Here is a 57,358-nt window from a genome sequence, read left to right as displayed (position 1 = left end):
CATGTGCCCACCTTCGATACGATCGTAGCGATCGACAGCGCGCGGAACACCGGGTTGGCAAGCGGCCTATCCGATTCGTGGGAGGTTCGCTGCATGGGCAACGAGATCCAATTCAAGCGATCAGATGCAGCTTGTCCCGTCCATCATGCTTCTCCCGGTGTTTCGGTCTTGCGTCGCAGCGCTGCGTTTTCGCGCTCGAGCTCGGCGATGCGATCGTGAAGCAGTTGCACGGCAACGCCGACTTCGCGCTCGGTAAAGCGCGGAGTGATATGCTGCGGACAGTTCCAGTCGAAAGCGTCCAGGCGCAACCGGAAGATTCGCTCGGGCTTCGCGCCGTAACTTTCGTCGGTCAGGCGTTCGGTCAATGCGGGATCGGCATCGAGCGCAAGCTTCTCGACATGCGCAAAGATTTTCAGCCGCGCGCGTCGCGGGTAATCGACCAAGATCACGCAGGCCCGGTCGTTCGCCGTCAGATTACCCGTGCTGATATACTGCCGGTTTCCGCGATAATCGAGAAAGGCCAAGGTCTGGTCGTCAATCATCTTCAAGAAGCCATGAGGGCCGCCGCGATGCTGGACATAGGGCCAGCCGGTTTCGGAGACCGTTGCCATATAGAAACTGTCGCGCTGCGCGATGAAGGCTTCCTCCTGCGGCGTGAAACGATTGAATTCGCGATGTCCTTTGAACCCGGTCCAAAGGTGGTCGGCGTCCATTTCGGCCTGTGCGGCAAGCACACTCGGCGTCAGTGCGATGTCCATGAAGCCGTACGCCATCCAGCACCTCCGATATTTGCCTCGCCCGCGGATCAGGCGTTGTGCGTGTCAGACCGCCCAGCACGCACACCCTAGCGCGCCCCAGAAGCTGGGCAAATCTCGCGTGGGAAGCGCGCTTTGAACGGCTGCCGCATGGTCGTGCCCATGCACCGCGCAGCCGGTGGCGCAACCGCAAGCGCTGGCGGTCGCAGCCGCCTCGGGCCGCGCATAGCCCCCAAAGGTCGCGACGGGGGACCAATCGGGCAGCACCGGCGGCAGGGTCGGTGCCAGGGACTGGAAATCGCCCGATGCGTGAACCACCGTGCCGCCGAGCAGCGTCAAATCCGACCGAATGTGCGCGATGTCGCGGTCGGGCACCGTGAAGAAGTCGTCGCTCAACACGACCGCATCGGCAAGTTGCCCGACGACGATCTGTCCCTTCTTGCCGGTTTCATTCGAAAACCACGTATTCGCCTCAGTCCAGAGACGCAGCGCCGCTTCGCGGTCGAGGAGGTTCGCTTGCGGGTACAGAATGGCGCCGCCAACGGTCCTCCCGGTAACGAGCCACGCAAGCGAGACCCAAGGATTGTAGCTCGCGACCCGGGTCGCGTCGGTGCCCGCGCCCAACGGTACCCCCGCCGCGCGCATCCGATTGATCGGCGGCGTCGCTGCGGCCGCACCCGCGCCGTAGCGCTCGACAAAATCTTCGCCCTGATAGGCCATGCGATGCTGGATCGCGATGCCGCCACCCAGTGCCGCAACGCGATCTATGTTGCGCGCACTGATCGTTTCGCAATGATCGAAAAACCAGTTCAATCCTTCGAGCGGAATATCGCGGTTCACCTTCTCGAATACGTCGAGCGCGCGGCGGATGGTTTCGTCATAGGTCGCGTGCAGCCGCCAGGGCCAACGGCGCGCCGCCAGCAGACGCACCACTGGCTCGAGGTCAGCCTCCATGTTGGCCGGCATGTCGGGCCGCTCGACCCTGAAATCCTCGAAGTCCGCGGCGGAATAGACCAGCATTTCGCCGGCTCCATTGTGGCGGTACAGATCGTCGCCTTGCCCCGGCTTCACCTGGGTGGACCATGTCGCGAAATCCTTGAGCTCCTCCCTGGGCTTTTGCGTGAACAGATTATAGGCGATGCGGAGCGTCAGCTGACCGTCGCGATGCAACTCCTCGATGATCGCGTAATCGTCGGGATAATTCTGGAAGCCGCCGCCAGCGTCGATCACCGACGTGACGCCGAGGCTGTTCAATTCGCGCATGAAATGTCGCGTCGAGTTTTTCTGATACTCGGGCGGCAGCTTCGGGCCCTTGGCGAGCGTCGCATATAGGATCGCCGCATTGGGCTGGGCGAGGAGCAGCCCAGTCGGATTGCCTGCGGCGTCTCGGGCGATCTCGCCGCCGGGCGGGTTGGGCGTCGCCTTACTGTAACCCACAGCACGGAGGGCCGCCGCATTGAGCAGCGCGCGATCGTAGAGATGCAGGATGAGCACCGGTGTGTCGGGAGCGACGGCGTTCAGTTCGGCGAGCGTGGGAAGGCGCTTTTCCGCAAACTGATGTTCGGTAAAGCCGCCGACCACCCGCACCCATTGCGGTGATGGCGTGCGCGCCACCTGCGCCTTCAGCATCGCCATTGCATCGGCGAGCGTAGGAACCCCGTCCCAGCGCAGTTCCAAATTGTAGTTCAGTCCACCCCGAATGACATGGATGTGGCTGTCGATCAGGCCGGGAATCACGCGCCGTCCGCGAGCATCGATGAGGACGGCATCGGGCGCCGCCGCCGCGCGCACTTGCGCCTCGGTGCCGACAGCCAGAAACTTGCCGTCGCGCACCGCGACCGCCGCCGCACAGGGATTGCTGCGGTCGAGTGTCGTGATCTTGGCATTTACGAGGATCAGGTCGGGCATTGTCGTCCTTCCCAGGGGCAGAGCGGGGACTGCAAGTAAGGCGGCCGAAGCCAATGTTTCGCGGCGGCTGATCATCGTCACTTCGCGCCTGGCGCGGGCGCAAGGCTTGCCGGCTGCTCCCGGGGCTGCGCCGCCGCCGCCGAAGCCGATGCGCGCCCCATCAACCCCCTTGCGCCCGAGACAACCTGTTCGCCGATCAGGATGCCGAGCAGCCCCAGCAGCGCAATGACCGGCGGGGCGGGCGAGCGCACGTTGAGCAGCGCGTACAGCGCGCCCACGAGCAACCCGGCGCCCAGCGAGAGAAGATAAGGCTTCATCGGCGCGCGCTCGCTTCCTGCATTACCCCGCCGCCTTGGCGGCCTGCTGCGCACGCACATAGCTTTCGATGACTGCCGCATAGTTGGGCGCGACGAGGCCGTAGAGCTGGGCCAGATCGGCCGCTTCCGGGCGAGCCCAGGTGCGATGGAGTTCCGACAGCAGTGCGTTGGTCGAGGTCGGCTTGACGCCGCCCTGAACGAAGCGGGCAAGCGATATCCGCGATGCCATCTCGCTAGGGTCGCCCGACGCATCGAGGACGGCATAGACGTCATACCCGGCGGCGACGGCATCGAGCGCCGGGAACATCACGCAGACGCTGGTCCAGACGCCGGCCATGATCAGCGTCCTGCGTCCGGTCGATTTCACCTCGGCGACGAAATCGTCATTGTCCCAGGCGTTCACTTCGCCCTTGCGCGGAACGTAGACGGCGTGCGGCGCATCGCGGTGGATTTCCGGCATCAGCGGGCCGTTGGTGCCAGCGGGTTCAGAGGCGGTTGTGATCACGGGAATGTTCAGCAAGGTGGCGAGCTTGGCGATCATCTCGACGTTGCGACGCAGATCGGCGACGGGAATGTCCTTGACCGTCTGGAACAGTCCGGACTGATGATCCAGCAACAGTATCACAGCGTCGGACGGGTCGATCAGCGTCGCGCCGCCGCCGCTTGGGAGAACGCTGGATTTCGTGGGGGTCTGGTTTGCCATCTTCATGCTCCTGTGCTTGCTTGAACGGGGAATGAGGTCAGGCAACCGCTTCGACTGCGGCAGAAATGAAGGCTGCCACCTCCAGCGGGTGAGACAGCATAGCGGCATGGCTGCTGTCCACCTCGGAAAGTCTGGCGCCGGCGCGTTCGGCCATGCGGCGCTGGGCGCTCGGCGGCACCATCCTGTCAGCCTTGGCGACAAGGTAGAATGTCGGCTTGGTCTTCCATCCCGCGCGCGTAACGGAGGCAGTCGCTGCGCCGAGCCACCAGGGCACCTGTGCCGCCGCCATGAAGCGGGTGAGGGCGGGATCAACGTCGGCGGCAAAGGCCTGCGGAAATTGGGCCGGGTCGACGACCAGATAGCCGTTTTCGGGCGGCAGCACGGGTGCTTTCACTTCGCCTGCTTCGGCAGGCACTTCGTTGAGCGCCGCGACTGACTCGCCCACGTCGGGCACAAAGGCGGCGATGTAAGCGATGGCCTTGACCTTGGGGTTGTCACCGGCTTCGGTCACGACTGCGCCGCCATAGCTGTGGCCGACCAGAATCACCGGAAATCGCGCGGCGCTGATCGCCTGCTCGGTCGCGGCAACATCGCCTTCGAGTGTGATGGTCGGGTTCTGGACGATCAACACTTCATGGCCCTCATCCGAGAGCTGTGCTTGCACGGCCTGCCAGCCTGAGCCATCGACGAAGGCACCGTGGACGAGCACGATCGATACGGGATTAGCCATGAAGAGTCCTTTCAAAATTGGGTTGCCGCCACCTGCACGGGGCACAATGGTTGTTACTTGCAGACCTTGCGATCCAGGAAGTTGCGGATCAGCGGTGCCATGACGTCGAGGCGGTCTTCCAGCGCGAAGTGGCCGCTATCGAGAATGTGGACCTCGGTCTTGGGCAAATCGCGCAGATACGGATGAGCGCCAGCCTCTGGGAAGATGTTGTCGTTCTTGCCCCAGACGATGATCGTCGGCGGCTGATACTTGCGGAAGAAGGCTTGGAATTGCGGATAAAGCGGCACGTTGGAGCCATAGTCCCCAAGCATGTCGAGCTGGATGTCGCGATTACCCGGCCGGTCGAGCAGTGCTTGGTCATGCACCCAATTGTCAGGGCTGATGCGGGCCGCGTCGCCCATGCCGTCGGTATATTGGAACTTTGTGATGTCGAGCGTGACCAGGCCGTTCAGCGCATCGCGGTTCTTTTGTGAGCGGTCGCCCCAATAGACCTTGATCGGATCCCAGAACGGCGCCTGCAGACCCTCGGTATAGGCATTGCCGTTCTGGACGATCAGGCCACTGACGCGCTCGGGATGCTTGAGCGCGAGTCGGTATCCGATCGGCGCGCCGTAATCCATGACGTACATCGCGTAGCGCGTGGCGCCGAGCTGGGTCACCAGCTTGTCGAGGATATCGGCCTGATGCGCGAAGGTATAGGCGAACTGGGTCGGGTCAGGCGCGTCGCTCTGGCCGTACCCCGGATAGTCGGGCGCTATCACACGGTAGCGATCGGCGAGCAGCGGGATGAGGTTACGGAACATATGCGACGACGTCGGAAAGCCATGGAGCAGCAGCACGACCGGTGCGCCGACGGGACCTGCTTCGCGATAGAAGACCTTTACGCCGTCGATCGAGGTCGACTTGTAGTGGATGACGGGGACGGCGCGCGCGGCCAGTTGCGGCTTGATTGCCGCGCAGTTCGCCTGCGCAGCAGCCGGTGCGGCCAGCATCGCGCCGGCCAAGACGATCGGGATCAGTTTTTTCATACGTTCCTCCGCTGGGGCAAATATGCCTGGGCAGTGTCACCGTCTCGCCGTGACATTGTGGTTCCGGGGTATCACGCTGCCGACACGCGACGGAGTAAAGCGCGGTAAGCTGGGGTAGTTCTGCTCGGCTTCGGCACCGTGATGGGTTGCCGGGGGCGACGGCTGCGCGCACAACTTGATTGTCCGGGTGTGGTGGTGGCCCGGCATGCCGCGCGAGCCCGTTGGCGGGCGCGTGGGAGCCGCACCCTAGGGGGCTTAGCATGGATGCACTGGTTGCATTTGTCCGCATGTCATCAGTTCGGGCAGCGGGCCGCGCCTTTGCGCTGCTGCTCCCACTCGCGATCCTGCTTGGCGCACCGCACGCTGGTGCCCAGTCTGCGCGCGACGCCGTCGTGCAGGCGGCATTGCCGCAGTTCAAGCACACCCGCTGGACGGCGGATGAGGGCGCTCCGCTCGCGATCACGCAGATTGCCCAGACCCCTGATGGGTGGCTTTGGCTGACAACGTTCAACGGCTTGCAGCGGTTTGACGGGGTAACCTTTGAAACTGTTGCGCCGCCTGCCGGGTCGCCCTTGGAACACTATCTCGCGTCGGGACTCTATGTGAGCCGGTCCGGCGAACTTTGGGTTGGCTTTTCGAACAATGGGGGCGTTGCAGTCTATCGCAATGGTCGCCTGCAGGACACGCGAATGCCGTCGCCCGGCGCCGCCGTGACTGGCTTTGCGGAAACGCCCGATGGTGCAATCTGGGCAGCAAGCCAAGAAGGCATGCGACGGTATTTCGGCGGCCGCTGGCAAGACGTATCGCGCCAGATGGGCGTTCCACAAGGCTCCGTAACGTCGATGAAGGTCGGGGCGGACGGAACGTTCTGGATCGCAATCACCAAAGGCGCGGGGCGCTTGGCGCGCCTCAGGCCTGGAGCCTCCCGCTTCGAAGCTCTTTCCTATGAAGTCGGGCCAAGAGCCGGCTTGACGGAGGACCGGCACGGTCGTCTTTGGGTTGCCGACAAATTCGGCACCAGGATCGCTGCGGACCGGAACGGGCAACTGTTGCCCGCCCAGGTCCTCTATCCGCCTATTGCCGGCCTTTCCCGGGCAAAGCCAACATTTGACGATAGCGGCGCACTTTGGTCAACTACCTCATCTTCCGGTATTTTTTATATTCGGAACGCAGCGGAGGCCGCCGGCGGAAAGAATTCGGAAGTAGTCAGGTACGGCCTGTCAGATGGGCTGACTTCAAACATTTCTCACGGGTCGCTTCGCGATCGAGAAGGCAATATCTGGATAACAACCGATGAGGGACTCGACCAATTCCGGATTGCATCGGCGCTTGTAGAGCCTGCACTTTCGGGCGGCACTTATAGCAATATCTGGATGGCAAGAGCGGCAGACAAATCGATCTACATTTCATCCAGCGCGGGTGTTTTTCACATCGCTTCCGGACAAGCACCCCGTCGAATTCTGGACTATCATCTGGACGGTCTCTGCGCAGCTTATGATGAAGGTATTTGGGCAGTTAATGCTACGGACTTGCTTCGTTACAGCCGGGGTCGATGGAGCCGAGTTCAGGCCCTGCTACGCGAGAAACGAACGGGTGATTGCACCGAAGACCGACATGGGCGGCTATGGCTGACAATGCCCGACGGAACATTGAGTTGGCGCGACGCCAACGGTTGGCAAGTGGCCGGGCCACAGATCCGTAAGTCACTGTGGTGGGAAATCATCACGACGCCAGCGGGTGATGTCGCCTTCAAGACGAAAGACGAGTTCGTCCAGATTCGCGGCAACCGTCAATTTGTGACCAAGCTTGCTGCCCAGGACCGGGGAGACTATGCGATGGTCGCGCCGGGACTTGCGGACGTTTTTATTGGCACGGCCACCGGATTGTTGCGGGTGCGTGACGGCAAGTTTGCAAGGATCGACAAAGGCCGGGTGCCTTGGCTCGCGAGAGTGCGCTGGCTTGTACAAACCTCGGGGGGCCAAACCTGGCTGTTAAGACGCGACGGGGTGTCAAGGGTGGTAACCGCCGATCTGGATAGGGCCTTCGACGATCCTCGGGCACCGCTCCAGCGAGTGTTCTTCGGTCGCCAGGATGGCGCCGGCACAACGCAGAATCAGGGGATCACCGGTCCGCAGGCCGCAATCGATGATACGGGCCGCTACTGGTTTCTTACCTACGGCAGCGTTTCGTTCATCGATCTGGCGAGGCTTCGGCGCAATGCGTTACCGCCACCCATCGTCATTCGATCGCTCGTGAGTAACGGCCAAACATTTCGCGACCCCGTTCGGATTGTGCTGAGGCCAGGCACACGGTCGCTCGACATCGCATTTACCGCGCTTAGTCTGACCGTGCCGCGTCGCGTTCAGTTTAGAGTCCGTCTGGAAGGCGTGGACGATGACTGGGTCGATCCTGGTACCCGGCGCACCGCATCATATTCCAATCTCGGCCCCGGCAGCTACCGATTCCACGTGATTGCGGCGAATAATGACGGCGTGTGGAATTCCAAAGGAGCGACACTCGATTTTGAAATTCGCCCGACGTTCTTTGAAGGGTGGCCGTTCCGGCTGTTGCTTGGAGCCGCACTGGCTGTTGTGATATGGCTCGCATATTCGATGCGGCTTCGGCGTGTAGCGAACCGTATCCGCTCCCGGATGGCCGAACGCATGGAGGAACGCGAACGCATCGCCCGCGACCTGCATGACACGCTTTTGCAGTCGGTGCAGGCGTTGACACTGCGATTCCAGTTGGTGGTCGACGAACTTCCCGTCGATGAACGCGCAAGGCCTGCGCTCGAGGCGGCGATCGATCGCGCCGATGAGGTGGTCGCAGAGGGCCGCGACCGGGTAAAGGATCTACGTCTGCCGAATGAAGCCGGCGACATCGCACAGATCATGACAGAAATCGTCGCGCAGCAGGGGTTCGATCCCGCGGTCGCCGTATCAATTGAGACGGTCGGCATTGCTCGCAGTCTCGACCCGCTGGCGCTCGACGAGATCGTGCGCATCGCCGGCGAAGCGGTGTTCAACGTTCGCCGGCATGCCCGCGCGACGCGGATCGCGATCGAGATCCGCTTTCAGTCGGGCTTCGCGATCTGCATCGTCGATGATGGCGTGGGGATCGCGCCAGCAATTATCGAACAGGGCGGGAAGGACGGCCATTTCGGCTTACCGGGCATGCGAGAGCGTGCCCGCAAGCTCGACGGCGACCTGCTCATCCGACGGATTCCTGAGGGCGGCACGCAGGTTGTGCTCACTGTCCCCGGCAGGATCGCTTACCAGAAGCGTGTTTGGCGATGGCCTTCGCGCTGGTGGTGGTGGGCATGACCGTGCCCGACCCGGCAGCGCCCATCCGCGTGCTGATCGTCGACGATCATCCGATCGTCCGTGAAGGCATCGCCGCGCTGATCGAGCGACAGGCAGACATGGTCACTGTCGGCGAGGCGTCGAGCGGCGAGGAGGCGATCGCATGCTACGCCGCGCTCCTGCCCGACGTGACGCTGATGGACGTGCAAATGCCCGGCACCGACGGCATCGCCGCGGTGGAAGCGATCCGCCGGATCGCCACTAACGCCGCGATCCTGATGCTCACCACTTACCCCGGCGATGCTCAAGCGGTTCGGGCGATCCAGGCCGGGGCAGCGGGCTATTTGCTCAAGAACAGCATTCGCAAGGAATTGCTCGACGCGATCCGATCGGTGCACGCCGGTCGGCGCGCGGTCAGCCCCGACATCGCCCATGCGCTTGCGGTCCATGCGCTCGACGAGCGGTTAAGCGAGCGCGAAGTAGCGATCCTGCGCCTGATCGCCGATGGGCACGCCAACAAGCAGATCGCCTGGCGCCTCGGCGTTTCAACTGACACAATCAAGGCCAATCTGAAGCAATTGTTCGCCAAACTGGGCGTTGATGATCGCACACATGCTGTCACCGTCGCGGCGCGACGCGGCTTCATCGAGCGCTAGCTTCGGTCAGGCGCGACTGCTCGATATGCCGTCGAACCGATCTGGCAAAGCCGGGGGCGACCCGTTTCTGATCTGCTGAAGCTCTTCCCTGATGGCTTCGATGGCACCGATCAGACCCGCAATCCGTGCTGCGGTGACAGGGTCGCCATCGACCAGCGAGATGGAGCGAGGTTCCGACGCGCGCACTGGAGCGATGAAGCGATAGCCCCGGCCCACCACGGTCGCGATGAAGGTCGGCGCAGCATGGCTTTCCCCCAGCGCCCGTCGCAGGCTCGCCATGTTGACCTTCAGATTGGCTTCATCGACAAAGGTCGTCGGCCACGCGCGGGCGACAAGCGCCTGCTTGTCGACCAATTCGCCCGGACGCTCGACCAACGCGGACAGCAGATCGAGCGCTCGTCCGCCAACACGCACCGGAATTCCGCGCTTCGTCAACGACTGGCGCTCGGGGCAAAGGACGAACTGCTCGAAGGCAAAGGATCGCGCGGACGGGCCAGCAGGGAAGAAGGGCAAATCCGATATCTGCGCCGATATCTGGTAAGCGGTGATCGACATCGTTTGACCTCCTGCTTCTCTTCAAGGTTCCTTCGACCCGCTGATACGCCCGTCGCGTGGGGCCAAGGCTCGGGGTGACACCCGATGTCCTCCTTCTAGCGCGGTCAAGGGGCACGCGCCCGCCCCACACGGGGCGTGGTTACTACCCGATGGGGTAATACTGCTTTTGTCGTGGTGCAGGGTTGGGGCTTTGCGCTTTACCCCAATTAACACGCGTGGGTCGCGTTTCCGGCTAAACCCGCAGCATCATCTCGGCGGTCGAAACCCGTGCCGATCATGCATCTTCCGACGAAGAAGTTCGGGGCTAGCAAGGCGTTTGCGACAGGAGATTTTGGAGGATGTTCGATGCAAGCGACTAGGATGCATGGCTTGCCGATTGTCGAGCCACTGAACGACCTTGACCCGCATCGACTGCTTCTGGCGGAGTTCATCCACCGATCGGCAAACGATTTTGCGGTAGCATGTGCGGAGGTCGATCTCGCGCGCCGCGCCGTCACGTTCGATGATGCGCGTGACAGGCTTGCCATCGTTTTCGAACGGCTGCTTGCGCTCGCATCGATCCAGCGACTTCTCCAAGCGCCGCGAGACGCTGAGATGAATTTCGGCCGCAAACTATGCGAACTTTGCCATTATCACGCCCAGGCGCGGTTTGCCGCACAAGGCGTGTTCGTGAACGTCCGCGCGTGCGACATCCCCATCGATTCTGGTCGGGGCCGGATCTTGCTGATGATCATATCCGAGCTTCTCACAAATGTTGCGCGGCACGCCTTCGGTTCACCGGGCGGCACGGTCGATATCGAACTCGCTAGTCGCGACGGTGAGATATGCTGCCTGGTTCGCGACGATGGCATTGGCATTGCAACCGGGCGCGCGATGTCGGGGCTGGGTTCCGCCATCATTACCGCACTCGCGCGTGAAGCGGGGATCCAATGCAACCTGCTCTCATGCCGGATTGGGACGAGTGTCGAATTACGGATGCCAATCGAATTCGTGATCCCGCCTGAAGGCTGACTTCAAAGAATTTACCAAGTCTAACCGCTGGAAGGGCAGAAGTCAGCTATTGAGGCGGTCTCCAGGCAAGTGAACGCGCGCGCGGCATGACGCCCAGGTGGGCATCGCGTCGATGTGACGCGACGCCCGCGCGCGTCGGCACCGCCCCCTGCTGACGCGCGCCATTCGGTACTGTCAGACTAACCAGAATTTGGTTAAATTTAACGATTTGGGGGCGGTCAGACACTCGCTCAGGCGAGAACGTGACGAGAAACTTACAAGAACAAATGCGACATTCAAGACACTCTGCGGCACTCTAACCAAATAGGAAATCAGCGGTGCATTACGTCTGACAATACCATTCAGCTTCACATACATCTCGTCGAGGTGCCATCGCCAGTGGCGAAACCCCCGCATCCTGGACACCCGTTGCCGGCGAATTTCGCCGGCAAACATCGGTCCGAACCTGTTCCACCAATGCCGCACTGTTTCATGGCAGATGTCGATCCCGCGTTCGAACAGCAAGTCTTCCACGTTCCGCAAACTGAGCGGAAACCGCACGTACATCATGACCACCAGGCGGATCACCTCGGGCGATGAGTTGAAATAGCGAAACGGACTGGTGGGCTTGCGGGTGCGAGGCATCCCAGCTCGATATCCGTCAGCTCCTAACGATCGATGCATTTGCTCTGACAGAGCCATATAGTGCCGTTAAAGAGAACCCCGCCGTCAGCCCAGCTTTTGTGTTTTTGCCCAGCTGAGCAATAACTCCGGCCATTGTTCCACGGGCTTTCCGGCGGCGCGGCGTAGGCCAAAGCCGTGGCCGCCATGCGTGAACAAATGCGTTTCCACCGCAACGCCCTTGGCCCGTAGTGCCGCCCGAAGGCGCAGGGAGTTTTCAACGGAAACGGTTGGATCATCCTCGGCGTGAACAAGGAAGGTTGGCGGCGTTGCTGGGGTTGCCTGATCTTCGGGTGAATGGGCGGCTTCGCGCTCCGGCGATGGAGTGGCGCCAAGGAGCAGCGTGCGCGATCCGGCGTGCGCAAACGGAAGTCGCATCGATTGCACGGGGTAGATGGGCGCCGCAATGTCGGGCCTTGCCGACAGCACGTCCGCCGCATCGACTGGACGATAGGCCATCGCCGCAAATCGCGTCGCCAGATCAGCGCAAACATGCCCACCGGCCGAAAACCCGATAGCGGCGACACGATCCGGCATAATGCCGAAATCTCTGGCACGGGCGCGGATGACCCGAATGGCGCGCTGCGCATCGCTAAGTGCGACGTCGGGGCCTGCCGCCCAGCCTTCCCCCGGCAGCCGATAGAAGAGCACGAAGCAGGTCCAGCCGCGCGCGGCCAGCCAACGCCCGATTTCATAGCCTTCCTTGTCGATCACGACCCAGCGATAGCCGCCGCCGGGTGTGATCAGCGCTGCACTGCCATTGGGGATGCGGGGGCGAAACACGACCAGTCGGGGGCGGCTGATACCATAGACGGCGCGATCGGCAAGGGCGCTGTCCTTGCTGCGTTCGTCGACGATTTCGATCAGTGGCATGGGCGGAGCGCCAGGGGCACCCTTGGGCCAAAGGTCGATAGTCTCGTCGGGTTCGGGGAGCCCTGCCACCGGCGCGCCGGCGCCGATGCGCGGGGGTGCCGTCTGCCCGCGCGCTGCGCTGGCAAGGCTAAGGGCAAGCGACCCGATCAGTGCCTGGCGTCGATCGATCATGTCAGCTCCCCGGCTGGATATAGGGCACGCGGGCAAACAGCTCGCGTTGCCATGCGCGCGGATTATCTTGCGGGTGTGATTGCACGTCGAATATCATCGTGGCACGGCGGTGAAGATCATAGCGCGGCCAGTGCGGCAGGGCACCGTGATTGGGGTTGCCGGTTTTTGCCAAGGCGATGAAACTGTCCTGCATCGCCGCTGAGGCCGTTTTTGTCTCCGGGCCGGTGCCGGTTTGCGATCCTTCCGCCGCCAGGGTCCCAAACACCAATGGGATATCGATCGTGTGCATCGCCCGGCGACGCGGATCGATACGCGCGGCGAAATTGACCTGATAGACCCAGGTCGGTGCCCCCGCAGCCGCCCGGGCTTCGGCCTCGATCACCTGGCCGCGCCAGCTCCGCCCGCAGGTTGTGGCGTCGTAAAAAATGTCTGTTGGCGACCAATCGGGAAAGCGCACCCGGTATTGCGCGATCACCCATTCAGGCAGGATGTCGATCCGAAGTTCGGGCGCCATCCGCTCTGCCAGGTTATCCCAAGTCAGCGTCTTCACCCGGTCTGAATCAGGGGAGATGAACGCTCGCGTTTCGTCATGCGTGTTGCCCAGCAACATTGGGATGCCGGTGGACTGTGGCGCTGCATCGGGCCAGAAGGGATGGCGGGTGAGCCATTTCATGTCGAGAACCGGCCCGAAGTAAACGCCCCCGCCCAGAATCGGGTCGGTAGCTGAAAGCCCCTCCACCAGTTTTTCGATCGGCATGGCCAGCAGGGGGGAGAGATCGCGTTCAAAGACACCCAGCTTCGCCAGATAGGCGCGGGCGCGCGCGGTGGCATTTAGTGGACCCGATGCCGTAACTTGTTGCCCGCTCATCGTCGCGGCGCGGTGGAACAGGTCCTTGGCAGCGGGCATCGCCATCATCGTTGCGATCTTGGCGCCACCGCCCGATTGCCCGAACACCATGACTCTGTTCGGGTCGCCACCAAACGCCGCGACATTGCGCTTCACCCATTGCAGCGCCAAAATTAGATCGAGCTGCCCCAGATTACCACTGTCGGGAAAACGCGGATCGAGCCGGCCCAGATAAAGATAGCCTAGCGCATTGAGCCGGTGGTTGACCGTTACGACAACACAATCGCCCCGGGCCGCGAGTGCTGCGCCATCATTCAGCGGATCAGTGACGCTCCCGCCCGAATAGGCCCCGCCGTGGATGTAGAGCATCACTGGTTTGCGCGCGGCTGAGCGCGCATCCGTCGTCCATATGTTGAGGAACAGGCAGTCCTCCGACTGCGGACCATAGCGGTTGCCCGCTTGCGGCGCGACCGGGCCGAACGCCGTAGCCGGGACGGCAATCCCGGGGGTCGAAACAGCGACCGGGGCGCAAAACCGATTGGCGCGCCCATAACGGATGCCCCGCGCGACCAGCAGGCCATCCTCGCGAACCATGCCAAAGTTGCCGTCAGCTGCTTGGATGATCGGTGCGGGGTCGGCACGCGCCTGTCGGGGAATCACTGACATCGCCAAGCCGGCGGCGATCAACGCACGACGATCGACCTCACCGTCGGACATCAAGGCCGCCAGCCAGATAGGCATCGATATCGGCCTGGCGGAAAAGGCTGGCGTCGCCCGGCAGCGAATGCTTTAGCGCCGCGAGCGCAAGGCCGGTGCGGGCTGCGTCATCAATATCGCCGCCGGTTCGCAGCGCATGTAGCACGCCTGCTGCAAAGGAATCGCCACCGCCAATCCGGTCGACGATTCCGGCAAGGACGACCTCTTCGGTCTGTGCGGTGCCTGCGCGGGTATCGATCCGGGCGGACAGCCGGTGGCGATCCGCATCCTCGACATGGCGTGCCGTCGACGCGATCGTCTGAAGTGTTGGGAACGCAGCAAAGGCCGAATCGGCCGCTTCGCGCCGCCGATCCTCACCATCGCCCGAAAAGTCCTTGCCAAGCAGCAGCGCGATATCGCGGTGATTGCCGAACAACAGATCGGCCTGGCTGACCAGTTCGTGCAGGATTGCGCGGGGGTTCGACGGCCAACGTTCCCACAATTTGGCGCGGTAATTGCCGTCGAACGACAACGCGATGCCGCGCACACGCGCCGCTTTCGCCGCTGCAAGCGCGGTCTGTGCGGGCACTGGGCCTAGGGCAGGGGTGATGCCGGACAAATGGAGCCGATCGACGTCGACAAGCAGTGCATCCCAATCCCATTCGTCTGTCGGCGTTTCGGCGAAGCTCGAATAGGCGCGATCATAGATCACGTCGGTCGCGCGCATGCCTGCGCCTGACGTGACGAAATAGAGTCCCATCCGATCGCCGCGAAAGCGGATGCCGCTGACGTCAATGCCGTGCCCGCGCAGCGCCGCGATGGCTGATCGGCCCAAATCATTGTCGGGAACCGCGCTTGCAAAGGAAACGTCGTGCCCGAGCCGTGCGAGCGCGGTCGCGACATTGGCCTCGGCACCCGCCACCCAGACATCGAGCTTCGGCGTCTGGAGCAAAAGTTCGCGCCCTGGCGGCGACAGGCGCAGCATGATTTCACCAAAGGCCAAGAAACGCCGCTGACTCACCGCGCGAGCCATCCGCCGTCGACCGCGAGGATATGCCCCTGGACATAATCGGACGCTGATGATGCCAGAAATACCGCCGCCCCACCGAGATCGCTCGCTGCGCCCCAGCGACCGGCCGGAATGCGCTCCAGTATCGAACGATTGCGGTTCTCGTCGGCCTGGAGTGCAGCAGTATTGTTCGTCGCGATATAGCCGGGAGCGATCGCGTTGACGTTGACGCCCTTTGCCGCCCATTCGTTCGCCAACAGCTTGGTGAGGCCACCGATGCCCGATTTGGACGCCGTGTAGCTTGGCACGCGAATCCCGCCCTGAAAGGTTAGCATCGATGCGATGTTGATGATCTTGCCGTGCCCCTGGGCGATCATGTGCCGTCCGACCGCCTGGCACAGGAAAAAGACGCTCTTCAAATTGGTGTCGATCACCGCATCCCAATCCGCTTCGGTAAAGTCGACAGCATCGGCCCGTCGAATGATGCCCGCATTGTTGACCAAAATGTGCAGGCCACCCAGCTTTTCGATCGTTTGATCCACGATGTCGCCAACCGGTGCGATTGTCGCCAGATCGGCGGCAATATTGATCGCACGACGGCCCAATGCGGCGATCTGCGCCACTGTTTCAACCGCAGGGGTGCGCCCGACACAGGCAATGTCAGCGCCCGCTGCTGCCAACGCAAGCGCGATGGCCTGGCCGATGCCGGTATTCGCACCGGTGACGATGGCAGACTTGCCGGTGAGATCGAACATCGTCGTCATCAGGCGAGCTGGCAGATATCGAGGACCTTCATGTCGGTATAATCCTGATTTTCGCCCGCCATCGCCCAGATAAAGGCATAGGCACGCGTGCCCGATCCCATATGAATCGACCAGGGTGGGCTGATCACCGCTTCTTCATTGGCCATCACGATGTGCCGCATCGCTTCGCCTTCGCCCATATAATGGAATACCCGATCCGTCGGATTGGGGAGTTCGAAATAGAAGTAAATTTCGCTGCGACGCTCATGGATGTGGGGGGGCATCGTGTTCCAGACCGAGCCTGGCTTCAGCACGGTCAGCCCCATCACCAGCTGTGCGCTGTCACACACACCGGGAATGACGAGCTGATAGATGGTCCGCTCGTTCGATTCCTCGAGGCTACCGCGATCAAGCGCAATTGCATCGGCGATCGAGACTTTGCGGGTCGCAAAGCCCTTATGGGCGGGGCATGACGCCAGATAGAAGCGCGCGCCGCCGCCCGAGAAAACGACGTCCTTGGCACCCATCGTGACGTAGAGGCAGTCCTTGTTCCCAAGCGAAAACGCCTCGCCATCGACCGTCACGACACCGTCGACTGCCCCCACATTGACGATGGCCAGCTCCCGGCGTTCCAGAAAAGGGTGGCCCAACGCGGATGGCGGCTCGGTCTGTGTCGGCAGCAAGACGGGCGCATCAGCAACGGCAACCCCGCCGATTACGAAGCGATCGGCATGGGTATAGTTCAGCACGCATTCGCCATCCCGGAACAGGTCCTGGATCAGGTAACGGTCGCGCAATTCATCGTTCGATACGCATTCCATCATGTCGGGGTGGGTGGCGTAATAGGTGCGGTCAAACATGGGCGGTCTCCGAAATCAGGCCGCCATTGCGGCGGCGGGAAGGGGTTGGTCGATGCGGTAGGCGCGGCGGACAAGGCCGCTGGTGAGTTCCTGCGCGAGTTCGGCGGCTTCCCAATCGGCAAGTCGGTGCTCGGCAACGAGACGCGCAAGGAAGCCGCAATCGACCCGCCGCGCGACATCGTGCCGCGCCGGGATCGACAGGAAAGCGCGCGTATCGTCGTTAAAGCCTACAGTGTTATAGAAGCCCGCCGTCTCGGTGGTATTCTCGCGGAACCGGCGCATGCCTTCGGGGCTGTCATGGAACCACCAGGACGGGCCGAGTTTCAGGCAGGGATAGTGCCCTGCCAGCGGTGCCAGTTCGCGCGCATAGGCGCTTTCGTCGAGCGTGAAGAGGATGATGCTGAGATTGCGGTCATTACCGAACCGGTCCAGCAGCGGTTTGAGCGCGCGGACATAATCGGTACGCGTCGGGATGTCTGCGCCCTTGTCGCGACCATGGCTGGCGAACAAACGGGCATTGTGGTTGCGGAAACTGCCGGGGTGGATTTGCATCACCATGCCGTCCTCAACGCTCATCGCCGCCATTTCAGTAAGCATCTGCGCGCGGAAAAGCTCTGCATCGGCGGGTGACCAGTTATCGGTGACGATGGCGCGGAACAGGCGCTCGGCCTCGTCAGGAGCAAGATCCGCAGTTGCGGCGGTCGGATGGCCGTGATCGGTCGCTGTGGCACCGGCTGCGCGGAAATCGGCGCGGCGTTTGCGGTGGGCAGTCAGATAACCTTGCCAATCATAGACATCCTCGCCGGTCAATTCGGCAAAGCGCACCATAGCGGGCTTGAACGCTTCGTGCTCGACATCGATGACGCCATCAGGTCGGTAGGTTGTAACGACGCGCCCGCCCCAGCCGCTTGCCCCAATTCGGTGGTGCGCTGACAGATCGTCATGCGCGCCTTCGGTGGTGGCGAGAAAATCGATCCCGAACCGATCGAAGAGCGCGCGGGGCCGGAAGGCGTCGGTGGAGAGTTTTTCGCCGATATGATCGAAATAGTGATTGGCGGTGCCAGCATCGAGTGCGACATCGATGCCGAACACCTCGGCAAAGACATGATCGAGCCAAAGGCGGGATGGCGTGCCGCGAAACAGGTGATAGTTGGCAGCGAATAAGCCCCACGACGCTCGCGGATCGGTCGGTAGCGCCCCCCCGAGCCGCGGAATCGCCAGCGCGTCCAGATCGATGCCCTGGCTGTAAAGCATGCGGTAAATGTAATGATCGGGCGCGAGCAACAGGCTCGTCGCATCGGTCCAGGGCAAGTTATCGGCAAACCAAGTCGGATCGGTGTGGCCATGTGGGCTGATGATCGGCAGGCTGGCGACCGAGCGATACAGGCCACGCGCAAGGTCACGTGTGCGCGGATCAGCAGGAAACAACCGGTCGGGATCGAGTCGAAGTGGCCTGGCCGTCATCTTTCCCTCCCCTCCACAACGTCATGCGCGTCTTGGCAATCTGGTAACCGGTGTCAGGCGACTTCGCAAGCGCCCGTATTACGGCGCGGGCGGGGCCACTGATGCGCGCTTGATCAATGTCGACAGAAACAGCGAGGGTTCCTCGATTGGTTCGCAACCGTCGCCGCCAGCGAGCAATTTCAGTGCAGCCGATCGCGCCATCGACACAATCGGCCAGCGCACCGTTGTCAGCGGCGGCCAGACATGCGCGGCGACCGGTGTATCATCGAACCCAATGATCGACAGGTCGCGCGGGATCTGCAGCCCACGTTGTAATGCTGCGTGCATAACGCCAGCTGCCATTTCATCATTCGATGAAAATACCGCGGTCGGCCGCGGCACCACATCGAGCAATCGGTCACCCGCGATACGGCCGGAATCGAAGGTATAATTGCCATCGGCGATCATCGATCGTGGCAGCACGATGCCCGCTTCCGCGAGCGCCTGTTCAAATCCCTCGCGGCGTTCACGCGCCGAAAGGAAGCCGTGCGGCCCGGCGACCAGCCCGATCCGGCGATGTCCCTGTTCGATAAGATAGGCGGTGGCCCCCTTTACGGCCTCGCGATCATTGGAGGCGACCATGTGCTGCGTATCATCGAGCACAGCCGAACCCATGCGCACATAGCGACAACCGATTTCGTCGCACAGTCGGGCGATCGTATCATTCTCGCTGATCGGCGGCATCAGCAGCACGCCAAACAAGCGCTGACGCTCCAGGAAGTGCCGAAGATCATCCAGCATCGTCGCCGAGCCGCGATCCAGCGGGCGCACAACCATTTCGAATTCGGTGCCGTGCAGCGCCTCTAGCATGCCCTCCTGCACGTTCATCACCGTTTGGGCATTGGGGTTGTCGTGAACCAGCCCGATCAGGAAGTTGCGCCGCAGCGCCAGCCCGCGCGCCTGGGGATTGGGGATGTACCCCAGTTCACCGATCACTTGCTCAACCTTGCGGCGAGTCTCCTCATTCAGCAGCGGCGAATGGTTGATGACACGGCTGACAGTCTTTTTGGAAACCCCGGCAATGCGGGCGACGTCGTTGATCGTTGGCTGGCCGGTGCTTTTCATTGGCGGTTTCATACTGTGCTTGCGACAAGACGAACAGCCCGGTCCCATCGGGTGCTGCCGGCGCTGATCGCTTGCGTCATCCGACCAGCAGAGGCACAAGCGCTGATCGAATGATACCGGTTACCAAAGGATGGAGAAACCAAGCAATGGTCGATGCGTGGCAAGTCGATCCAGCGGACAATGTCGCGACATTGCTGCGCGATGTGGCGGCGAGCGATCAGATCGCGCTTGCCGATCGATCGATTTCCGCAGGTGCCGCCATTCCGCGCGGCCACAAGGTGGCGCTGGTGCCGATCGCATTGGGCGCGCCAATCATCAAATATGGCTTTCCGATTGGGCTGGCGCGCCGGGCGATCAGCGCGGGCGACCATGTTCATATCGATACCGTCGCAACGGCGCTTTCGGGAACCGACGAGTATCGGTTCAGCGCTTCGCCAGGTGCCGTTAGGCTCGTCGAAAACGCATTATCGTTTAAAGGCTATATGCGCCGCGATGGCCGTGTGGGCACACGTAACGAAATCTGGATTCTGCCGACCGTCGGCTGTGTTGCTCGCACCGCGCAGCGGATCGCGGCACGCGCATCTGCCCGTCATGCGGGCAGCGTTGATGGCGTGCACGCCTTTGTCTACCCCTTTGGTTGCTCGCAACTGGGGGACGATCTGGCGGGCACGCGGCGGATTTTGGCGGCCCTTGCCACCCATCCTAATGCGGGCGGGGTGCTGATAATCGGGCTGGGCTGCGAATCGAACCAGCTCGATGCCTTGATCGCCGAGGTGCCACAGGATCGACGCGCCATGATTCGCACGATGATCGCCCAGCTATCGCCTGATGAGATTGCTGAGGGGGAGGCGCATGTCGACGCGCTTGTCGCGCAGGCGGCGCAACCGCGCACGACGGTGGGGCTCGACAAGCTGGTGCTCGGGGTCAAATGTGGCGGATCCGATGGGTTTTCGGGTCTGACCGCCAATCCGCTCGTCGGGCGCATGAGCGACCAGGTGGCGGGCGCAGGCGGGCGTGTGCTGCTGACCGAGATACCCGAGATTTTCGGTGCCGAACATCTGCTGATGGCCCGTGCGCGTAATCAGGCAGTGTTTGATCGCGTCGGCCAGATGGTCAATGATTTCAAACGCTATTTTCTGGCCCATGGCGAACCGGTGTCGGAGAATCCGTCGCCGGGCAATATCGCGGGCGGCATCACCACGCTTGAGGAAAAATCGCTCGGCGCGGTCCAGAAAGGCGGAACCGCACCACTGGTGGACGCCATTGGCTATGGTGAGCAGGTGAAGGAGCCGGGGCTGACCCTGCTCGAAGCGCCGGGCAATGATGCGGTATCGTCGACCGCGCTTGCAGCTGCGGGGGCAACGATGATCTTGTTCACCACTGGTCGCGGCACGCCGCTCGGCGCACCGGTGCCGACGGTGAAGATCGCGTCGAACAGCGCGCTCGCCGCCGCCAAGCCCGGCTGGATCGATTTCGACGCCGGTGCGGTGCTTCAGGGCGGGATCGACCATGCTGCCGATGCGCTGCTTGCCCGCATTATTGCGATTGCGTCGGGCGAGCTTACCGCCGCTGAACGCAATGACGAACGCGAAATGGCGATCTGGAAGCGGGGCGTGACCTTGTGACACGGCTCGATTACACCGCTCTGCGGTCGCTTCCCGCAGATGTTATGCGACCACACCGTGCTGCCCCTCCGGCTATTGGCATCGTCCATTTCGGGCCAGGCGCGTTCCACCGGGCGCATCAGGCGAGTTATATCGATACACTGCTCGATCATGATCCGCGCTGGGGCATCGCCGCTGTTGCCCTGCGCAGCAATGCTGCCGTCGCAGGGCTAGCAGCCCAGCAGGGACTTTACACTATTGCCGTGCGCGATGCCGTTTGCGTAAACCGCGTGGTCGGCGCGCATGGGATATGGCTGGGGCCGAACGATAGCGACCGGATCGCCGCGCTGCTCGCCGATCCGGCGATTGCCATGGTGACGATGACCGTGACTGAAAAGGGCTATTGCCTGGCACCCGACGGGACGCTTGACCGAAACCACCCGGATATCATCCACGATCTCAGGGGCGCAGGCCCTCCCCGCAGCGTGATCGGCTGGCTGGTGGCGGGACTGGCCACACGCCGGGCGCAGGGCAACGTGCCGTTCGTGCCGATGCCGTGCGATAATTTGGCGGCGAACGGGGCAAAGCTTCACGCTGCGCTGATCGCCTTTGCCGAAGCCCGTGATACGCATCTGGCGGCTTGGATCGCCGGTGAGGTTCGGGTGCCGTCGACAATGGTCGATTCGATCACGCCGGCAAGCGACTCCGGGCTGGTGGCGGATGTGGAGCGGTCGCTCGGCTGTGCCGATGCGATTCCGGTCCAGCGCGAGGCGTTTCTGCAATGGGTGATCGAGGATATTGGACCGAATGCCGGTCCTGATCTGGCGTCGGTCGGGGCAGTCATTACCAGCGATCCAGGCGGTTACGAACGCGCCAAGCTCCGGATCCTGAACGGCGCGCATTCAGCACTTGCCTATGCCGGGCTGTTGCGTGGACACGCCAGCGTCGCCGAGGCAATGGCAGATGCTGAGTTGGCCAATGCCGTCGATGCGATGGTCCGAACGGACATCGCACCGATGCTGCCACCGGTCTCTGGTCTTGATCTGGCGGACTATCGCCGCGCCGTGTTCACCCGCTTCCGCAACCCCGTCATCATCCATCGGCTCGATCAGATCGCCCAAGATGGCACCCAGAAGCTTCCCTATCGCCTGGGCGATACCATCGATGCCAATCGACGGGTTGGGCGTATGCCGGTGCTGGCGATCGATGCGGTTGGATGCTGGGTCGCCTTCTTGCTGCAACGTCTGCGTGCTGGCGTGCCGGTTATTGATCCGGTAGCGTCGGCGCTGGCCGACGCTGCATCTGGTGCAGATGTCGGTCGGTTCGTGGAACGGCTGGCGGCACAGGGTCTCGGCCTTGCCCGGCGCTGGCGCGACGATCCGGCACTAATGGCGGCCATTACGGCATCCGCGACTGCAGCGCATGACGGCGCGTGGCAGCGGTTGTTCCGGCACAACCGCGGGGCAGTCGAGCATTGACACCGGTTTCCTATGGTCGCACTGTGGGGCGAACCAAATAATGGTCATGAATGTGATACAGGGGCAGGGTGAGCCGATGCGGCGCGACGTCGAGAATAACATTGCGCAAATTGCCAGCCGTTTCGTTGATGCGCGGCGGACCGCCACGGTGCTGACGGATTACCCCGGCACAATTCCCGATGATCTTGCCGATGCTTATGCGGTGCAGGACGCAGCAATCGCATTGCGGGCCGGAGACATTGTCGGCTGGAAAGTCGGTCGGATCAATCCGCCGATGGGCGACGTCGATCGGCTGGCAGGGCCAATCTTTGCCAGCACCCGGGTGTCGACCGAAGCGCACCCAGTGGCGATGCCCGTGTTCGCCGGGGGTTTTGCAGCCGCAGAAGCCGAATTCCTGCTCCGTATCGGCACCGCACCAGATCCTGCTAAGCGCAGCTACACGCTTGAGGAAGCAACCGCCCTGATCGACGCCGTTCATGTCGGTATCGAGATTGCGAGTTCGCCTTTTGGTGGCATCAACGATCATGGTGCTGGTGTCACCATTTCCGATTTCGGTAACAATAACGGCCTGGTCATTGGATCGGTGATTGCCAATTGGGCGCATGTCCCGCTGCTTGATTGGCCGGTCGAGCTGTCGATCAATGGCGAGATGATCGGGGCGGGCATGGCGTCGACCATGCTTGATGGCCCATTTGGGGCGGCGCGGTTCCTGTTCGAGTTGATGGCCGCGCGGGGCATCGCGCTGACCCCGGGGCAATGGATTTCGAGCGGCGCGGTCACGGGCGTCCACCGCGTTGGCGTGGGCGATGTGGTCGAGGCCCGGTTCAACGGGCGCTATTCGGTGGCGTGTACGATCAAGGCTGAAGGATAAGCCCGAAAACGGGGCGGTTTGGGGAGAGCGAGCAATGGCGATAGCGGAACTGCCCGGCACCAATGTGCCTGGCGTAGCGGCAGCCGCCGCCCGGATCGGGCGGTTCCGCTGGGTCATTTGTGCACTGCTGTTTGCCGCGACGGCGATCAATTATGTCGATCGCCAGATGATCGGCGTGCTCAAGCCGACGCTCACCAAGGAATTTGGTTGGACCGAGACGGATTTCGGCACGATCATCTTCTGGTTCCAGGTCGCCTACGCCATCGGCTATGTTAGTTTCGGCAGAATCGTCGATGTGGTCGGCGCTCGGCTTGGCTATGCGATTGCGATCGTCATTTGGACGATCAGCCACATGGCACATGGCCTGGCGAGCAGCGTTACGACCTTTGCTATGGCGCGCTTCGGGCTCGGCATTGGTGAATCAGGCAATTTCCCGGCGGGTATCCGCGCCGTCACCGACTGGTTCCCACAACGTGAGCGGGCCTTTGCGATCGGGCTGTTCAATGCCGGGGCCAATATCGGTGCGATCATCACGCCTTTGCTGGTGCCCGCGCTGGTGCTGATGTTCGACTGGCGAATTGCCTTTTACATCACCGGCATACTGGGCATCTTGTGGCTGGCCGCGTGGTGGCTGGTCTATCGCCATCCTGGCGAGCACGGCCGCGTCAGCCCGACCGAGCTAGCGTGGATTCAGCAGGACCCTGCCGACCCGGTCGAACCGATTGCCTGGCGCAAGCTGATCACCGTTCGTGAGACCTGGGCCTATGCGCTCGGCAAATTCTGCATCGACCCGATCTGGTGGTTCTTCCTGTTCTGGCTGCCGGGCTATCTTTACGAGCGCTATCAGCTTGATCTGAAAACATTTGGGTTGCCCTTGGCGGCCATCTATTTGTTGTCTGATTTCGGGAGCATTGGCGGTGGCTGGATGTCGTCTCGTATGATCAAAGCCGGGTATAGCCCCAACACGGCCCGCAAAATGACGATGCTGCTCTGCGCGTTTTGCGTGACGCCCATCTATTTCGCCCAGTCGATCGACGGGCTTTGGAGCGCGGTACTCGTCATCGGCCTTGCGACGGCGGCGCATCAGGCGTTTTCAGCCAATCTCTACACGCTGCCTTCGGACATTTTCCCGCGCGGCGCGGTGGGATCGGTTGTCGGCATCGGCGGAATGATCGGGGCGATTGGCGGGATGGGGATGGCCCAGTTCACCGGCTATGTCCTCGACAGCACGGGCAAGAATTATTCGATCCTGTTCGCGATCTGCGCGAGTGCCTATTTCGTCGCGCTGCTCGTCGTCCATCTGCTCTCGCCGCGACTGGCCCGCGTCGAGGTCGCATGATTGCCCGAGCGCTAGCCGCGCTGGGGCTGGCGCTGCTCCCGGCGGCGGCACTGGCCGCACCGACCGGGCTGTTGTTTCGCGTGTCCGCCGACCAGTCGCTCGACGCCGATGTCGCGGGCGGCGATCCGGTGCCGAACTTCCGCAGCGGGGTGGACGTGGTGCCGGACGGCGCGATCAGCGGCGCGGCGCGCTGGGCCGATGAGGGCTATGTCGCGTGGACGGCGCCGGGCAATATCCGCGCGACAAGGGGCACGTTGAGCTTCTTCTGGCGGCCGCGCGATCCGCTCGGCGAGGCCCCGTTCGCGATCTTCCGCGTCGGGTTCGCTGATCATTCGAGCTGGGACATGGCGTTCCTGCGAATCGACTGGAACGGTCACGGCTTCGATGCTTTCGTCACTGACGCGAATCTGTCGCGGGTGCGGGTATCGTGGCGGATCGATGCTGTACCCGCCGCCGACGCTTGGAAGCACATCGCCTTCGCCTGGGATGAGACCGAGGGTGTGCGGCTGTTCGTCGATGGCAAGGAAGTCGCGCGCAAGCTTCAAAAGGCCGATCTCGACTCGGGCCTCGACCAGTTCGGGCTGGCCGGTCGCGTCATGTCGCCGCATCAGGTGCAGAGCCGCTATAACTTCATGCGTGGCAGCGATCTCGACGAAATCCGCGTCTATGATCATGCGCTGGCCGCCGACGATGTCGCGAAGCTCGCCGCCAAGCAGGAACCCGGCCCTGCTCCCACCCCCGATGCCGCCGCGCGCTGGGCAACGTGGCTCCACCGTTACGGCTGGGACCGCGCGTCACCGCCATTGCTCGAAACGCCCGCCACCACCATCCGCAAGGTCGAATTCGCCGACGCGCGCGACCTGAAGCAATGGAATTGGAAAGGCGTGGACGGCATCGCCGAGACGACCTGGCCCGGCGTCTACAACCGATCGCGCCTGCCCGGACGGAACGATTATTTCGAGCTTCCCGACTGGAACACCTATGTCGAGGGCGGCAAAAGCTATGACCTGACGATCCCGCCCGGCGATCGGGTCAATCGCGTCGAGATACGCGGCGCGGCCTATGGGTCGCTGCTGGGCAATGGACAGTCGCTCGCCAAGCGCGAGCAAGGCGTCGTCCGATCGGTCGACAGCATCGCCCCCCAGACCGGCGGGACACTCAGCTTCGTCAACACGGCGCAAGAACAGCCGATCCAGGAAATCTGGGCCTATGACGTCCACCCCGGTGTCGAGCCCGAAGGCAGCTTCAAGCTGTCGTTTACGGTCGATGCCGCTGCCTCGACCAAGGTCGCGGCGCTCGACCGGCTCAACGCGTTCATCGCCGGGCGATATGCGCCGGATGAGCGCGCCACTGTCGTCGCCCTGCCGACCTCGGGCATCCGCGCGGCGGTCGGCGCCGGCGCTAACACCGGCGGCAAGGCGGAGGCGCGCACCAAGGGGCTGCCGCTGGTCCATATCCTGATCCCGGCCAGCCTTGGCGATGCCTATGCAGACCGCCCAATCGCGCGCGCCTTCGATTATGGCTGGCAGAATTTGCACGACGGGCTCGACGGCATTGCGATCGATCTGCCTGCGTTGAAGGGGACGCCGGGCAAGGACGGGCTGATCCCGCTCAATTTCCGCGTGAAAGACCCGCTCTGGCCCGCGCGCGACATGATCGATGTGTCGGTCAGTGTTCGACCAGGTGAAGCGCGCACGCTCTGGCTCGATCTGCGCGACCGCATCCTGCCCGACGACAGCCTGTACATCACGATCGCCTCTGGCGCGGCGGACTTTGATGCCGAGGCGCTCAATGGCACCCGCATCCGCCTGATCTTCAAACCCCGCACCGACGCGCTCACAGAGCATATCGCCGACCGCTACAACCAAGTGAAGGACAATTGGGGTTTTCTGGTCGAGGAGCACACTGCCTCGAAGCGGCAAGCGCTTTACGCGCGGCTATTCGCCGACATCTCCGACCTGCTGCGCGTCGACGCCGATAATGTCCGCGCCCGCGCCTATTGGGCCGACATCAATTACCGACCCGAAAACATGCCCAGGATTGCCGTGCCCACGGCTCCACCGGGGGTGCCGCGCTGGGCCTTCCTGCAGCTCGAAGATTTGACGATCACCCGCCGCTTCGTCGAATGGTGGATCGACAATCGTCAGGTGCCTTACGGCGATTTCGGCGGCGGGATTTCGGATGATAGCGACCTGATCCAGCAATGGCCCGGCCTCGCGCTGATGGGCGTCGTGCCCGACAAGATCAACGTGTCGCTGCGCGCGCTGTCGGATGCGGCCTATCGGAACGGCATGGTCGTAAACGGCCTGGGCGCAATCACCACCGACGAGCTCCATGCCTATGAGGAAGGGCTGAACAGCGACGCGGCGCGGCTCTATCTCAACTGGGGCGAGCCGCTCGCGGTTGAGCGGTTGATGGCGACCGCGAGCGCGCTGTCGGGGGTGATCCTGAAGAACCCTGCCGGGCATCGCCACTTCGCGAGTAACTGGTACGGCGCGCGGAAGATGTACCGCGAGGGCGCATGGGAATGGCAGAAACCCTATAGCTTCACCGTGATGCACGGACCCATCCTGCTTGGGCTCTACAGCGGCAACCCGGCGGCGCGGGCGCTGGTGACGGGCGTCGTCGATGGCTGGATGGCGCATGGCAAGCAGGGCAGCGACGGCGCGTGGAGCTACCCCAACGAGATCAACTGGCGCAGCGATGCCGAGCGAGCGGGCGATGGCGGCGGCGTTAACACCCCGCTGCAATCGGCCTGGGCGGCGTGGCGCTTCACCGGCGACGCGCGCTATCTGCGCCCGATTACGGGCCGGATCACCAAGAGCGCGGGCACGCTCGGCGAGTTCAACGAGAATGGCTTTGCCGCCCTTCCCGATGGCGCCGCGCTTCTCGCCAAGGCGGCGCGCAAGGGCGATGACCCGGCGAGCCGCTTCGCCCGCTGGCAGGCGAGCGGCGACCTCGACGCGATCGCCGATCTCCACGCCGATGCGCTCGCCGACAAGGCCGCGCGGCTCGATATACTGACCGAAGGCCATTGGTGGTCGGACCGGGTGGAAATGGACAGCCAGTGGCTCCAGCGCGTGCGGCTCGGCGGGATCGCGCTACGGCGGAACCAGACCTGGCCGGGCAATACCGTGAGCTGGCGCTTCGCGGATGACGCGGCGGCGGAGAAGGTGGCGATCCTGCTCCCCAATGCGACGCCGGGGCGGTTCCGGGTGGTCGCCTACAACACCAGCAGCCAGCCGCAGCGCGCGACGATGACGACGTGGAATGTCACGGCGGGCCGATGGCGAATGGCGAGCGCAGAGGGTGCCAGTGAGGTAATGCTCGAACGAAGCGCCGCAATTGATCTCACCTTCGCGCCTGGCGCGTCGACGTTCGACTTTGAGCTGGTCGCGCCGATCGACCCGGTCGAGACGCGCGCCGACCTTGGCATCGGCCGCGACGATGTGGCGCTAAAGGGGGGCACGCTGACACTCACCGTCCACAGCCTTGGCGCAAAGCCGGTGATCGGTGGCACCGCGACGCTGGTCGACGGCACCGGTAGGGTTGTCGCGCAAGCCAGAATCCCGGCGATGGCCGCCCCGATCGACCTATCGCCGGTCAAGCGGGACATCCGGCTGACGATTCGAGCGGGAGTCGGCACATCGGGCCTCATTGTGCACGTAGCACTGCCGGACAAAGCACCCGAGATTACGCGGCTGAACAATGCCGTCCCGCTCTCGGCAATGAGACCATGAGTATGACGCGGCGGGCCGTCATCATCGGCGGTGCCGTGTTCGCACTCGCCGCGCGTGCGGAAGCAGCGATCACGCTGTCGGCGGCGCTCGATGCAGCGGCGGCCGAGCGCGATCCGGCCAAGGCGCTGGCAATGCTAGACGGTTTCGATCCGCGCGACTTCCCGCCGGTTAGCGCGCTCGACCTTATCACCGCGCGCGCCGGACTCGCGGCAGACATCGCGCTGGCGAGCAATCCGAGCTTCGACCTCCGGCTGCAACGCCTGATCGGCACGCATCGTGGCGCAGCAGCGATTGAAAGGCGGCTGATCCGCGAACAACAGGTTGCGACCCTCGCTGCGCTGCGGCTGTTCGACACACTCGGCATCGGCGGCGCGACCCCGGGCGCGCGCTTCAGGCGCCTTTGGAGCGAGCTCGACGGTCGCTTCGCCGACAGCGATGCCGGGCGCGATGCCGCCATTGCCGCGATGAACACGACGCTCGACCGGCTGCGCGCGATGCTGCCGGCGCTGATTGGCCCCGTTCCCGGCTATTGCCGCGACGTGGTCGCGACGCGCGGATCGCCCGAGGAACAGTCATCGGGCAAGGTCGGCGCGCGCCGCTTGCCGATGCCGGGGCGCCCCGGCGCCTATGTCGTCGATCTCACGCGCATGGCCGATCGCCCGCGCTGCTCGCTGCCGAGCGTGGTCGCGCATGAATTGCTGCCCGGCCACATGATCCAGCTGCCGATCGAGGCCGCCGCCCGCCCGCACAAGCTGCGGCTCAGCTACGCGCCGGGCTTTGCCGAAGGGTGGAGCATTCACGCCGAGCGCTTGGTGGCGCGGGCAGGCGCGTGGGCTGATGATCCGCGCGCGATGCTCGGCTATCTCCACTGGCGGCTGTTTCGCATCACCCGCGCCCGCGCCGATATCGGCATTCACGTCCATGGCTGGTCGATCGACGAAGCGCGCGCGCGGCTGGACGAATGGCAGGGCGTCCCCGCCTATTTCGCGCCTTTCGAGACCGACCTGGCGCGCATCGCTGCCGAGCCCGCGACACGCACTGCCGAAATGCTGTTCGCGCTGGCGATCGAAGACGGCGCACGGGGCAAGCGGGGCGCGGCACTGATCGCCTTTCATCAGGCGATCCTGGTCGACGGCCGCATGCGCAGCGATGAGATTAGGAGACGTGCATGACCCTTTCCCGCCGCGATGCGCTATTGGTAACGGGCGCCGCTGCCCTCGCGACGGCCGCCAGTCCGGCGCGTCCGCCCCGCCGGGGTCTCGACAACCAACGCCTGCCCGATCTCGGTGATGGCCGCTTCCTCAATCCGGTGCTGGCAGGCGACCATCCTGACCCGGCGATCCTGAAGGACGGCAAGGACTATTACGCGACCTTCTCCAGCGCCGACAGCTATCCCGGCTGCATCATCTGGCACTCCCGCGATCTGGTGAGCTGGCAGCCGATCGGCCCGGCGCTCACCCGCAACATCGGTAGCGTCTGGGCGGTTAGCCTTGAAAAGCATAACGGCCGCTATTTTCTCTACATCCCGGTCAAAGCGCAGCAGAATTCGATCTTCGTGATCTATGCCGACAAGATCGAGGGGCCGTGGAGCGATCCCATCGACCTCAAGCTGCCACGCCACATCGATCCCTGCCACGTCGTTGGCGAAGATGGCTCGCGCTGGCTGTTCCTGTCGGGCGGCGACCGCGTGCGGCTGAGCGAGGACGGTCTGGCGACGGTCGGCAGTCCGGAGCATGTCTATGATCCGTGGCGCTACCCCGCCGACTGGGTGGTCGAGAGCTTCTCGCCCGAAGGCCCCAAAATCGCGCGGCGCGGCGACTGGTTTTATCTGATCACCGCCGTTGGCGGCACGGCGGGGCCGCCGACCGGGCATATGGTGATCGCCGCGCGGTCGAAATCGATCCACGGCCCGTGGGAGAATTGCCCGCACAACCCACTGGTGCGCACCCGCGACATGGCGGAACGTTGGTGGTCGCGCGGCCATGCCTCGTTGATCGAAGGGCCAGCGGGCGATTGGTGGGCGCTCTACCACGGTTATGAGAATGGCTATTGGACGCTCGGGCGGCAGATGCTGCTCGATCCGGTGGCGTGGACCAAGGACGGCTGGCCGCGCATGACCGGCGGCGACCTGTCCGCGCCGCTCGCCAAACCAAAGGGCGGGCAAGCGGTGCCGCACGGCATGGCGCTATCGGATCGCTTCGACAGCCTCGCGCTCGGCACGCGCTGGAGTTTCTTCAAACCAGGCCCGACCGAGGCACAACGGGTTACAGCGGCGAACGGCGTACTGACACTCGCCGCCAGCGGCACCGCGCCGGTCAATTCCTCGCCGCTGCTAACGATTGCCGCCGACATTGCCTATCGCTTCGAATGTTCGGTCGACCTCGACCCCGGCACCACGGCGGGGCTGGTGCTATTCTACGATGACAAGCTCTATTGCGGGCTCGGCTTCGACGCGAAGCGGTTCGTGACGCACCAATATGGCATCGAACGCGGGCGCCCTGCCAATCCGCATGGCACGTCAATGCGCATCCGCGTCACCAATGATCGCCACATCGTCACCTATGACACCAGCGGCGACGGCGGGCGGACATGGATGCGGTTTGATCGGGGCATGGAAGTTTCGGGCTATCACCACAATGTGCGCGGCGGCTTTCTGATGCTGCGCCCCGGGCTGTACGCCGCAGGCCAAGGCAGTGCGCGGTTCCGGGACTTCACCTACCGGGCACTTTAGGGCGCAGGCGGCACCAGACCGTTCAGATACGCCTCGATGTTCGTATAGCCATCCTTACCCGCCCCGGCGCTATCGTCCTTCGCCGGGTTCAGCCGATGCGCCTTTTCCCACGCATCGGGCATGCCGTCACCGTCGCTGTCCTTGGGCGCCGGCAGCGATTTGAGGTCGGGCCAGCCGCCCATTTCGGTCTGGCTGTCGATCTGGTGGCCGGTCTTGTCGCGCACGCCCGCCACCACCGCGAGGTCGACCGCGTCGCGCGCCTTCGACGCCCCCGCGCCTGCCAGCACCCGTGCGTAGGCGCTCGGCGCCGGATCGGCAGCAACCGGCGCCACATCCACCGGCGCGGCCAGCCGATACCCCGCAGGGCTGATCCCCGCGACCAGACTCCAAGGATCGGCGGGTATCGCACCATTCATGCTGTTGCCCGCGAAATAGGCGTGGGCAAGCGTGTTCGATTCCTCGAAGGCCACGAGCTTTTTCGACTGCGGCCCAGCGACATAGGCATTGTCGACGAAATTATAGCGCGACAAGGTCGCCATGTCGGCATTGTAGCCGGAGTGGCCGCCGCCCCAATTGTAGAAGACGTTTGAGCGGAAATCGAAGAACGCGCCAACGGGGTCGACGTCCGGCCCCGAGTAATTGCCCGGTCGCGGCATCCGCGCTTCGTGATTGGCCCACAGATTATGGTGCCAACTCGCCTTCGACCCGCGCCCGCCGCGGATCAGGCTGCCATAACCATGCTCACCCTTGGCATGCAGCGAATGGGTGAGCGAATTGGCGATGATCGACCATTGCACGGTCAGGTCGAACCAGCCCTCCCCCGGCTTGGTGTAATTGGCCGAGGCCGACAATGTCTCGTCGACCGACCAGCTGGCCGAGACATGATCGAGGATGATCCGGTGCCCGCCGACGACCCAGATCGCATCGCTTTCGGTCTTAGATTCATCGCCCAATCGCGAGCGGATATAGCGGATGACGACATCATCGGCCGCCACTTCAAGCGGGTAATCGCGCAGCGTAATGCCATCGCCCGGCGCGCTCTGGCCGGCAATTGTCACGCGCCCTTCGCGGATGCGCAGTGGCCTGGCGAGTTTGATCGTGCCTGATACGGCAAAGGTGATGATGCGTGGCCCCTTCGCTTCCACGGCAGCACGCAGGCTGCCCGTGCCACCATCGTCAAGCGTGGTGACGACCAACACACGCCCGCCGCGCCCGCCGAGTGCAAATCTTCCCGCCCCCTCGGCACCAGGAAAGGCAAGCTGGTCTGCGCTTGCCGATCCAGATGATACTAGCCCCGCCAACAAAGCAATCATGTATCGGTTGCGTGCCATGATTACCCGATCAAGCCTGAGGTTTGTGGAGCAATCTTTCGTTTAAAACACCAGTCGCAGCCCGGCGGTGACGATCCGGCCCGTTCCCGCATAAAGCGAACTGAGCTGATTGGCTTGGTAGATCGATCGGAATTGCGGCGTGTTGGTCATGTTTCGTCCTTCGAGCGACACCCGAGCCCATGATGTCAGCGCATAGCTCATCGAGAAATCGAGGTTGAAGGTGCTACCATTATAGCCAAAATCGGCGACGACAGGTGAATTGCATACGCCGCCGGCATTCGTGGTGAGTCCAACACTGCACGTCCCTGTCGCCAGCGGGAAGCGGTTCACATATTGCGTTCGATACGCCCCCGAAACCCGGGCCGAAAACTTACTGTCTTCATAATAGAAGGTGGCGTTGAAGGCATCAGGAGAGGTGTTCAGGAACGGTGCCGTGGCGAAGCTATTGATTGCGGTGCTCGCCGTCCCGGTCTGGGTTGTCGATAATGTCGTCCCGGTCAGGTAGCTTAGGCTCGATTCAATATGCGTGTAGTTGGCGGTAATGCCAAAATTGTCGAATGGCGCAGGCAGGAAACTAAAGTTCGACTGCACGTTGAGTTCAACGCCCTTGATCGTGCCGCCTGGCGCATCGTTGAACTGCCGCACTGCATAGACGCCATTCGCTTGGGTATATGCGAGCAATGTCGGGCTGGTGATCGTCGCTAGGATCGCTTGGTAGGTAGCGGCATCGTACACTGATGACAGCGGCACTTCGCCCGCCGTTTGTTGCGGGAAGTTGCCAAGGTTCTTCAGAAAGAATGCGACGGAGATCAGGCCGTTCTTGCCGAAATAGCGTTCGAAGCTGAGATCGAAATTATCCGCCCGGAACGGCTTGAGTTGGGGATTACCGACTGTGATCGCCGGTGCCGATCCATTGGCGGGCAGGCCCGTTGGGAAGGCAGTGGTGCCCGGTGTCAGCGATGCCAATTGCGGGCGTGCAATCACTTTCGATGCGGCAAAGCGGATCAGGAAATTAGGCGCAAAGGTCCAGACTAAGTTGGTCGATGGGAGTACATCGGTGTAGTTGTTGTTTGCCGTCACCACCACGCCAATCACGCCATTACCACCGCCACCGACTGATCCCGTCGCCGCCACATCGGTGTTGGCAACGCGCACGCCAATGTTGCCGCGGAAGGGACGGCCCAGCAGATAGGTGTTGAAATCAACCTGGAAAAATCCTGAAAGATCGCGCTCGGTCACCCGATTGGCGTTGCGACCGTCAGTGACCAGCCGGTAATCGGAAAACCGGTTTATGCAGTTACAGTCGATCCCGAAAGCGTTGATGAACTTGTTCAGATCGGGAACGAAAAAGCTGGTCGGCGTACCGGGCTGAAGGTTGATGCCCTGACCAAAGCCAACCACCCGGCCAAGTTCACTGATCGAGGCGATGCGCGCCTCTTGTAAGGTCGGGTTAATTGCCTCGACTGTCGTATTGTTGCGGCCCGACAGGCTAGAGTAGGAGAAGCGCTTCCAGGTGAGACCGGCACGCAGCGTATACTCGTCGCTGACATCCCAACTGAGATTGCCGCGGGCCACGGTAAAGGTGTTGCGGACATCGTCGGAAAAAATTCTAATCGTCGACAGTCCCTTCACCAACGAAAAGTTGTTGGGATTGGCGACGTCGAAACCGGGATTGAAGACAGGGATCATGCCCCCGCCACGCTCGTCATAAGTATAGCCGTCCTGGTCGATCGCATTGACCTCGGTCAAGAAGCCGAGTGCCTTGAATTCGGACTTTGAATAGCCGCCAGTAAATTCAAAATGCAGGTTAGACGCAAAGTCGTGCTTCACATTGGCCGTGCCTTGCCAGAACGTCGTGGTGCCGTTTTGCGAATCGGCGAAGCTGCGCCAATCGACATCGTCGAGCACCAGATAGTCTGCTTGGCCGGCCGCATTGACATTGGCGGCCCGGATCTTGGTGTTCGGGCGACCGATTAGTTCATTGTAAAAGGCGATCTGATTGGCATTTGCGATGAACCCTGGCGATACCGCCGAGTTGTAATAGTCGAACGGGTTCAGGTTGTTCGGATTGAAGCTGGCGCGGGTGCCCGCGACTAGGCCGCCGCCGTTCATTAATTGGCCGCAATCAAGCGTCGCCGACGGTGCGCAGTTTGGGTACAGCGCAATCCGGTCGGCCAGCCCGTTGGCGGTATTCGCCGCGCGCAGCCCGTTCGCCCCTGTCTGTGCAGCGCGGGCGTTGGTGCCATTGCGGTTCAGGCCGACAGTGGTGATGCCGCTCACCGTCGAATCTTGATTGTAGCGCGAATAGACGCCGTCGATGATGATTTCAGTGTGGTCGGTGGGCTGCCACTGGGCAGTCAGCGTCGCGCCGATTCGTTCATAGGAAAGCTCCTGCCGCGTGATTGAGGGGAGCGCCGGAATAATCGTGGTTGGCGTTACCAGCGCATAGGCGGCCGGATCGGAACCAAAGGTCGCGCCTGTCCCCGCCGTTGATGGACGGGCAAAACCAAAGGTCAAGGGCGTCACGCCATTCAACTGCGAATTGCGATAAGTATATTCGAACTGGCCGGGATTGCGCCGATAGGCATCAATCAGCTGCTCTTGCCGCTGATAGGCGAACGTACCCAGGATGCCGAAATTGTCGGTGATGTGCTGCGATACCAGCGCGGTCAGGCGCGGGTTGAAGCTATTGCCGTTCTCGCGATATTCTGTCTCGCCACCAAATGCATAGCGGTTCTTCTTGTTCGCGAGCGGACGCCCCGTGTTCAGATCGATGATCGCGCCGAGCGAGCCTTCATCATTCGATGCAGCGGTTGATTTGGTGACGGTGATCCCGCCGAACAGTTCCGAGGCAAAGGTGTTGAAATCGAACCCGCGCGACCGGTTGGCGCCTGAATCGGACTGGTTGCCGCCCGAAATACTCAGCGCGTCGGCACCGTTCAGCCGCACCTGCTGGAAATCGCCGCCGAGGCCGCGCACGGTAATCGTGCGGCCTTCGCCGTTGTCGCGGTCGATCGACACGCCGGGCAGGCGCTGGATTGATTCGGCCAAGTTTGCATCGGGAAAGTTAGCGATATCCTCCGCCGTAATCGCATCGATGATCTGGTTCGACAGTCGCTTTTTGCTTAGCGCGTCTTCCAGTGATTTGCGGAAACCGGTGACAACGATGTCCTTATCCGTTGCTTCGGCAGCATCGGCTGCCGTCGCATCGGCGGTTTGTGGCGTGCCCGATCCCGTGGTCGGCGTGATCTCGCTGATTGTGGCGATTTTCGCGGTCAAAGGCGCGGTTTGCTGCGCCGATGCGGGGGTAGCGATCGCCATGCTGGCGATGGCAAGGCTCAACGTGGAACCCGAAAGAAACAGTTGTGGTGCCTTGGTGATCATAAAACCCTCCCCCTTGTCGGCGATTTAACATCGCTCCTGACCGTATTGACACCGGTATCAATAAGACAAGTGCATTTCAAGAGGCATGTGAGCGACGTCAGTTTCAAGCGGGGATGCGGCTTCAGAAGCTGATCGAGTTCGATGCAATTAATGCGGTCTGTAGAAAACGAACGCGTTGCGCAAAGAAACCCGCCGGATTTGTAAGGGTTTCCAACGCAGAGGAATACGCCCTCCCTCACACAAACCATTCGACTTCGCTGGCGAGCAGAGCGACAGCTCGGGTCATGAGGAGTCGCGGTTGAGAGCGACGCAGCGCCCCGCCGATGGGATCGGCCGGGGCTGAGGCTGGTGGGGGCGGCACGGTGCCGCTCATCCGAGAACGGAAAGAACCATCATGCCCAAACTCAACGACACGCAGCTGATCCTTTTGTCTGCCGCCGCCAGGCTTTCGTCGGGCAGCCTAATGCCTGTGCCCGACAGTATTGCGGGCGCAGGCGACCGTGCCGCCAAAGCGATCACCGCGCTGGTGAAGCAGGGGTTGGTGGAGGAACGCGAGACCAACGATGCCGCCAGCGTCCACCGCAATGACGGTGATGTCCGCTACGGTGTGTTCATCACCGAGGCGGGCCTCGGGGTGATCGACACCGGGCGAGATGTGGAGGTGGAAGAACCCGCCGCGGCGACCGCAAAACCTGTGCGTCAATCAAAGAGTGCTACCCTGATCGCGCTGCTCGAACGGAATGACGGTGCAACCATGGCCGACCTGATCGGTGCCACCGACTGGCTGCCCCACACGACGCGGGCAGCGCTGACGGGCTTGCGCAAGAAGGGCCACGTCATCGAGCGCGGCAAGCGCGGGGACGAGACCTTCTACCGCATTGCGGCGACCGCCTGATCATGGCGAGCGTTGATGATCAACTGGCTGGGCTGGCGACACTGTCGTCAGCCCAGCTGAAGGAAGAATGGTCCAGGCTGACGAAGGCGCCGGTACCAAGGATCAGCCCGAAGATGATGCGACTGGCGCTCGCCTGGGAGGTGCAGGCAAAGGCCTATGGTGGCTTTGGCCGGGAGACGGTGCGCAAGCTTGACCAGCTGGCAGCGGCCAGGACCAGAACTAGCGCCGCACAGCCGGGGATGCGGCTGGTCCGCGAATGGAACGGCAAGGCCCATGTCGTGATTGTGGGGGAGGACAAGGTCATCCGCTGGAACGATCAGGAGTGGCGGTCACTGAGCGAGGTGGCCAAGGCCATAACCGGCACGCACCGGTCGGGGCCTGCGTTCTTCGGATTGAAGAAGAGGGCCGCCGCATGAAGACGGTTCGCTGTGCCATCTATACCAGGAAGTCGAGCGAGGAGGGGCTGGATCAGGCGTTCAACAGCCTTGATGCGCAGCGCGAGGCGTGTGCCGCCTATATCCTCAGCCAGGCCAGCGAAGGCTGGACAGCACTTCCCGATATTTATGACGATGGCGGCCTGTCGGGCGGCACGCTTGACCGACCCGCCCTGCAACGGCTGCTGTCAGAGGTGGCCGCGGGGCGGGTCGACATCATCGTAGTCTACAAGGTCGACCGGCTGACAAGATCGCTGCTCGACTTCTCCAAACTGGTTGAAGCGCTGGACAAGGCAGGCACATCCTTTGTGTCGGTCACCCAGTCGTTCAACACCACCACCAGCATGGGGCGCCTTACCCTCAACATGCTGCTGAGCTTCGCGCAGTTCGAGCGCGAGGTCACAGCCGAACGTATCCGCGACAAAATCGCAGCGTCGAAGGCCAAGGGCATGTGGATGGGGGGTAACCCGCCGCTTGGCTATGCGCCTGATGGGCGCAGCCTGGAGATCATCGAGGCGCATGCCGCGATCGTGCGCGATATCTTCGATCGCTACCTCAGGGTCGGGAATGTCAGGGCCGTTGCCGAAGAGCTGGCGGGGGAGGGAATAGGCTCACCGGTCAAGACAACGATCACCGGACGGCAGTTCGGTGGACTGCCGTTCACGCGTGGCCAGCTCTACGGCATTCTCAAATGCCCGACCTATGTCGGCGAGGTTCATCACCGCGATCAGATCTATCCGGGGTTGCACAAGCCCATCATCGACCGCGACATCTGGGAAGCAACGCAGGCCAAACTGGCTGACAACCTGCAAGGCCACCGCAGCGGTGCCCGGGCGGATCGCCCCAGCCTGCTGTCTGGCAAGATCGTCGATGCGAACGGCGCGGCGCTGGTGCCATCCCATGCCAGCAAGGGCAAGATCCGTTACCGCTATTACGTCACCCGCGACCTCCAGCACGGCGACGCTACAACCGGCATGCGGATACCAGCGCCGGAGATTGAGCTGGCGGTGCGCGGGGCCGTCGCTTCGCTGTTTGACGACGGGCTGGCGCTGGCTGCAACCGCTGGCTTGCGGGTGTCGCCCTCGGATATGGGCACGCTCGTCAGGCGATGTGCGGAGATCGACGCGCGCGGCCGGGCAATGATTCAGGACATCGTGCGGCAGGTCTGTATCTATGATGGCCGGATCGACATCCTGTGCTCGACTGACGCCATCGCCGAAGCGCTCAAGGTCGAGCGCGAGGATAACGCGCCCGAGACAATCTCGATCCAGTCGGCGGTCCGGCTGACGCGGTCGGGCAGGGCGATGCGGTTGATCCAGGATAACGGCGCAGCCGTTGCCGCAACCCCCAATACATCGCTCATCAAACTGCTGATCAGGGCGCGGCGGTGGTGGGCCAGGCTCCAGGTTGGCGACGTCGACATCAAGACGCTCAGCGAGGTTGAGGGTGTGGCTCCGGCTTACATCACCCGCGTACTCCGGCTCGCGTTTCTGGCGCCTGCCGTTGTGGATGGAATACTCACAGGCACCTTGTTGCCCGAGGTTGATGGTACTGCGCTCACGTCGACGGGGGCGATCTCACCAGCTGGAGCGATCAGGTTAGGCAAATGCTCCCGGCAGCGCGAGGTTGAGTCGGGTGGATTGCAGTCGGTCCGCTTTCCGGCTCTCAGCTGCAAAATCAGACTTTGGTTCACGAGTCGCTTTCTAGCTGCTTTGCACCTCGTTATCGGTCGTTCGCCTCCTCCTCGCTTATCCTGAAAGCCGCCATCCGTTTATGTGCTCACATTCGGCGGCGCGAACGACTGACTTGCGGGAGGCTTGCTCGAACGACAGCTCTAGAATTGCGAACTGAATAAGCCGACGTTTGACCGGAATTGGCTGCGCTGAGCAAAAGTCTCTGGGCTTCCTGGAACTTCGCATAACCGCTGCGACCGGCGTTGGCCCTGCCAGAGATCGACACGGAGAAGCCATACCCGCAAACGATAGCTGTATAGCCGCTGGCACTGGCGTTCTTCGATGCCGCGCACACTATGCCCGGGTTGCGAGCGGCACGCGCGAATCTCGAATCTGTATGTTACAATCGGTCACTGTCGGCAATGCAACCAAAGTGCGCCCGCAACTCGAGAGACTCAAGTCGCCGGTCCAAGTCGTGGCGCCGAACCGGTCGTTGCTGCCAAGCGCCATCGCGACAAACAATTCGCCCGGCGATTTCGCCCTATCGCCCCGCGTCCCAACACCTTATCTCTCTCAGCTTATGAGGGGATGCCATGGGCAGCGGTTCCGAAGGGATACCTGACGAGGTCCGGGGATGGATGAAAGGAGTTGCGCGCGAACGCGGTCCCGTGCCCAAAACAGACCAGATGTTTCGGCGCGGACGAGAGTATCACGAGTGCGCCCTGCGTTGCCTTGAGCTGCGGGACGGACACGGCTTCCTCTTTCAGCCAAGCCTCGTCCTTCTCGCGTTCGGCGTCGAAATCTATCTTAAGGGCCTACTTGCAATCGAAGGGAAGGATCCCTGCCGCGGAGGCCATGACCTCACCAAAATCTACGAGAGCCTTGAGGGAGAGCCACGGGCCAAGATTGCTGACCGTTATCGCCAACGCCACCACGGTCAGGACCTTCTCGGCGATTTACCGTCCTTTTCCAAACTCTTCGTGCAAGTTCGGTATGCCTATGAGTTGGAAAGCGCGCATGAGGCCGACATTTCGGGCGTCGCTCAATTGGCGTCGTCGCTCTACGACACGTGGACCGAATTGCAGCCAAGCCTGATTCAAATGGGGATCGTCCATGACCGGATCACGGCACTGAACCAAGGCACCCCGATTTTCGCGAGCAAGACATGTACTTGAGCAATCTGTTGCCAAAACCCGTTGCGGATGCACGATTCGTCGGCGGCCCCGATTCAAGCCTTGTAGAGAGGAAGAGCATGCTATGAGAGTAGACTTGCGAGGGGAGAGTCACGTGCTTCGTTCTATTGTGTGTATCGGCCTTCTCGCCGGCGTTGGCGCTCCGCGCTAACATGAAATCATTCCCCGTGTTTCAACAGCTCGACGTCAATGGATATGGGCTATACCCTGGCCCAACCGGCGGCACGCCCGGATTGCACATCGACTTTCGGCCCGGTCTGACGCTCGTCGTCGGCGCGAATGGGTTGGGGAGGTGCTGTCAGTCTTGTGCGAACCCGTCTCTCGACGATGCAGATCGGGCTTTGAGCGCGACGCTTAGCTGGCGAGTGATTGCCACTCGACCAGTGCGGCTGAACGGCGTTCCTTGAAGGTTTGGCGATCGACGACGTGGCGTTCAAGGTTGAAGTGATTATGGACGTTGGCGTGGACCGAGGCGAACTTTTGCAACGTCTTCATTCGCCTGAACCGGAGCATCGCGCGCTCCCTTCGTCGGAAGGGAAGGTGACTGTTCTCGACCCGATTGTTCGTCCATCGGCCAATCTCGCGACGATCCAGATTTCCCAATTCGCGCATGGCTGCGGAGTAGGATTTGAGCCCGTCTGTGACGATAGCGTCGGCCTGGCCGTGCCGCTTCAGCGCCTTCTTCATGAAGGTGAGAGCTGCTGATTTATCTCGCTTTTTCGTAACGTAGCTCTCGAGGATTTCTCCTTCGTGATCGACGGCGCGCCAGAGGTATACCATCTCGCCATTCAGCTTCACGTACATTTCGTCGAGATGCCAACGCCAGTGGCGAAACCCGCGCATCCGACTGATCCGTTGCTGCCGAATGTCGCCAGCGAACATTGGACCAAATCGGTTCCACCACATCCGCACGGTTTCATGACAGAGGTCGATTCCGCGCTCGAAGAGCAGGTCCTCGACATTTCGCAGGGACAACGGGAACCGCACATACATCAGCACCACCAGACGGATCACCTCGGGCGAAGAGTTGAAACAGCGGAACGGGGACGGAGGTTTGGCTCTCGATTTGCGGCTCATTCGCGTCCGCTATCAGCACCAGTCACCGACTGCCACATTGGTCTGACAATGCCCCGCGCTGCTAGGTTAACGTCGCCGCGAGGCGACGGGCAACAGCGACGGTCGCCATCGCGCCCCGCATGCCATCGTTCGAAAAGGCGATCACTGCTTTGCCGATTGCTGGCGCGATAGCGCAATAGGCGTGGTTAAGCGTGTTCGTGCCTTCATGGCCCAGCATAGTGCCTTTCGCCCATGGTCTATCGCGAACCACGACCCAGCCTAAAGCATAGTCTGGCGATCCGGAGCCGAAGGGCGTCGTCAGCGTCCGAACTGTCTCGCGCGACAGGAAGCCGTCACCTTCGTTCAAAATCATTCGAACGAAGCGCGCGTAATCTTGCAGAGACATATGTACAGTGCCGGCCGGGCCAATGACCGCGGGATTGTCACTATCGCTGCAGTGGGGATCTATCGGCAGGGGAATGTTATCAATGTTGCGGTGCGGCCACGGGACATGGCCATGCGCGGCGCCGAAGCCAGCGGACGTTACCCCAAGCGGCGCGAACAACTCGCGACGCATTACACTTTCCCAGCTTTCTGCTGCAATCGCTTCGATGGCAGCCCCGACGATGATGTAATCGAGGTTGGAATATTCCAGGCTGCCTTCTTGGTGAGCCGGTGGCCGCTCGACGACGCGCTTAACAAGATCACGCCGTTGCTTGCGAAGGTCGGTCTTGTCGCGCTGCGCCATTCGAAGCCAATCGTCGGTCAACCACGAACTGTCGGACATGCCAGCGCGATGCATCAGTAACGACCTTATTGTGGCTGAATTCCAGCTGGGATGGACGGCGATGTCGGGAAAAAGCTCTTGTATCGTCGAGCGCCATTGTGCCCTGCCTTGCTCAACAAGACGCCCGTAAAGCGCTGCGGTCATGGCTTTGGTGCACGATCCCAGATGCCACACGTCGTCGAGCGCAGCTTGATCGTTCGCACCAAACCGGCGAACGCCGCGTACGCCCGACCATTCGAGCCCTTCTCGCGTGACAATTGCCGCTGCGAGTGCAGGCGGCGCATGTTCGCGAAATGCCGCATCAAGCGCTCGGTCTCGGTGATCTCCGCTCTTGGCGATAGCCGGTCTCGCGAACGCGGCAAGCGTTAGAGTAGCCAATACCTCACGGCGATGGATCATGGTGGTTCTCCCTCGGGGCCAACCTCGATTCAGGCTGTGCCAACAATTTGGTGATCGACAGAAATCGATTTCGGATCATGTTTGCACTCGGCAAAAGGCACTGCAGGATCGTGCGCTGTCCACTCTCGGGATTTCCATTTGATATCGAAGGTTCGTCGTTGAACAACGTTGCGGCTTAAGCCGAGCTGCGCCGCCCGGCTGAATGGCGCTTAGCTTGGTCCGGAATGACCGCCGCACTCTATCGGCCAATTGCGCGAGCGCAGGCAGCGCGCAATCAACGCCGCCGCGCCGCCGCCGAGTTCCTGCACTGCCAGCGTTTCGAAACTGCCAGTCGACAGATCCGGCCCAAGCGCGAAGGCGCGACGCAACAGCTTTTCCATCGCACTTCGGCCCGCTATCCGCTCTGCTGCGTCAAGGAGCAGGGGGACGCGCTGGTAACGATTGACAAAGCCGCGCCGCTCGTCAGCGGCGGTCTCAGCAATCGGCACCCCCTGGCCCGCTGCCGCCACCTCCCGCCGATAGCGTTCGAGCAGCGCGCTTTGGACCGCTTCGCCCTCACTGTCGCGTGTCCGCACCAGCGCGAGATATTCGGCAATGCCTTCGTTGAGCCAGTCATTGTCGGCGCCGACCGCGCGCGACCAGAAATGGGCAACCTCGTGACGGATGTTGAGGGCAAGCGACCGATCGCCTGGCGCGTCGAGGCTCGCTTGCGGCGTTACGATCACCGGCAGCCGCGCATAGGAGAGCGGGCCCGTGCGCGGCGCGAAAACGAGCTCCGGGTTCGATTGCGCGCCCGACGGGCCGAGCAACTTGGTGAGCCAGTTGGCCATGGCCGTCGCTTCGCGGCCCAGAGCGAACGCGGTCGCCTGCGCCGCAGCGGAGGCGCTGTCTGAAATCAGAACGCGGGTGCCGTCGCGATCGGGCCCCGCAATGAAGCGCGGCGAGCCGACCAACACCACCTCAGCGGGATCGCTGCTTTCGATCACAAGCCTTGCAGGCGTTCCCGCCACGCGCCCATTGCTGACATAAGTCCAGCCGCTGGGCAGCCGGGTGTGCAGTCGCCAAGCGCGCCGCTTTTCATCGGCCGTCAACGGATACCAGGCACCGTAATAGGACAGCTCGATATAGTCGGGCGAAACTTGGTTTCGACCGTCCGGGTGCAGCAGGCCGGGCCCGGAATAGCGCAGTTCCAGCGTCTTGCGCGGACAGGGGAGATCGATGGCGCGCGCTGCCGAGATGAAGATACGCCCGGCGCCGGGTGGGTCCAGTACGGGCGACACCGTCCGTCCGTCGACGCTTGCGCGCTCCACGGTCAGTCCTCGGTTCAGCCACAGCCGGGTGGTCGCCCCGGTGCAAGCCAGCCCGCGAAGCTTGGCGACCACGCTGATCCGGCTGGTTGCCGGAGCAGGATGGACATAAAGGTCGAGTTCGGGCGGTTTGGCCGACGCCGCACCCGAGGCGAGCAATGCCGCGAGCGCGAGAGGGAGTCGTGGACAGGTCATGGGTCTGCGCCGATGGCCATCGTCGCGCCCCTGCTTTCTGTTCATGCTACCATCGTTCATCGTCCACTCCCCTTTGGCTGCCCCTCGGCACATCCGTGCAAAGAAATAGCCGCCCATTCAGATGCGCGTCCCGCAGCTCGCTCGATTTTGGCTGTCTCTCCGACGTTTCAGGTTGCCCCCACCGTCTGGTGGCCGTTGAACAACGATGCCGGATCATATCGCCGCTTCGTCTCGAGCAGGCGTTGATAATGGGGCCCCCAATATCGGGATCGCCAATTTGCCTCGAAATAATTGGCTTCTGAGACATAGGCGCCGGCGCCGGGTGCAAGTTTTTCGAACGGCATCATTGCGCGCCTGACCGCAGCGGCTTCGCGCCGGCCGACGTCCGCATTGGGCTCGTGCCCCGGAATGCCCGGCCATGCCGGCGGTGCGTCCGCAGCACAAATCAGCAAGGCAAAGGCATCAAGCACATGCGGGTTGGTGGAGGTCGCGCGCGTCCTCGACAAGGCGTCGGGCGAACCACCCGCAAGGCCCTTGTTGACGTGCAACGCGATCGGCCACTGGCTCGATCCAGCGATCAGCGCCTCCACCAGCGCCGCCTGCCGCTCGGGGTCGAGCAACGCCTTCGGCAGCCAGGCCGATTCATTGGCGTTCAGAACCTGTCCTGCCTCACCAAGATTTGCCTTCCAAAACACGTTTGAGGCAGGGGTGCCGGGCCTGTCGTCCTGCAGCACGGCATCGGGCACTGTCCGCAGATAGTCCGGGTCCCAGAAACGATTGCCCGGTATTGCAAGAAAGCGCGCCGGGGCCGATAGGTGGAAATCGCCGGGGCGGGCCGCAATCCATTCCAGAAAGGGTTGCCAGGCCGCGCGCGCTTGGCTCTCGGTCAGCCCCTGAAACATCATCGAAATTGCCAGGCGGCGATTGGGCTCGACCCTGATTATCTCTCCCCAATTGGGATTGAAGAGGCGGTCGGCATAGTGCTGCACAAAGCGGCTGACCAAGTGCTGCCACGCACTGTCAGACGCGGCCTGCACATCGAACAACACGGCACCGATCGTCGGCGGCAATTCATGTGTGCGCAGGGTAAGCCGCGTGACAACGCCAAAAGTGCCGCCGCCACCCCCTTTTAGGGCGAAGAAAAGGTCGGGGTGCTGAACGTCGTTGACGATGCGAACGCGCCCGTCGGCTGTGACAATTTCGGCTTCGAGCAAATTTGCTGCGCCCGTGCCGAACTGTTTCGAGAGACTTCCGAACCCGCCGCCTTGTACGAAACCCGCGACCCCCACGGTCAGGCAGCCGCCGCCTTGGACGTATCGCCCACTCTGGGCGCAGACCGCCCGATAGACTTCTCCCCAGATGCAGCCCGCGCCCACCGATACGGCGTTTACTGGCGCGACGTTTGCCGGGCTGCCGGCAGCGACAAAGTCATCGTGCAGCGTGATTGAGCGCATCGCCCGAGTCCAGATGAGCAATGACCCGGCCCGGTTCGAATTTCCAAAATAGCTGTGGCCACCGCCCTTTATGGCAAGCGGCACGCCGCTATGCCGCGCGAAATCTACAGCCTTTGCGACGTCCGCGGCAGTTTTGGCGGCCACCGCATAGTCGCTCGCCCGCGATGTCCATGCGTCGATCCAGCCCAGAGTCTGGGTCAGCCCCGGCTCGTCGCCAAGATAATAGGGGTTTTTGAGACGGGCGAAAAGGCTGTTCGCCCCGACACCGCCTGCTTTGGCGCATGCCGCCAAGGGCGAATCGACCTTGATCAAGGCGCCTTCCAAGGACTTGCCGAGCCGTCTCCAATTTGGTCGTGGCGATAGCGACGCCGCGCACGCCGCCCGCACCGGTGGCAAGGCACCCAAAGCCGTCAGCGCGACCCCGCGAAGCAATGCACGGCGCTCGACCAAAAATGGAGAATACCTGTTGTTCAAATTAAAATCCCCGTCTCCTGTAATATTTACAGACTCACAAAAATCTCGGTGTATGAGCATTTATATTGCAGGTTAGAATGTAGCATCATGTATCAAAAATTATTTAGATAATTGTGATATTTTGTTTAACGATACTTGTGCAATCCAGTTTTCTATTTCGTCATCAGCGTCCATTGTCCCTGTCCAACGCAGCTTGGGCTCGACCCTCAACCTTTCGCGCGGTTGACGGATGATCGAGATGGGGAGCAAATATTCTGCAAGGCCGGACGGGAGCGGCGGCGGGGAAGCGACCTCGCCATATTCCTCGTTCTGGCCGCTGGTTTCGCCGACGGCGATTGCGCCCTGTTCGACAAGCCGATTGGCGGCGACGACGCAGGAACTGAAGCAACCGGCATCGATCAAGACATAGACCGGCCTGGCATAGGCACCAGGCACCAGCGTGATCTTGGTCGTCGGCGGTGTCCGGTCGCAGCAGGGGTCGTGGACGAGCTTGCGGTCACCGTCGGGGGCGGCCGCGATGCGATCGGCGGTTTCGTACCAATAGCCTGCAACGCTCGCGAAATCTGGGCCCATCGCTTTGAATTCGTCGGCTGTTGCGCGCGCCGCTTTGGCGACTGCTGGGGTGGCGCGAAAATATTTGCCAGCGCGCGCGCCGGGGCGGCTGTCGATTTCGGCCGTGCGTGCCGCGACCGCCGCTTCTCCCCAGAGCAGGCTGGCGAAGCGTTCGCCCCAGGTCGAGTTGCCGCCATTATTGCCGCGCAGGTCGAAAACGACAAACGGCGCGCTTCGCAGGATCGCCGGATCGCCTTCGAGCGATTTTGCGAGCGCTTCGAGCTTGGTTTCATTGCCGAAACTGCCGAGTGAGACCCATTGCCCCCCCGATGCCAGCGTGCGGACCGCAATCGGGTGCGCAATGCGCCGCAGATACGGCGCAAAACCTGAGCTGAGCGCTGACCAGGCGACGACGTTCCACGCCAATTTTTGCTCCTTGACCGCGCCTTGCTGCTCAAACGAACAGGCCGAAATCGGCGGCGGCCCGTCGTTCCGGGTGTCGAGAAACAGCCGATAGGCCTGGCGGATCCGTTCGGGTTCCTTCGACCAGTCGGCCTCGATCCCGTCGAGCCGTTTCTTGAGGAGATCGGCAATGGGAATGCCGTCGCACGCGACAATCCGTGCGCCCTCAACCGGGCCAGCGCCGGTGTCGGCAAAACCTGCGGGCCTGCGCACCACCCAGCCGCTCGCCCGTCCATCGATCAGAAAACCTGGCCACCGCACGCGAACCGGCGACAGATTGGGCCGGAAGATCGTGTGCCCATCGCGAAACGACAGCATGAACCCCCGGGTCGCCGCCAGCCAGTCGGCGTAGTTTGCTGCTGACTCTGCCCGAACTTTCGCGGTTCGATAGGCAGTCTTGACCCGCTCAGCGAAATCAGGTGTGTCGCGATCGCGCATACCGGGGTGGAAGTCGACGACCGACTGGTGGAGCCGATCGACGTCGTCGACGGCGAGTTGCCGCCATAGCGACGGGGCAGCGGAGGCGGGCAACGCAAGCCCGATCGACAGTGTGAGGGCCGCGAGAAGCCGGATCATATGATTGCCAACGGGTCGCGCAAATATTGTGCGATTTCGATAAGGTTACCGTCGGGATCGCGGATTTGCACGAACCGGCAAAAGCCGGGTGCTTCGACGACGGGACCGTTGCATTGGATGCCTCGCGCTTTCAATGTCGTGATCTGGCGGTCGAGGTCCGAAGTGCCGAGGACGATGTGGACCGTTGCGGCCTGACGCGTGCCTTGGCGGTCGCCGAAAATCGAGAGGCGGATGCTACCCGCCCTGACGGCGAGCAGCGAGATCGGCGGCGTTTCCTGGAGCACGGTCAGGCCGAGCTGATCGACATAGAATTGTCGCGCCGCGCCCAGATCGGCGACATGGAGTTCGATATGACAACCGGTCAGCATCGGGTCTTGTTCTGCCATCACTTGCTCTCCGCCTCCTTTGTATTCGATTAGCGTATCCGTGTTTCCAGAATTTCCGGTCGTCCGAAGACGACTTTGACGCCTTCTCGAACGCCTTTAGCCATGCCCAGCGCGCGGAGCAGGACGCCCCACTGGCGAAGCGCGATGCGGAATGGATTGTTGGAGTTGAGCGGCGTCACCAGCCCGTAAGCGAGTCCGCCCCCTTTGGGTTCGCCGACGAAGGTGCCGAAGAGGCGGTCGAACACGATCAACACGCCGCCAAAGTTGCAGTCGAGCCAGGCATGGTTTGAGGCATGGTGCGCGCGGTGATGCGACGGCGTATTGAACAGATACTCGATCGGATGCCAAAGCTTGCCGACGGCTTCGGTGTGCAACGAGTATTGATACAGCAGATTGGCAGCGAGCAGACCGCCCACCATCTCCGGCGGAAAGCCAATCAGGATCAATGGCAGGAAGATGACCCAGCCACCGGACAATGCGTTGGTCCAGCCGAGGCGGACAGCAGCAGGCAATGTCATTTCATTGGCGCTGTGATGGACCGCATGGCTCGCCCAGAGCAGATTGACGGTGTGGCTCCAGCGGTGGAACCAATAATAGGCGAACTCGACGCCGACAAAGCACGCCACCCAGACGCGCCAGTCATCGGCGGGCAGGGAAAGTGGTGCGATTGCTGCCGTTGCAACAAAAGCACCGGCGACAACGGCTGTGTTCAACGGCTTGAGGAGCGAGCCGATCGCGGCAACGCCAATGGAGCCAGCGCTTGCCCGCAGATCATATCCCTTTCGCGCACTCTGCGTCCGCCAGATCCATTCAAGCACCGCGAGCGCGAGCAGGATTCCCAGGATCCAAGGTTGGCGCGTGAGCAGTTCGGACATCGGATCAGCCCTTCGACGACCGCACGGCCGCCACGGCGGCATCGCGTTCAGCTCGTGTCAGTATGTTGTCGCGGTTAACGTCGGCGGCATCGAACAAGACGGTCGGCGCGCCGATGAACTCGTCGCGGGTGACGCGGCCATCGCGATTGATGTCGAATTGCGTTTTCAATTCATCAAATTGCGCCCCGATCGACGTTCCTCTCAAGAAGCGGGGGATATCGCTATCGGACAGAAGACCATCACCGTTTCGGTCAAAACGCATGAAATTGGCCTTACGCCAGTCGATCAGCTCTGTACGGGTGATTGCCCCGTCCTGATTGGAATCGGCCTGATCCATCCGCGCAATCAGATCGGCGCGGGAGCCCGTCACCTGCGCGACACTTGGTGCCGGAAGGAAGGCAAAGAAGGATAACAGCACAAGTCGGCTCATTGTTTGATCCCTGATTAAAAAGAACGGTCCCGGGGCGGCATGGGTGGGGGGAGCACCCCGGGACCGTCAGACCTGCTCAGCGTGGGCAGGCTATCGTGGCACCGTTGGCGTCGGTGCATGTGGCGGTGCGCGCGACACCATTCTGGTCATAGGTGGTCGAGGCGTTATACGAGTTGCCGTTAGCAGCGTTTGTGGCGGTCGATGTTCGCGAACCATTATAGGTTCCATCGGCATTACGGGTTGCGCTGCCAGTGCTCGAAGCGCTGCCACGCGCGCCACTGGCGGCAAAGCCGCTCTGGCTGGTCGCGGAACCATCGGGGTTGACGACCGTCTGCGATGCACGGGCACCCTGCGAGCCATTCGCGCCCTTAAAGGCACCGCCGCTCGTTACGGTCTTGCCGCCATTGGCGTTCGCGGTTGTTGCGCGACCACGTGCCCAGGTGTTGCCGCCAACCGAACCAGCGGCAGCCGCCGTGCCCTTGCCGTTGCGGCCGCCGATACGTTGTGCCTCGGCAGGCGCAACACTCGCCATGATCATTCCCGCCGTTGCGGCGAGCATGCCCAGTTTTGCGAAACCATTCATAACCATCTCCGTCGTTCGTTCTGACAGGGCGGGTGCCGCCGCTGCCTGATGTCATTTACGGACGATGACGTTTCACCCTTGTGCGATCCAGCGGCCAAGTTGTTACACGATGTTACAAATGACGCTGTCGTAACAATTTGTGATGACGCGCGGCACCGGCGCCGACATGTTTGCGCCATGGCGATCTTAATGACCCAGCCTCGCATTATCGTCGTCGACGACGACGCCGAACTTCGCACGCTCCTTCACCGGTTTCTGGGCGAACATGGATTTGCAGTCAGAACCGTTGCAGATGGTAAAGCGCTGTCGCAGCAGCTGGTGCGCAATCCCGCTGATGCGATCGTGCTCGATCTGATGATGCCCGGCGAAGACGGCCTCGCGGTTTGCCGTCGGCTACGCGCCGGCGGTGATCTGACGCCGATCCTTATGCTTACGGCCAAGGGCGACCCAATGGACCGGATATTGGGTCTGGAAATGGGGGCCGATGACTATCTGGCCAAACCATTCACGCCACGGGAGCTGGTTGCAAGACTCTCGGCAATCCTGCGACGGACAGTCGGCCAAACCCGCATCGACCGCGACTCACGTCTTACATTCGGTCCCTTCATTCTCGATCTGGCTGCGATGGTCCTTGCGCGCGACGGTGTGCCGGTCGCCTTGTCGTCGCGGGAGTTTGCAATCCTGAGCGCGCTTGCCGCAAGTGCCGGACGCCCGCTCAGCCGTGCCCAGTTGATCGATCGGGCGCTGGGTCGTGATGCCGATGTTACCGACCGGGCAATCGACGTCCAGATTGTTCGGCTGCGCAAAGCGCTGGGTGACGATCCCGCAGATCCGGCCTGGATCAAGACGGTCTGGGGCGTTGGCTACATGCTGACTGGCGCGGAGCTATGCTGAAGTCACTTCGGGGACGAAATATCGTCCTGATGGCAACCATGCTGCTGCTCGGCCAGCTGCTGACAACAATCCTGATTTCGCTGTTGGTGATCAGCCCGCAAGCGAACCGTGTTGGCGGAATCGTCGCCAATAATGTCCGTATGGTCGGCGCAACGCTCGATGCTTTACCCGCAGAAGAGCGCAATCGGTTCATTGCAAGGATCAACGCATCGGGCACGTTCCGCATCCAGCCCGGCTATGGCGAGCCGCCGGGCGCCGACGGCCGCCCCTCGATTATCGAAACGACGGTGTTGCGGGCACTTGCATTAGACTTGAAGCAACAGGATGACATGGTCTGGCGCGGCGGGGGCACGACGCAGCTCTGGGTGCGTTTGCGGCTAGGTAAACAGGGCTATTACTGGCTTTCGGTCGCGCCGTCGCCCGGTTGGACCCCTAACGGGGCCTTGATTGGATCAGTAGCACTCGCCCTAGCATTGTCGCTCGCCGCTGGCCTGGCATTGCAGAGGCGGATCAACCGCCCTCTAACAGCGCTCGCTGTAGCGGTTGATGCCATGCCCGATACGCGGCTGGTTGAGGACTTGAAGACGAACTCCCCGGTCGAAATCGCCGAGTTGGCGCGGTCGTTCGAAGCGATGGCAACGAGGCTCGCTTCACAAGACGCAAATCGCACATTGATGTTAGCGGGCATAAGTCATGATCTGAAGACGCCGCTTGCAAAGATCAGGCTTGCACTCGCCCTCGATCCGCCGCGCGAAGACGATACGACTGCCATGCTGGAGCGGCAATTAGATCGCATGCAGTCGATGTTGGCGCAGTTTCTCGATTTCGGGCGCGGCGTGGATGGCGAATGTATCGACTATGTCCATGTTCGGTCTGCTGTTCAGGCTGCAATTGCCGTTACCGAAGCCGATGTCACCGTAACCGGCCCCGCCGCGATTAATCGGCTATACGTTATGGTCAGACGACAAAGCTTCGAACGCGCGTTGATCAACCTGATCCGCAACGCCTTCGATCATGGCGAACCCCCCGTTTCGATCGATCTCAAAGCAAATGCAGACAATGTTGAAATCAGTGTACGAGACAACGGCTGGGGCATTCAAAACGAAATGCTGCCGTTCGTGATCGACCCTTTTGTGCGCGGCAATCCGTCTCGGCCGAGCGACGGAGGAACGGGCCTCGGCCTCGCGATTGTCGCGCGTTTTGCCCGCGAACACGGCGGCGGCCTAGAATTGGTCAACCACGAAGAAGGTGGCTTAGCCGCCATTCTCCGGCTGCCAATTGCCGATCACTAGTGCGCTGAGTGTGAGTGCTATGAAAGCAACAGCGCAGTCGTTTCCGATCGGGTTACTGGCAAAGCCTGCCTTGTCATGTTCGCAGTTGTCAGGGTTGCACCTTTGCAAGTTGGCGAATGGCGTCGGTTATTTCGTTGCGTATTGTCGAGCGTCCTGGCTCTTCTGGAATTGCCCGCATCATCGCTTTCGCGCCAGCCAGCATAGCCAATATGGCCCATCCTTTACCGCTAACGCCTGGAATAGCCTCAATGGCTTCTACCGTTGCCCGGCTAGCGTCGACAAAAATCGCACTGGCCGACGCCGGTTGGCGATGCAGTTCGCTTGCCAGGGCTGCTGTAGCGCAACCGCCTGCCACATTGGCAATCCGGGCGTCATCGAGGTAGCGCGCCGCCAGAGTCCCCGCATCGTTTGTCGCCAGCGCGGCGGTGGCCAGTCTGGCGAAATTGACCGGGCTTTGTTGCAACGCTTTTGCAAGCGCCGCGTCGAGCAATGCCTGCTTGTCCGCGAAGTGCGCGTAAAAGCCGCCATGGGTAAGGCCGACAGCGGCCATGACATCGGCGACGCCAAAGCCATCGAACCCCTTTTCCCGGAGCAGTTCGGATGCCGCTTTGATGATGGTTTCGCGCGTCTCCGCACGGTGCTCCTTGGAGTATCTTGCCATGTTTTGCTGTCGTTTCGCTATCGGGATCAGGTCTTCAAATTGGTCGTTGACTCATTATATGATGAATATCATATAAAGGCAATCGACTCTGAGGGAAGGTTGCGATGACACTGATAAATGCGGGATTGATCGCGCTTGTGTCTGATATTCTGATGCCGATCACGCTTGTCACCATTTGGTTGGTCGTGGCGCGTGACCAGCCAAAGCAAACCACAAAACTTTGGGCCGGATTGGTGCTGATCGGTGCGGCGACGCTGGCTGCGGCCACGGCCTGGTATCCCCCGTTGGCGGCGATCCGTTTGGAACCGGCGCCGGGCGCGCAGGTTGCGGTGGTGCCGTTTCTGGCTTTCGGTCTTCCATCCATTTTGCTCAGCCTGCCCGCCACAAGGCCGTTTCTGGCAAGGATCGATCCATTATCAGCTGCGCGTATCGGGATCTGGCGCGCCGTATACGGGTCGGTGCTGCTGGCGATGGGGTTGGCTGGTGGTCTGCCTGAGGGCTTCTATCGAAGTGTTGCTACCGGCGACATCGCGGTTGGATTGTGGGCACTATGGATTGTAACACGGTCAAATCGGGTAAGCGACCACCACTTACTTGCTTGGAATGTCGCAGGATTGATCGACTTGCTGCATGTCATTCCTTTGGCGATCACAATATTACGGCCATTTATCATCGCCAACCCCGACGTGCCGACACTCAATCTGCTTCCGCTCGCCGGGGTACCACTGTTCATTGCGCTACATATTGTCACAATTCGGAATTTGGCGATTTCAGAACGGGTGGTTCCGGCTTGAGCAGTAGTAAATCGAATTAGATGATTTCATATCATGTTGTCGATTAGTGTATACTGACAACTATCCGAATATGAATAATTTATGGAACTTGCCAACAAATATTCAGATAACGTTGCGACTATAATTCGCGTACTGAATTATTCGAGGGTGTCGATTTGATCGAGCCCGATCCGCTCTTTACTCGGCCGGGCATCTGGTTCGCTCGGCTAATTCGGAAAGGACACAAGATGACAAAGCGATTTTGGCTTTATGGCGGGCTAGCAGTGGTTGCGATTCCGGTTTTGCCGCTCATTTTGCTGCCGTCAAAGGCGCATGTCGAAAGGTCGATCCTAGTCTCTGCATCGCCATCAACCGTATTCGCTGTTGTTCGGTCACAACGCGGATTCGATCGGTTCAATCCATTCAAGATCGAGGACCCAAGTTTGAAGACCGAGTTCACTGGTCCGGATTTCGGGCCGGGGGCAACCATGTCGTGGCGCGGTAAGGCCGGTGAAGGCAAGCAGACGGTGTTGCGCGAAACACGCAACCGCTCCGTCGTCATGCAGCTCGATCTGGGCGTTCAGGGCCGTCCACTTCAGACATTTCGGCTGAGCGAGGCATTGGGTGGAACACGCGTGACCTGGGCCCTCGATGCCGACTTGGGCATGAATCCGGTCGCTCGTGTCTTTGGGCTTCAGCTCGATCGCATGCTGGGGCCGACTTATGAAACGGGATTGGCACGCCTCAAAAGGGTCGCTGAGAACCGGGGCTGAGACGAACTCGTTCAAAAGAATGGATGAGATTGACAATGCAGTACATGATTTTGATCTATGATGAAGATGGCGGTTTTGCGTCGATGACGGACGCGGAACGCGGTGCCATGTATGGTGCTTATCGGGCCTATAATGCGGCGTTGGAAAAAGCTGGAATCTTGCGAGGGCTGAACTGGCTGCAAGGCTCGGCGACCGCGACCAGCCTGTCGGTGCGTGATGGTGAGACGACTGTCCTTGACGGGCCGTTCGTGCAGACCAAGGAAGCACTGGGTGGCTATTATGTTATCGAAGTGGATGATCTGGACACGGCAATTAACTGGGCCAAGCAATGTCCCGGGGCTGCTTATGGCGACGTCGAAATCCGCCCGGTAATTGGCACTGTCTAATTGCTTGCTCATCCTCAGGTCCGGCATACCCTAACCAAATGCCGTTTGAGCGCTCGCCCTCGGTTTGATCCTGCCAGGTCATCGGGCATTATCAGCGCATATTCTCTGTCTGCATCGACGCGAATGTCGGAGACAGCCGCGAGCCGCCCCTCGCCGAACTCTTTGTTGGCGAACGGCAACGGTGCGAGGATGAGTCCGGTTCCGGCACAGGCCGCTTCCAAAGCGGCGGCATATGAACCGTAAGGAACGGTGCGGGGAACGATCGCGTCAGGGAGCGCAAGCGCGTGCCACACCGCCTGCCAGCCGTCATCCGCCGCACTTGGGCTCAGCAACGTTTGGGCCGCCCACCAAGTACCATCATGCGGTCGTGCGCTAGCCGCGACCTCGGGATGCGCTGCGATTCGCAAAGCAACGGCGAGCAGTGGCGTTAGCGTGACATCGGTCTCCTCGATCGCCCCCAGCCGAATAGCGGCAATCGGCGTCGGGCCAAAGAGCTCGCGCTTTGCATCTGATACATCCAAGCGGACGTTGTTTGCATCGCACCACGCCAGAAAAGGCCGGCCCAGCAGAAATTCCCGCGCGAACAGGGGGGGCGCGCTCAGCGTGATGGGTGCCTCAAGCGCCGATTGCGTTGCGGTGGCGCAGGCGTTTAGCAGGTCGCGCATCGGGCGCCTGATTTGTCGCGCAAATGTCTCGCCGATCTTCGTCAGCGCAAGGCGACCGGCCTGGCGTTCAAACAGAATAACGCCCAGCCGCGCTTCCAGCAGGCCGATTTGATAGCGCACGGCAGACGCTGTCACTGATAAGGCAAGTGCAGCACCGGCAAAGCTCGAAAGACGCGCGCAGGCTTCGAATGCACGCAATTGGCTCCATGACAGACCGGGATCGACCTGGGCGGTTTGAGATGCATCACTGGCCATGGCCGCGCTTACCACAAATTCTGCTTGCGCGGCACAAAGATGATTGGCGCGACGTTGCGCCGGATCGGGCGCAAAAGAAGCCATCAAAAGGACAGCACCATGATCAACCTCGAATATCCCTGGGCCCGGCTTGCCCTCATCCTCAACGGACTCGGTATGGTCATGCTCTATCCGATCAACATGCTCGTTATAGAGCGCCCGGGCTGGATCTGGAGTTTTCCAAGCCGGAACATGGCGATGGAGCATATGCTGGTCGCTGTTTACGTCACGATGGGCCTGTTCCTGATCGGATCGGCGCGAAATCCGCTAAGGGCCGTGCCGCTCATCGATTTCGTGATCATATCCGGCGCAATCCATGCAACGGCGATGCTGTTCGACGCGCTGACAATGCCTGGCCACATGGCCCACACCATGATCGGCGGCGACGTCATCGGAACCTATCTTGCGCCCGTCACCCTGGCGCTGACGCATCCGCGCAAGCTCTACCTGTTCGGACGGCAAAAGGCCGCATCGCTCAGTTGACGCGCTTTCAACGATTTTTCTGGGAGAGAAAAGATGCGTAAGATGATCGTTTTTATGGTGGCCGTCGCCGCGCTAATCCTGCCGCAGGCGGCCAGCGCAAAGGAAACGCCGAAGCAACTCGTTATCAAGGCCGTCGACGCCATTTTCGGCGCGCGTGATCTTGCGGCGGTCGATCGCTATCTCAGCCCCGACTATCGGCAGCACAATCCGCTGGTGCCAGACGGCCCTGCGGCGCTCAAGGCGTTGATTCAGCAGTTCAAGGCGAGCCCTACCTATAAGTATGAAAGGTTCCGGGTGATCGCCGACGGGAATCTGGTCGCGGTGCACGGTCGCTATACCGGTATCCGACCGCAGCCGCTTGTGGCGTTCGACTTGTTTCTCGTGAAGGACGGCAAGATTGTTGAGCATTGGGATGCGCTGCAGGCGGAAGGCTCGCCGAACCCCAGTGGCCGCACCATGGTTGATGGTCCAACCGAGGTAACGCTGGGCGCGCCTGTGGAAAAGAACCGCGCGCTCGTCAGCGCGGCGATGGAAACGATCATGATCCAGAATGACTTTGCGCGGCTCGGCGACTTCTTCGATCTCACCCGCTATGTCCAGCACAACAGCCAGTTCCCGGACGGCGCGACCACTTTGGTCGGCGGGCTGAAACAGCTGAAGGCGGCGGGTCGGCCATTGATCTACAAAAAAGTGCACCGTGTGGTCGCAGAAGGTGATTTTGTTCTGACCCAGTCCGAAGCCAGCTTCGGCGGTGCGCCTTTCAACATCATTGATTTGTTCCAGGTTGCCAACGGCAAACTGGTTGAACATTGGGATGTCTTGCAGCAATTTCCCGCGAAACCGGTCAACACAAATAGCCCATTCTGAAGAAGCGCTGGGACCCGTCGTTAACGAGCGGATTGCCCTGTATGGTTGCGCGGCCTTGGACGGGGGCAGACTTGCCTGTCCCCGACCAAACTCCATCAACAAATCGCCGGAATGGGATAACGCACGGTCTCGCTAAAACGCGAAGGACAAGCCTGCCGATCCGAAGGTCTGGCGCGAAGGCAGGTTGACCGTTGTGCCGACAGAGGCCGAAAGCGAAAGCGCCTTCGACAGCGCCAAGATGGTTATACCGCTCAGCTCGCCCCATTGTTCGGACCCGGCGGCGATCTGAGGTTGCTGAAGGAAGGTGCCACCGCGCCGGTTCGAAAACTGCGCGGCCGCAGCGTTACTTGCCGCGACAAAGGTGGCTGCGCCACCGACCGAGAAACTGTCCGAAATTTTGTACGACAGGTCGATGCCTCCGGTGAAGGTAACACCTGAGTCCGTCTTGGCCGCGCTTCCATTCAGGGCGACCGTCCAGGGCCGTACGGGCGTTTCGGCCTGCGCTGGGGCAACCACACCACCTGCCAAAACTGCAATTACGACCTTCTTGAGGATCATTGTTACGCACTCCCTGACCTGCTCCCCAGATTGTCCGCGATTATAAGTTAGCCCTGTTCATGTTTTGGGCCTGTTTGGCCCGGATTGCATATTCCGATGGTGTGAGCCCGT

50 protein-coding genes and 1 pseudogene (1 of these 51 cut by a window edge) are annotated in these 57,358 nt (G+C 61.8%); 21 read left to right on the top strand and 30 right to left on the bottom strand.

Going from position 1 to position 57,358, the window contains the following annotated elements; all coding sequences use genetic code 11:
* The 7 genes and pseudogenes from B7Y43_RS15530 to B7Y43_RS15500 all read right to left on the bottom strand — a co-directional run.
* Positions 1–95: pseudogene (locus B7Y43_RS15530) on the bottom strand (MFS transporter) (its annotated part extends 55 nt beyond the left edge of the window); the annotation flags it as partial.
* A gap of 48 nt (positions 96–143) precedes the next feature.
* Positions 144–773, bottom strand: a complete 630-nt coding sequence (locus B7Y43_RS15525; protein ID WP_374132584.1) for a pyridoxamine 5'-phosphate oxidase family protein — start codon at positions 771–773, stop codon at positions 144–146.
* Positions 774–821: 48 nt separating this feature from the next.
* The gene (locus tag B7Y43_RS15520; protein WP_374132583.1) at positions 822–2,663 is read right to left on the bottom strand and encodes an amidohydrolase; all 1,842 of its coding nucleotides are present in this window, start codon (positions 2,661–2,663) and stop codon (positions 822–824) included.
* 77 nt (positions 2,664–2,740) lie between these two features.
* Positions 2,741–2,980, bottom strand: coding sequence for a DUF1427 family protein (locus tag B7Y43_RS15515; RefSeq protein WP_374132582.1), 240 nt, complete (start codon positions 2,978–2,980; stop codon positions 2,741–2,743).
* A 22-nt stretch (positions 2,981–3,002) separates the two neighbouring features.
* Positions 3,003–3,683, bottom strand: a complete 681-nt coding sequence (locus B7Y43_RS15510) for an isochorismatase family protein (RefSeq protein WP_374132581.1) — start codon at positions 3,681–3,683, stop codon at positions 3,003–3,005.
* A 37-nt stretch (positions 3,684–3,720) separates the two neighbouring features.
* Positions 3,721–4,413 carry an alpha/beta fold hydrolase gene (locus B7Y43_RS15505; protein ID WP_374132580.1) on the bottom strand — a complete coding sequence of 231 codons (693 nt, stop codon included), beginning with the start codon at positions 4,411–4,413 and terminating at the stop codon, positions 3,721–3,723.
* A 53-nt stretch (positions 4,414–4,466) separates the two neighbouring features.
* The gene (locus tag B7Y43_RS15500) at positions 4,467–5,405 is read right to left on the bottom strand and encodes an alpha/beta fold hydrolase (protein WP_374132579.1); all 939 of its coding nucleotides are present in this window, start codon (positions 5,403–5,405) and stop codon (positions 4,467–4,469) included.
* 296 nt (positions 5,406–5,701) lie between these two features.
* On the opposite strand from B7Y43_RS15500, the gene B7Y43_RS15495 reads away from it, so the two are divergent.
* Together B7Y43_RS15495 and B7Y43_RS15490 are read left to right on the top strand one after the other, a co-directional pair.
* Positions 5,702–8,764, top strand: coding sequence for a sensor histidine kinase (locus B7Y43_RS15495; protein WP_374132578.1), 3,063 nt, complete (start codon positions 5,702–5,704; stop codon positions 8,762–8,764).
* Positions 8,734–9,399 carry a response regulator gene (locus B7Y43_RS15490; RefSeq protein WP_374132577.1) on the top strand — a complete coding sequence of 222 codons (666 nt, stop codon included), beginning with the start codon at positions 8,734–8,736 and terminating at the stop codon, positions 9,397–9,399. Before B7Y43_RS15495 ends, B7Y43_RS15490 begins: the two co-directional genes overlap by 31 nt.
* A gap of 6 nt (positions 9,400–9,405) precedes the next feature.
* Here B7Y43_RS15490 and B7Y43_RS15485 read toward each other — a convergent pair whose 3' ends face one another.
* A complete protein-coding gene (locus B7Y43_RS15485) occupies positions 9,406–9,954 on the bottom strand; it encodes a transcriptional regulator (RefSeq protein WP_374132576.1) in 549 nt (182 codons plus the stop codon).
* A gap of 345 nt (positions 9,955–10,299) precedes the next feature.
* Between B7Y43_RS15485 and B7Y43_RS15480 the strand changes: the two genes are divergently transcribed.
* Entirely contained in the window at positions 10,300–10,965 is a 666-nt protein-coding gene (locus tag B7Y43_RS15480; RefSeq protein WP_374132575.1) for an ATP-binding protein, read from the top strand.
* A 174-nt stretch (positions 10,966–11,139) separates the two neighbouring features.
* Here B7Y43_RS15480 and B7Y43_RS15475 read toward each other — a convergent pair whose 3' ends face one another.
* From B7Y43_RS15475 to B7Y43_RS15440, 8 genes are all read right to left on the bottom strand, one after another.
* On the bottom strand, positions 11,140–11,589 hold the full coding sequence (locus B7Y43_RS15475) for a hypothetical protein (protein WP_374132574.1): 450 nt from the start codon (positions 11,587–11,589) through the stop codon (positions 11,140–11,142).
* Between the two features lie 84 nt (positions 11,590–11,673).
* On the bottom strand, positions 11,674–12,669 hold the full coding sequence (locus tag B7Y43_RS15470; protein ID WP_374132573.1) for an alpha/beta hydrolase: 996 nt from the start codon (positions 12,667–12,669) through the stop codon (positions 11,674–11,676).
* A gap of 1 nt (position 12,670) precedes the next feature.
* Entirely contained in the window at positions 12,671–14,257 is a 1,587-nt protein-coding gene (locus tag B7Y43_RS15465) for a carboxylesterase/lipase family protein (RefSeq protein WP_374132572.1), read from the bottom strand.
* On the bottom strand, positions 14,220–15,233 hold the full coding sequence (locus tag B7Y43_RS15460) for a PfkB family carbohydrate kinase (protein ID WP_374132571.1): 1,014 nt from the start codon (positions 15,231–15,233) through the stop codon (positions 14,220–14,222). The genes B7Y43_RS15465 and B7Y43_RS15460 overlap by 38 nt, the downstream gene beginning before the upstream one ends.
* Positions 15,230–15,985, bottom strand: coding sequence for a 2-dehydro-3-deoxy-D-gluconate 5-dehydrogenase KduD (gene kduD, locus B7Y43_RS15455; RefSeq protein WP_374132570.1), 756 nt, complete (start codon positions 15,983–15,985; stop codon positions 15,230–15,232). The genes B7Y43_RS15460 and kduD overlap by 4 nt, the downstream gene beginning before the upstream one ends.
* Positions 15,985–16,824: a 5-dehydro-4-deoxy-D-glucuronate isomerase gene (gene kduI / locus B7Y43_RS15450; RefSeq protein WP_374132569.1), complete on the bottom strand. Its 840-nt coding sequence runs from the start codon at positions 16,822–16,824 to the stop codon at positions 15,985–15,987. The genes kduD and kduI overlap by 1 nt, the downstream gene beginning before the upstream one ends.
* A 15-nt stretch (positions 16,825–16,839) precedes the next feature.
* The gene (uxaC, locus tag B7Y43_RS15445; RefSeq protein ID WP_374132568.1) at positions 16,840–18,288 is read right to left on the bottom strand and encodes a glucuronate isomerase; all 1,449 of its coding nucleotides are present in this window, start codon (positions 18,286–18,288) and stop codon (positions 16,840–16,842) included.
* A gap of 78 nt (positions 18,289–18,366) precedes the next feature.
* Positions 18,367–19,392 (bottom strand): LacI family DNA-binding transcriptional regulator, encoded by a 1,026-nt coding sequence (locus tag B7Y43_RS15440; protein ID WP_374132567.1) that lies wholly within the window; start codon positions 19,390–19,392, stop codon positions 18,367–18,369.
* A gap of 146 nt (positions 19,393–19,538) precedes the next feature.
* Here B7Y43_RS15440 and B7Y43_RS15435 point away from each other — a divergent pair, with 146 nt between their 5' ends.
* From B7Y43_RS15435 to B7Y43_RS15405, 7 genes are all read left to right on the top strand, one after another.
* The gene (locus B7Y43_RS15435) at positions 19,539–21,017 is read left to right on the top strand and encodes a UxaA family hydrolase (protein WP_374132566.1); all 1,479 of its coding nucleotides are present in this window, start codon (positions 19,539–19,541) and stop codon (positions 21,015–21,017) included.
* 44 nt (positions 21,018–21,061) lie between these two features.
* Positions 21,062–22,474, top strand: coding sequence for a mannitol dehydrogenase family protein (locus tag B7Y43_RS15430; RefSeq protein ID WP_374132565.1), 1,413 nt, complete (start codon positions 21,062–21,064; stop codon positions 22,472–22,474).
* A gap of 76 nt (positions 22,475–22,550) precedes the next feature.
* Entirely contained in the window at positions 22,551–23,345 is a 795-nt protein-coding gene (locus B7Y43_RS15425; protein ID WP_374132564.1) for a 2-keto-4-pentenoate hydratase, read from the top strand.
* Between the two features lie 34 nt (positions 23,346–23,379).
* Entirely contained in the window at positions 23,380–24,684 is a 1,305-nt protein-coding gene (locus tag B7Y43_RS15420) for an MFS transporter (protein ID WP_374132563.1), read from the top strand.
* Positions 24,681–28,424, top strand: coding sequence for a LamG-like jellyroll fold domain-containing protein (locus B7Y43_RS15415; protein ID WP_374132562.1), 3,744 nt, complete (start codon positions 24,681–24,683; stop codon positions 28,422–28,424). The genes B7Y43_RS15420 and B7Y43_RS15415 overlap by 4 nt, the downstream gene beginning before the upstream one ends.
* A 2-nt stretch (positions 28,425–28,426) precedes the next feature.
* On the top strand, positions 28,427–29,596 hold the full coding sequence (locus B7Y43_RS15410) for a DUF885 family protein (RefSeq protein WP_374132561.1): 1,170 nt from the start codon (positions 28,427–28,429) through the stop codon (positions 29,594–29,596).
* Positions 29,593–31,155, top strand: coding sequence for a family 43 glycosylhydrolase (locus B7Y43_RS15405; protein ID WP_374132560.1), 1,563 nt, complete (start codon positions 29,593–29,595; stop codon positions 31,153–31,155). The genes B7Y43_RS15410 and B7Y43_RS15405 overlap by 4 nt, the downstream gene beginning before the upstream one ends.
* Here B7Y43_RS15405 and B7Y43_RS15400 read toward each other — a convergent pair.
* Together B7Y43_RS15400 and B7Y43_RS15395 are read right to left on the bottom strand one after the other, a co-directional pair.
* Positions 31,152–32,468, bottom strand: coding sequence for a polysaccharide lyase family 1 protein (locus B7Y43_RS15400; RefSeq protein WP_374132559.1), 1,317 nt, complete (start codon positions 32,466–32,468; stop codon positions 31,152–31,154). The two genes, B7Y43_RS15405 and B7Y43_RS15400, sit on opposite strands and share 4 nt — an antisense overlap.
* 60 nt (positions 32,469–32,528) lie before the next feature.
* Positions 32,529–35,870: a TonB-dependent receptor gene (locus tag B7Y43_RS15395; RefSeq protein WP_374132558.1), complete on the bottom strand. Its 3,342-nt coding sequence runs from the start codon at positions 35,868–35,870 to the stop codon at positions 32,529–32,531.
* A gap of 394 nt (positions 35,871–36,264) precedes the next feature.
* Here B7Y43_RS15395 and B7Y43_RS15390 point away from each other — a divergent pair, with 394 nt between their 5' ends.
* From B7Y43_RS15390 to B7Y43_RS15375, 4 genes are all read left to right on the top strand, one after another.
* The gene (locus B7Y43_RS15390) at positions 36,265–36,765 is read left to right on the top strand and encodes a DUF3489 domain-containing protein (protein WP_374132557.1); all 501 of its coding nucleotides are present in this window, start codon (positions 36,265–36,267) and stop codon (positions 36,763–36,765) included.
* Positions 36,766–36,767: 2 nt separating this feature from the next.
* Positions 36,768–37,181 (top strand): DUF2924 domain-containing protein, encoded by a 414-nt coding sequence (locus B7Y43_RS15385; RefSeq protein ID WP_374132556.1) that lies wholly within the window; start codon positions 36,768–36,770, stop codon positions 37,179–37,181.
* Entirely contained in the window at positions 37,178–38,956 is a 1,779-nt protein-coding gene (locus B7Y43_RS15380; RefSeq protein ID WP_374132555.1) for a recombinase family protein, read from the top strand. The genes B7Y43_RS15385 and B7Y43_RS15380 overlap by 4 nt, the downstream gene beginning before the upstream one ends.
* Before the next feature lie 509 nt (positions 38,957–39,465).
* A complete protein-coding gene (locus B7Y43_RS15375) occupies positions 39,466–40,047 on the top strand; it encodes a hypothetical protein (protein ID WP_374132554.1) in 582 nt (193 codons plus the stop codon).
* A gap of 372 nt (positions 40,048–40,419) precedes the next feature.
* Here B7Y43_RS15375 and B7Y43_RS15370 read toward each other — a convergent pair whose 3' ends face one another.
* From B7Y43_RS15370 to B7Y43_RS15330, 9 genes are all read right to left on the bottom strand, one after another.
* Positions 40,420–41,142, bottom strand: a complete 723-nt coding sequence (locus tag B7Y43_RS15370; protein ID WP_374132553.1) for an IS6 family transposase — start codon at positions 41,140–41,142, stop codon at positions 40,420–40,422.
* Positions 41,143–41,203: 61 nt separating this feature from the next.
* Positions 41,204–42,307, bottom strand: coding sequence for a serine hydrolase (locus B7Y43_RS15365; protein ID WP_374132552.1), 1,104 nt, complete (start codon positions 42,305–42,307; stop codon positions 41,204–41,206).
* A 209-nt stretch (positions 42,308–42,516) separates the two neighbouring features.
* Positions 42,517–43,809 carry a hypothetical protein gene (locus tag B7Y43_RS15360; RefSeq protein WP_374132551.1) on the bottom strand — a complete coding sequence of 431 codons (1,293 nt, stop codon included), beginning with the start codon at positions 43,807–43,809 and terminating at the stop codon, positions 42,517–42,519.
* A 167-nt stretch (positions 43,810–43,976) separates the two neighbouring features.
* Entirely contained in the window at positions 43,977–45,737 is a 1,761-nt protein-coding gene (locus B7Y43_RS15355) for an FAD-binding protein (RefSeq protein WP_374132550.1), read from the bottom strand.
* 99 nt (positions 45,738–45,836) lie between these two features.
* Positions 45,837–47,327, bottom strand: coding sequence for a S41 family peptidase (locus B7Y43_RS15350; protein ID WP_374132549.1), 1,491 nt, complete (start codon positions 47,325–47,327; stop codon positions 45,837–45,839).
* Positions 47,324–47,713, bottom strand: a complete 390-nt coding sequence (locus B7Y43_RS15345) for a VOC family protein (RefSeq protein WP_374132548.1) — start codon at positions 47,711–47,713, stop codon at positions 47,324–47,326. The genes B7Y43_RS15350 and B7Y43_RS15345 overlap by 4 nt, the downstream gene beginning before the upstream one ends.
* 29 nt (positions 47,714–47,742) lie before the next feature.
* Positions 47,743–48,588: a sterol desaturase family protein gene (locus B7Y43_RS15340; protein WP_374132547.1), complete on the bottom strand. Its 846-nt coding sequence runs from the start codon at positions 48,586–48,588 to the stop codon at positions 47,743–47,745.
* 4 nt (positions 48,589–48,592) lie between these two features.
* Entirely contained in the window at positions 48,593–49,018 is a 426-nt protein-coding gene (locus B7Y43_RS15335; RefSeq protein WP_374132546.1) for an EF-hand domain-containing protein, read from the bottom strand.
* 76 nt (positions 49,019–49,094) lie between these two features.
* Positions 49,095–49,601, bottom strand: a complete 507-nt coding sequence (locus B7Y43_RS15330; protein ID WP_374132545.1) for a hypothetical protein — start codon at positions 49,599–49,601, stop codon at positions 49,095–49,097.
* Positions 49,602–49,790: 189 nt separating this feature from the next.
* Here B7Y43_RS15330 and B7Y43_RS15325 point away from each other — a divergent pair, with 189 nt between their 5' ends.
* Both B7Y43_RS15325 and B7Y43_RS15320 read left to right on the top strand, forming a co-directional pair.
* A complete protein-coding gene (locus B7Y43_RS15325; protein WP_374132544.1) occupies positions 49,791–50,495 on the top strand; it encodes a response regulator in 705 nt (234 codons plus the stop codon).
* Between the two features lie 29 nt (positions 50,496–50,524).
* Positions 50,525–51,787: an ATP-binding protein gene (locus B7Y43_RS15320; protein WP_374132543.1), complete on the top strand. Its 1,263-nt coding sequence runs from the start codon at positions 50,525–50,527 to the stop codon at positions 51,785–51,787.
* Positions 51,788–51,875: 88 nt separating this feature from the next.
* Here the strand turns inward: B7Y43_RS15320 and B7Y43_RS15315 are convergent, their stop codons facing one another.
* On the bottom strand, positions 51,876–52,448 hold the full coding sequence (locus tag B7Y43_RS15315) for a TetR/AcrR family transcriptional regulator (protein ID WP_374132542.1): 573 nt from the start codon (positions 52,446–52,448) through the stop codon (positions 51,876–51,878).
* A 104-nt stretch (positions 52,449–52,552) separates the two neighbouring features.
* Between B7Y43_RS15315 and B7Y43_RS15310 the strand changes: the two genes are divergently transcribed.
* The 3 genes from B7Y43_RS15310 (at position 52,553) to B7Y43_RS15300 (ending at position 54,380) form a co-directional block, all read left to right on the top strand.
* Entirely contained in the window at positions 52,553–53,242 is a 690-nt protein-coding gene (locus B7Y43_RS15310) for a hypothetical protein (RefSeq protein WP_374132541.1), read from the top strand.
* A 227-nt stretch (positions 53,243–53,469) separates the two neighbouring features.
* Positions 53,470–53,994, top strand: coding sequence for an SRPBCC family protein (locus B7Y43_RS15305; protein ID WP_374132540.1), 525 nt, complete (start codon positions 53,470–53,472; stop codon positions 53,992–53,994).
* A gap of 35 nt (positions 53,995–54,029) precedes the next feature.
* A complete protein-coding gene (locus tag B7Y43_RS15300) occupies positions 54,030–54,380 on the top strand; it encodes a YciI family protein (protein WP_374132539.1) in 351 nt (116 codons plus the stop codon).
* A 14-nt stretch (positions 54,381–54,394) separates the two neighbouring features.
* Here the strand turns inward: B7Y43_RS15300 and B7Y43_RS15295 are convergent, their stop codons facing one another.
* Entirely contained in the window at positions 54,395–55,300 is a 906-nt protein-coding gene (locus B7Y43_RS15295; protein WP_374132538.1) for a LysR family transcriptional regulator, read from the bottom strand.
* Between the two features lie 99 nt (positions 55,301–55,399).
* Here B7Y43_RS15295 and B7Y43_RS15290 point away from each other — a divergent pair, with 99 nt between their 5' ends.
* Both B7Y43_RS15290 and B7Y43_RS15285 read left to right on the top strand, forming a co-directional pair.
* A complete protein-coding gene (locus B7Y43_RS15290; protein ID WP_374132537.1) occupies positions 55,400–55,822 on the top strand; it encodes a DUF6632 domain-containing protein in 423 nt (140 codons plus the stop codon).
* Between the two features lie 33 nt (positions 55,823–55,855).
* Entirely contained in the window at positions 55,856–56,689 is an 834-nt protein-coding gene (locus B7Y43_RS15285; RefSeq protein ID WP_374132536.1) for a nuclear transport factor 2 family protein, read from the top strand.
* 132 nt (positions 56,690–56,821) lie between these two features.
* On the opposite strand, the gene B7Y43_RS15280 is transcribed toward B7Y43_RS15285, so the two are convergent.
* Positions 56,822–57,247 carry a hypothetical protein gene (locus B7Y43_RS15280; protein WP_374132535.1) on the bottom strand — a complete coding sequence of 142 codons (426 nt, stop codon included), beginning with the start codon at positions 57,245–57,247 and terminating at the stop codon, positions 56,822–56,824.
* Between the last annotated feature and the right edge of the window lie 111 nt (positions 57,248–57,358).

It is taken from the genome of Sphingomonas sp. 28-62-20 (assembly GCF_002281505.1).
Note: the sequence above shows the minus strand (reverse complement) of the source record. Positions and strands in the feature narration are given on the sequence as shown.

Bases quoted from the DNA above. Each gene is read 5' to 3' on its own strand.
- B7Y43_RS15490 (WP_374132577.1), top strand. From the start codon at position 8,734: ATGGCCTTCGCGCTGGTGGTGGTGGGCATGACCGTGCCCGACCCGGCA.
- B7Y43_RS15505 (WP_374132580.1), bottom strand. From the start codon at position 4,413: ATGGCTAATCCCGTATCGATCGTGCTCGTCCACGGTGCCTTCGTCGAT.
- B7Y43_RS15440 (WP_374132567.1), bottom strand. From the start codon at position 19,392: ATGAAAAGCACCGGCCAGCCAACGATCAACGACGTCGCCCGCATTGCC.
- B7Y43_RS15510 (WP_374132581.1), bottom strand. From the start codon at position 3,683: ATGGCAAACCAGACCCCCACGAAATCCAGCGTTCTCCCAAGCGGCGGC.
- B7Y43_RS15325 (WP_374132544.1), top strand. From the start codon at position 49,791: ATGACCCAGCCTCGCATTATCGTCGTCGACGACGACGCCGAACTTCGC.
- B7Y43_RS15315 (WP_374132542.1), bottom strand. From the start codon at position 52,448: ATGGCAAGATACTCCAAGGAGCACCGTGCGGAGACGCGCGAAACCATC.
- kduI (WP_374132569.1), bottom strand. From the start codon at position 16,824: ATGTTTGACCGCACCTATTACGCCACCCACCCCGACATGATGGAATGC.
- B7Y43_RS15285 (WP_374132536.1), top strand. From the start codon at position 55,856: ATGCGTAAGATGATCGTTTTTATGGTGGCCGTCGCCGCGCTAATCCTG.
- B7Y43_RS15480 (WP_374132575.1), top strand. From the start codon at position 10,300: ATGCAAGCGACTAGGATGCATGGCTTGCCGATTGTCGAGCCACTGAAC.
- kduD (WP_374132570.1), bottom strand. From the start codon at position 15,985: ATGACGACGATGTTCGATCTCACCGGCAAGTCTGCCATCGTCACCGGT.
- B7Y43_RS15470 (WP_374132573.1), bottom strand. From the start codon at position 12,669: ATGATCGATCGACGCCAGGCACTGATCGGGTCGCTTGCCCTTAGCCTT.
- B7Y43_RS15435 (WP_374132566.1), top strand. From the start codon at position 19,539: ATGGTCGATGCGTGGCAAGTCGATCCAGCGGACAATGTCGCGACATTG.
- B7Y43_RS15405 (WP_374132560.1), top strand. From the start codon at position 29,593: ATGACCCTTTCCCGCCGCGATGCGCTATTGGTAACGGGCGCCGCTGCC.
- B7Y43_RS15415 (WP_374132562.1), top strand. From the start codon at position 24,681: ATGATTGCCCGAGCGCTAGCCGCGCTGGGGCTGGCGCTGCTCCCGGCG.
- B7Y43_RS15340 (WP_374132547.1), bottom strand. From the start codon at position 48,588: ATGTCCGAACTGCTCACGCGCCAACCTTGGATCCTGGGAATCCTGCTC.
- B7Y43_RS15385 (WP_374132556.1), top strand. From the start codon at position 36,768: ATGGCGAGCGTTGATGATCAACTGGCTGGGCTGGCGACACTGTCGTCA.
- B7Y43_RS15395 (WP_374132558.1), bottom strand. From the start codon at position 35,870: ATGATCACCAAGGCACCACAACTGTTTCTTTCGGGTTCCACGTTGAGC.
- B7Y43_RS15310 (WP_374132541.1), top strand. From the start codon at position 52,553: ATGACACTGATAAATGCGGGATTGATCGCGCTTGTGTCTGATATTCTG.
- B7Y43_RS15500 (WP_374132579.1), bottom strand. From the start codon at position 5,405: ATGCTGGCCGCACCGGCTGCTGCGCAGGCGAACTGCGCGGCAATCAAG.
- B7Y43_RS15365 (WP_374132552.1), bottom strand. From the start codon at position 42,307: ATGATCCATCGCCGTGAGGTATTGGCTACTCTAACGCTTGCCGCGTTC.
- B7Y43_RS15330 (WP_374132545.1), bottom strand. From the start codon at position 49,601: ATGAATGGTTTCGCAAAACTGGGCATGCTCGCCGCAACGGCGGGAATG.
- B7Y43_RS15370 (WP_374132553.1), bottom strand. From the start codon at position 41,142: ATGAGCCGCAAATCGAGAGCCAAACCTCCGTCCCCGTTCCGCTGTTTC.
- B7Y43_RS15420 (WP_374132563.1), top strand. From the start codon at position 23,380: ATGGCGATAGCGGAACTGCCCGGCACCAATGTGCCTGGCGTAGCGGCA.
- uxaC (WP_374132568.1), bottom strand. From the start codon at position 18,288: ATGACGGCCAGGCCACTTCGACTCGATCCCGACCGGTTGTTTCCTGCT.
- B7Y43_RS15525 (WP_374132584.1), bottom strand. From the start codon at position 773: ATGGCGTACGGCTTCATGGACATCGCACTGACGCCGAGTGTGCTTGCC.
- B7Y43_RS15360 (WP_374132551.1), bottom strand. From the start codon at position 43,809: ATGACCTGTCCACGACTCCCTCTCGCGCTCGCGGCATTGCTCGCCTCG.
- B7Y43_RS15335 (WP_374132546.1), bottom strand. From the start codon at position 49,018: ATGAGCCGACTTGTGCTGTTATCCTTCTTTGCCTTCCTTCCGGCACCA.
- B7Y43_RS15290 (WP_374132537.1), top strand. From the start codon at position 55,400: ATGATCAACCTCGAATATCCCTGGGCCCGGCTTGCCCTCATCCTCAAC.
- B7Y43_RS15475 (WP_374132574.1), bottom strand. From the start codon at position 11,589: ATGCCTCGCACCCGCAAGCCCACCAGTCCGTTTCGCTATTTCAACTCA.
- B7Y43_RS15520 (WP_374132583.1), bottom strand. From the start codon at position 2,663: ATGCCCGACCTGATCCTCGTAAATGCCAAGATCACGACACTCGACCGC.
- B7Y43_RS15300 (WP_374132539.1), top strand. From the start codon at position 54,030: ATGCAGTACATGATTTTGATCTATGATGAAGATGGCGGTTTTGCGTCG.
- B7Y43_RS15295 (WP_374132538.1), bottom strand. From the start codon at position 55,300: ATGGCCAGTGATGCATCTCAAACCGCCCAGGTCGATCCCGGTCTGTCA.
- B7Y43_RS15320 (WP_374132543.1), top strand. From the start codon at position 50,525: ATGGCAACCATGCTGCTGCTCGGCCAGCTGCTGACAACAATCCTGATT.
- B7Y43_RS15305 (WP_374132540.1), top strand. From the start codon at position 53,470: ATGACAAAGCGATTTTGGCTTTATGGCGGGCTAGCAGTGGTTGCGATT.
- B7Y43_RS15410 (WP_374132561.1), top strand. From the start codon at position 28,427: ATGACGCGGCGGGCCGTCATCATCGGCGGTGCCGTGTTCGCACTCGCC.
- B7Y43_RS15485 (WP_374132576.1), bottom strand. From the start codon at position 9,954: ATGTCGATCACCGCTTACCAGATATCGGCGCAGATATCGGATTTGCCC.
- B7Y43_RS15400 (WP_374132559.1), bottom strand. From the start codon at position 32,468: ATGATTGCTTTGTTGGCGGGGCTAGTATCATCTGGATCGGCAAGCGCA.
- B7Y43_RS15380 (WP_374132555.1), top strand. From the start codon at position 37,178: ATGAAGACGGTTCGCTGTGCCATCTATACCAGGAAGTCGAGCGAGGAG.
- B7Y43_RS15280 (WP_374132535.1), bottom strand. From the start codon at position 57,247: ATGATCCTCAAGAAGGTCGTAATTGCAGTTTTGGCAGGTGGTGTGGTT.
- B7Y43_RS15425 (WP_374132564.1), top strand. From the start codon at position 22,551: ATGCGGCGCGACGTCGAGAATAACATTGCGCAAATTGCCAGCCGTTTC.
- B7Y43_RS15430 (WP_374132565.1), top strand. From the start codon at position 21,062: ATGCGACCACACCGTGCTGCCCCTCCGGCTATTGGCATCGTCCATTTC.
- B7Y43_RS15390 (WP_374132557.1), top strand. From the start codon at position 36,265: ATGCCCAAACTCAACGACACGCAGCTGATCCTTTTGTCTGCCGCCGCC.
- B7Y43_RS15345 (WP_374132548.1), bottom strand. From the start codon at position 47,713: ATGGCAGAACAAGACCCGATGCTGACCGGTTGTCATATCGAACTCCAT.
- B7Y43_RS15515 (WP_374132582.1), bottom strand. From the start codon at position 2,980: ATGAAGCCTTATCTTCTCTCGCTGGGCGCCGGGTTGCTCGTGGGCGCG.
- B7Y43_RS15350 (WP_374132549.1), bottom strand. From the start codon at position 47,327: ATGATCCGGCTTCTCGCGGCCCTCACACTGTCGATCGGGCTTGCGTTG.
- B7Y43_RS15375 (WP_374132554.1), top strand. From the start codon at position 39,466: ATGGGCAGCGGTTCCGAAGGGATACCTGACGAGGTCCGGGGATGGATG.
- B7Y43_RS15495 (WP_374132578.1), top strand. From the start codon at position 5,702: ATGGATGCACTGGTTGCATTTGTCCGCATGTCATCAGTTCGGGCAGCG.
- B7Y43_RS15465 (WP_374132572.1), bottom strand. From the start codon at position 14,257: ATGCCTATCTGGCTGGCGGCCTTGATGTCCGACGGTGAGGTCGATCGT.